The organism is Alloalcanivorax mobilis (assembly GCF_002864685.1).
Taxonomy (GTDB): Bacteria; Pseudomonadota; Gammaproteobacteria; order Pseudomonadales; family Alcanivoracaceae; genus Alloalcanivorax; species Alloalcanivorax mobilis.
Genome location: NZ_NMQZ01000002.1, coordinates 167,128 through 224,798 on the forward strand (window position 1 = coordinate 167,128; position 57,671 = coordinate 224,798).

The 57,671-nt window shown below is 63.5% G+C and carries 39 protein-coding genes (2 of these 39 only partly in view); 22 read left to right on the forward strand and 17 right to left on the reverse strand.

Features of this window, described 5'->3' with window-relative positions:
• Window positions 1-663: the 3' portion of an NTP/NDP exchange transporter gene (locus tag CGS25_RS02440; protein WP_198588670.1), read on the forward strand. 651 nt of this gene lie to the left of the window's left edge; the window shows 663 of its 1,314 coding nt (coding positions 652-1,314); the start codon falls outside the window, past its left edge; its stop codon occupies window positions 661-663.
• A gap of 34 nt (window positions 664-697) precedes the next feature.
• Window positions 698-958, forward strand: a complete 261-nt coding sequence (locus CGS25_RS02445) for a TonB-dependent receptor domain-containing protein (protein ID WP_198588671.1) — start codon at window positions 698-700, stop codon at window positions 956-958.
• Window positions 959-967: 9 nt separating this feature from the next.
• Here the strand turns inward: CGS25_RS02445 and CGS25_RS02450 are convergent, their stop codons facing one another.
• Window positions 968-1,732: an SDR family NAD(P)-dependent oxidoreductase gene (locus CGS25_RS02450; protein WP_101674468.1), complete on the reverse strand. Its 765-nt coding sequence runs from the start codon at window positions 1,730-1,732 to the stop codon at window positions 968-970.
• A gap of 216 nt (window positions 1,733-1,948) precedes the next feature.
• Between CGS25_RS02450 and CGS25_RS02455 the strand changes: the two genes are divergently transcribed.
• From CGS25_RS02455 to CGS25_RS18955, 9 genes are all read left to right on the forward strand, one after another.
• Entirely contained in the window at window positions 1,949-2,929 is a 981-nt protein-coding gene (locus tag CGS25_RS02455; protein ID WP_089031435.1) for an aldo/keto reductase, read from the forward strand.
• Window positions 2,930-3,156: 227 nt separating this feature from the next.
• Entirely contained in the window at window positions 3,157-4,380 is a 1,224-nt protein-coding gene (locus CGS25_RS02460) for a CaiB/BaiF CoA transferase family protein (RefSeq protein ID WP_101674470.1), read from the forward strand.
• Between the two features lie 92 nt (window positions 4,381-4,472).
• The gene (locus tag CGS25_RS02465) at window positions 4,473-4,799 is read left to right on the forward strand and encodes a thioredoxin family protein (protein ID WP_101674471.1); all 327 of its coding nucleotides are present in this window, start codon (window positions 4,473-4,475) and stop codon (window positions 4,797-4,799) included.
• Window positions 4,800-4,888: 89 nt separating this feature from the next.
• Window positions 4,889-6,562, forward strand: coding sequence for a VRR-NUC domain-containing protein (locus tag CGS25_RS02470; protein ID WP_101674473.1), 1,674 nt, complete (start codon window positions 4,889-4,891; stop codon window positions 6,560-6,562).
• Complete coding sequence (locus CGS25_RS02475; RefSeq protein ID WP_232802210.1) at window positions 6,550-8,841, forward strand: ATP-dependent DNA helicase; 2,292 nt, start codon at window positions 6,550-6,552, stop codon at window positions 8,839-8,841. The genes CGS25_RS02470 and CGS25_RS02475 overlap by 13 nt, the downstream gene beginning before the upstream one ends.
• 565 nt (window positions 8,842-9,406) lie before the next feature.
• A complete protein-coding gene (locus CGS25_RS02480; protein ID WP_232802211.1) occupies window positions 9,407-15,277 on the forward strand; it encodes a carboxypeptidase regulatory-like domain-containing protein in 5,871 nt (1,956 codons plus the stop codon).
• 17 nt (window positions 15,278-15,294) lie between these two features.
• Window positions 15,295-18,390, forward strand: a complete 3,096-nt coding sequence (locus CGS25_RS02485) for a transglutaminase-like domain-containing protein (RefSeq protein ID WP_157933776.1) — start codon at window positions 15,295-15,297, stop codon at window positions 18,388-18,390.
• Window positions 18,391-18,394: 4 nt separating this feature from the next.
• Window positions 18,395-18,664: a hypothetical protein gene (locus CGS25_RS02490; RefSeq protein ID WP_101674477.1), complete on the forward strand. Its 270-nt coding sequence runs from the start codon at window positions 18,395-18,397 to the stop codon at window positions 18,662-18,664.
• Between the two features lie 1,394 nt (window positions 18,665-20,058).
• A complete protein-coding gene (locus tag CGS25_RS18955) occupies window positions 20,059-20,541 on the forward strand; it encodes a hypothetical protein (RefSeq protein WP_157933777.1) in 483 nt (160 codons plus the stop codon).
• Window positions 20,542-20,698: 157 nt separating this feature from the next.
• On the opposite strand, the gene CGS25_RS02505 is transcribed toward CGS25_RS18955, so the two are convergent.
• The 4 genes from CGS25_RS02505 to CGS25_RS02520 all read right to left on the reverse strand — a co-directional run bounded on the left by CGS25_RS02505 (window position 20,699) and on the right by CGS25_RS02520 (window position 25,333).
• Window positions 20,699-22,246: a c-type cytochrome gene (locus CGS25_RS02505; RefSeq protein ID WP_101674482.1), complete on the reverse strand. Its 1,548-nt coding sequence runs from the start codon at window positions 22,244-22,246 to the stop codon at window positions 20,699-20,701.
• Between the two features lie 96 nt (window positions 22,247-22,342).
• Window positions 22,343-22,897, reverse strand: coding sequence for a DUF2239 family protein (locus CGS25_RS02510; RefSeq protein WP_101674484.1), 555 nt, complete (start codon window positions 22,895-22,897; stop codon window positions 22,343-22,345).
• A gap of 82 nt (window positions 22,898-22,979) precedes the next feature.
• Window positions 22,980-24,509, reverse strand: a complete 1,530-nt coding sequence (locus CGS25_RS02515) for an AMP-binding protein (protein WP_101674486.1) — start codon at window positions 24,507-24,509, stop codon at window positions 22,980-22,982.
• 44 nt (window positions 24,510-24,553) lie between these two features.
• On the reverse strand, window positions 24,554-25,333 hold the full coding sequence (locus tag CGS25_RS02520) for a crotonase/enoyl-CoA hydratase family protein (RefSeq protein WP_101674488.1): 780 nt from the start codon (window positions 25,331-25,333) through the stop codon (window positions 24,554-24,556).
• A gap of 74 nt (window positions 25,334-25,407) precedes the next feature.
• Here CGS25_RS02520 and CGS25_RS02525 point away from each other — a divergent pair, with 74 nt between their 5' ends.
• Entirely contained in the window at window positions 25,408-26,223 is an 816-nt protein-coding gene (locus tag CGS25_RS02525; protein WP_089031445.1) for a PaaX family transcriptional regulator C-terminal domain-containing protein, read from the forward strand.
• Window positions 26,224-26,338: 115 nt separating this feature from the next.
• Window positions 26,339-28,369, forward strand: coding sequence for a protein-L-isoaspartate(D-aspartate) O-methyltransferase (locus tag CGS25_RS02530; RefSeq protein WP_101674490.1), 2,031 nt, complete (start codon window positions 26,339-26,341; stop codon window positions 28,367-28,369).
• Window positions 28,370-28,398: 29 nt separating this feature from the next.
• Here the strand turns inward: CGS25_RS02530 and CGS25_RS02535 are convergent, their stop codons facing one another.
• From CGS25_RS02535 to CGS25_RS02555, 5 genes are all read right to left on the reverse strand, one after another.
• Complete coding sequence (locus tag CGS25_RS02535) at window positions 28,399-29,673, reverse strand: MFS transporter (RefSeq protein WP_101674492.1); 1,275 nt, start codon at window positions 29,671-29,673, stop codon at window positions 28,399-28,401.
• Between the two features lie 138 nt (window positions 29,674-29,811).
• Window positions 29,812-30,945 carry a thiolase family protein gene (locus tag CGS25_RS02540; protein WP_101674494.1) on the reverse strand — a complete coding sequence of 378 codons (1,134 nt, stop codon included), beginning with the start codon at window positions 30,943-30,945 and terminating at the stop codon, window positions 29,812-29,814.
• 27 nt (window positions 30,946-30,972) lie between these two features.
• Window positions 30,973-32,346, reverse strand: coding sequence for an MATE family efflux transporter (locus CGS25_RS02545; protein ID WP_101674496.1), 1,374 nt, complete (start codon window positions 32,344-32,346; stop codon window positions 30,973-30,975).
• 10 nt (window positions 32,347-32,356) lie between these two features.
• Window positions 32,357-32,788 (reverse strand): PaaI family thioesterase, encoded by a 432-nt coding sequence (locus tag CGS25_RS02550; protein ID WP_089031449.1) that lies wholly within the window; start codon window positions 32,786-32,788, stop codon window positions 32,357-32,359.
• A 20-nt stretch (window positions 32,789-32,808) separates the two neighbouring features.
• Window positions 32,809-33,393, reverse strand: a complete 585-nt coding sequence (locus CGS25_RS02555; RefSeq protein WP_101674498.1) for a TetR/AcrR family transcriptional regulator — start codon at window positions 33,391-33,393, stop codon at window positions 32,809-32,811.
• A 278-nt stretch (window positions 33,394-33,671) separates the two neighbouring features.
• On the opposite strand from CGS25_RS02555, the gene CGS25_RS02560 reads away from it, so the two are divergent.
• On the forward strand, window positions 33,672-34,055 hold the full coding sequence (locus tag CGS25_RS02560) for a DoxX family protein (protein WP_089031451.1): 384 nt from the start codon (window positions 33,672-33,674) through the stop codon (window positions 34,053-34,055).
• Window positions 34,056-34,311: 256 nt separating this feature from the next.
• On the opposite strand, the gene CGS25_RS02565 is transcribed toward CGS25_RS02560, so the two are convergent.
• Window positions 34,312-34,713: an NINE protein gene (locus CGS25_RS02565; RefSeq protein ID WP_089031452.1), complete on the reverse strand. Its 402-nt coding sequence runs from the start codon at window positions 34,711-34,713 to the stop codon at window positions 34,312-34,314.
• A 79-nt stretch (window positions 34,714-34,792) separates the two neighbouring features.
• Window positions 34,793-35,974 (reverse strand): formate-dependent phosphoribosylglycinamide formyltransferase, encoded by a 1,182-nt coding sequence (purT, locus tag CGS25_RS02570; RefSeq protein ID WP_101674499.1) that lies wholly within the window; start codon window positions 35,972-35,974, stop codon window positions 34,793-34,795.
• Between the two features lie 340 nt (window positions 35,975-36,314).
• On the opposite strand from purT, the gene tadA reads away from it, so the two are divergent.
• Window positions 36,315-36,767, forward strand: coding sequence for a tRNA adenosine(34) deaminase TadA (gene tadA, locus CGS25_RS02575; protein WP_101674501.1), 453 nt, complete (start codon window positions 36,315-36,317; stop codon window positions 36,765-36,767).
• 132 nt (window positions 36,768-36,899) lie between these two features.
• On the opposite strand, the gene mltF is transcribed toward tadA, so the two are convergent.
• Window positions 36,900-38,306, reverse strand: a complete 1,407-nt coding sequence (gene mltF, locus CGS25_RS02580) for a membrane-bound lytic murein transglycosylase MltF (RefSeq protein ID WP_089031455.1) — start codon at window positions 38,304-38,306, stop codon at window positions 36,900-36,902.
• A gap of 437 nt (window positions 38,307-38,743) precedes the next feature.
• Between mltF and purL the strand changes: the two genes are divergently transcribed.
• The 3 genes from purL (at window position 38,744) to CGS25_RS02595 (ending at window position 43,842) form a co-directional block, all read left to right on the forward strand.
• Entirely contained in the window at window positions 38,744-42,640 is a 3,897-nt protein-coding gene (purL, locus tag CGS25_RS02585; protein WP_101674503.1) for a phosphoribosylformylglycinamidine synthase, read from the forward strand.
• A gap of 113 nt (window positions 42,641-42,753) precedes the next feature.
• A complete protein-coding gene (locus tag CGS25_RS02590) occupies window positions 42,754-43,470 on the forward strand; it encodes a PaaI family thioesterase (protein ID WP_101674506.1) in 717 nt (238 codons plus the stop codon).
• 48 nt (window positions 43,471-43,518) lie between these two features.
• A complete protein-coding gene (locus tag CGS25_RS02595) occupies window positions 43,519-43,842 on the forward strand; it encodes a Nif3-like dinuclear metal center hexameric protein (protein ID WP_101674507.1) in 324 nt (107 codons plus the stop codon).
• 51 nt (window positions 43,843-43,893) lie between these two features.
• Here CGS25_RS02595 and CGS25_RS02600 read toward each other — a convergent pair whose 3' ends face one another.
• Both CGS25_RS02600 and CGS25_RS02605 read right to left on the reverse strand, forming a co-directional pair.
• Window positions 43,894-47,127 carry an InlB B-repeat-containing protein gene (locus CGS25_RS02600; RefSeq protein WP_198588673.1) on the reverse strand — a complete coding sequence of 1,078 codons (3,234 nt, stop codon included), beginning with the start codon at window positions 47,125-47,127 and terminating at the stop codon, window positions 43,894-43,896.
• Between the two features lie 184 nt (window positions 47,128-47,311).
• Window positions 47,312-47,878, reverse strand: a complete 567-nt coding sequence (locus tag CGS25_RS02605) for an NUDIX hydrolase (protein WP_089031460.1) — start codon at window positions 47,876-47,878, stop codon at window positions 47,312-47,314.
• A gap of 260 nt (window positions 47,879-48,138) precedes the next feature.
• Between CGS25_RS02605 and CGS25_RS02610 the strand changes: the two genes are divergently transcribed.
• The 4 genes from CGS25_RS02610 to rssA are packed head-to-tail and all read left to right on the forward strand — an operon-like array spanning window position 48,139 to window position 50,411.
• On the forward strand, window positions 48,139-48,726 hold the full coding sequence (locus CGS25_RS02610) for a CoA pyrophosphatase (protein WP_089031461.1): 588 nt from the start codon (window positions 48,139-48,141) through the stop codon (window positions 48,724-48,726).
• A gap of 20 nt (window positions 48,727-48,746) precedes the next feature.
• The gene (locus CGS25_RS02615) at window positions 48,747-49,283 is read left to right on the forward strand and encodes a gamma carbonic anhydrase family protein (protein ID WP_101674509.1); all 537 of its coding nucleotides are present in this window, start codon (window positions 48,747-48,749) and stop codon (window positions 49,281-49,283) included.
• A complete protein-coding gene (locus tag CGS25_RS02620) occupies window positions 49,264-49,485 on the forward strand; it encodes a DUF1289 domain-containing protein (RefSeq protein ID WP_089031463.1) in 222 nt (73 codons plus the stop codon). Before CGS25_RS02615 ends, CGS25_RS02620 begins: the two co-directional genes overlap by 20 nt.
• The gene (gene rssA, locus CGS25_RS02625) at window positions 49,485-50,411 is read left to right on the forward strand and encodes a patatin-like phospholipase RssA (protein WP_089031464.1); all 927 of its coding nucleotides are present in this window, start codon (window positions 49,485-49,487) and stop codon (window positions 50,409-50,411) included. The genes CGS25_RS02620 and rssA overlap by 1 nt, the downstream gene beginning before the upstream one ends.
• Window positions 50,412-50,481: 70 nt before the next feature.
• Here the strand turns inward: rssA and CGS25_RS02630 are convergent, their stop codons facing one another.
• Both CGS25_RS02630 and CGS25_RS02635 read right to left on the reverse strand, forming a co-directional pair.
• The gene (locus CGS25_RS02630; protein WP_101674510.1) at window positions 50,482-51,759 is read right to left on the reverse strand and encodes an HlyC/CorC family transporter; all 1,278 of its coding nucleotides are present in this window, start codon (window positions 51,757-51,759) and stop codon (window positions 50,482-50,484) included.
• A gap of 276 nt (window positions 51,760-52,035) precedes the next feature.
• Window positions 52,036-57,671 carry the 3' portion of a hemagglutinin repeat-containing protein gene (locus CGS25_RS02635; protein ID WP_101674511.1) on the reverse strand. The gene runs 1,999 nt beyond the window's last position, so only the last 5,636 of its 7,635 coding nucleotides appear in the window; the start codon falls outside the window, past its right edge — the gene reads right to left on this strand; it ends in the stop codon at window positions 52,036-52,038.

The following is a 57,671-nucleotide window of genomic DNA, read 5'->3' on the forward strand; positions in this document are numbered from 1 at the left end:
GCTCAACAGGATCAACGCCGGGCGCTGGGTGGCAATCCGTTTGATGGCGCCCTGGAAGTGGTCCGCAGCCCTTATCTGATGGGCATTGCCCTGTTCGTGGTGTTGTTGGCCAGCGTCAGCACTTTTCTCTATTTCGAACAGGCCCGTCTGGTGGCGGAAACCTTCCCCGATCGGGAGCGGCAAACCCAGGTGTTCGGCACCATCGATTTCGTGGTGCAGGCGCTGGCGATTCTTACTCAGTTGTTTTTCACCGGTCGCCTGGCCCAACGGCTGGGGATCGGCGCTTTGCTGGTGGCGGTGCCGGTGGTGATCGCCGCCGGTTTTGTGTGGCTGGCGCTGGCGCCGGTGTTTTCAGTGTTCGTGGTCATCATGGTGGCGCGCCGGGCCGGGGAATACGCGCTGGTGCGTCCGGGCCGGGAAATGCTTTACACGGTGGTGCCGCCGGCGGAGAAATTCAAAGCGAAGAACTTTATCGACACCGTCGTGTACCGGGGTGGCGATGCGCTCAGCGGCTGGCTGAAACGGGGTCTGGATCTGCTCAGCGAGATGCCCGCCACGGCGATGCTGATCGGCGCCGGCATCGCCGTGGCCTGGGCCGGTACCGGTGTCATGCTGGGGCGCGCCCAGCGACGCCGCGAGCCGCCCGCCGACGCACCGCCCTGAACGCCGCCACGGACGGCGTTGCCGGTTCCCGCAGGTGGGCCAGGGGCTCACCCTGGGCGCCGGGGTGCGCTGGCAGAGCGAGATCCACAGCGACAACCAGGGCCCCAACGGGGCGCGCTTCACCCAGGGCGGGTACGCGGTGGTGGACGCCATGGCCCGTTACGCGCTGACCCGGCAGTTGGCCGCCACCCTGAACCTCTACAACCTCACCGACAAGGAATACTACGCCACCACCGGCAACGCCTATTACGGCGAGCCACTCAGTGTACGCCTGGGCGTGGAGGCGCGCTTTTGAGCGTGTCGGTTACAGGAACATGCCGCCGGAGGCTTCGATGCGCTGGGCGTTGATCCAGCCGTTCTCCGGCGCCAGCAGCGAGGCGATCACGCCGCCGATGTCGTCCGGCAGGCCGACCCGTCCCAGCGCCGTCTGGGAGGCAATAAAAGCGTTCATGTCCTGGTTGTCACGCACCGCGCCGCCGCCGAAATCGGTTTCGATGGCGCCCGGGGCGATCACGTTCACGGCGATACCGCGCGGGCCAAGTTCCTTGGCCAGGTAGCGGGTCAACACCTCGATGCCGCCCTTCATGGTGGCGTAGGCGGCGAAGCCGGGCAGGGCGAAGCGCGCCAGCCCGGTGGATACATTGAGAATGCGGCCGCCGTCGGCGATCAGCGGCAACAGGGCCTGGGTAAGAAAGAACGGCCCTTTAAGCTGAATGTTCATCAATTCGTCGAACTGCTGCTCGCTGGTGTCGGCGAACGACGCATGAATGCCAATGCCGGCATTATTGACCAGATAATCGAAGCGGGCCCGTTGCCAGGTGTCTTGAAGCGCGCCGCGCACCTGGTCGGCGAAGGCCGGGAACGAGCCGCTATCGCTGACATCCAGTTGCAGGGCCACGGCCTTGCGGCCCTTGCTTTCGATGTCGGCCACCACCTGGCGGGCGTCGTCGCGATTGCCCCGGTAGGTAACAATCACATCGGTGCCGGCGTCGGCCAGTTTCAGCGCGGCGTTGCGGCCCAGGCCACGGCTGCCGCCGGTGATCAGGGCGATGGGGGTGTGCTCGCTCATGCGGTGTGCTCCGGACAGGTGGGAAAAACGTTCCAGATACTTTATTGAATCGTTCAGGGCCAATAAACAGCCTGCTTCCGGTTTGTCCGTTCAGAAAACACCAACAATCAATCCGCCTTACTCTGGCTCCGGTTTGGGTTTATGGTAATCGCCGGCCGCCTTCTCACGCCGTATGGCTCAGAGGTGGGCGCGCCTCCGACGCCAGAGGGAGACATCATGGAGTACACCAGACTGGGCCGCACCGGCCTGCAGGTATCTCGGCTGTGCCTGGGTTGCATGACCTACGGCCAGCCGGACCGGGGCACTCACCCCTGGACCCTGGACGAGACCGCCAGCCGACCGCTGATCCGCCAGGCGGTGGAGGCCGGCATCAATTTCTTTGACACCGCCAACGCCTATTCCGATGGCACCTCCGAGGAGATCGTCGGCCGCGCGCTCAAGGATTTCGCCCGCCGCGACGAGATCGTGCTGGCCACCAAGGTGTTTATGCCCATGCGTAAGGGCGCCAACGGTGGCGGCTTGTCGCGCAAGGCGATTCTGCAGGAAATCGACAACAGCCTGCGCCGGCTGGGCACCGATTACGTGGACCTGTATCAGATTCACCGCTGGGATTATCACACCCCCATCGAGGAAACCCTGGAAGCCCTGCACGATGTGGTGAAAGCCGGCAAGGCGCGCTATATCGGCGCCTCCTCGATGCACGCCTGGCAGTTCGCCAAGGCGATTTACACGGCGCGCAGCCACGGCTGGAGCGAATTCGTCAGCATGCAGAATCATCTTAATCTGCTGTACCGCGAGGAAGAGCGCGACATGCTGCCGTTGTGCCGCGATCAGGGCATCGCCGTGATCCCCTGGAGCCCGCTGGCGCGTGGCCGGCTGGCGCGGGAACCGGAGCAAAGCAGCGAGCGGCAGAGCAGCGATGAATTCGGCAAGACTCTGTACACCGGCATGGAAGACGCCGACCGTCAGATTCTCGACGCGGTGGGCGAGATCGCCGAGGCACGGGGTGTGCCGCGCGCCCAGGTGGCGTTGGCCTGGGTGATGCATCAATCGCCGGTGGCGGCGCCGATCGTCGGCGCCAGCAAGGCCGGCCAATTGGACGACGCGGTGGCGGCGGTGGGGCTGACGCTGTCCGCCGAGGAGATCGAAAAACTGCAAAGCCCCTACGTGCCGCACCGGGTGGTGGGGTTTAAATAGGTCGACGGCACCTTTGTTTCCGTGGCCCTTACTTCCGTGGTTTCTACGCCGCCCGTGGCCACCCACCACGCCGTATAGGAGCAGGCCCAGCCAGCGACAGACGCCTAAAGGGCGTCAACGTCGTTGAGTCATGGTCCCTCATCGGCCGATTCTTTCGAATCGACGATAAAGCTTAAGTTAAGTTCGCGCGGCCCGCCGCACGCATCAATACGCAGTTTGGAGAAAACATGTCTGGAGCCCTCTCTCATATCCGCGTGCTGGATCTCTCACGCGTGCTGGCCGGCCCCTGGGCCGGCCAGATTCTTGGCGACCTGGGCGCCGAGGTGATCAAGATCGAGCGCCCGGGAGCGGGCGATGACACGCGCTCCTGGGGCCCTCCGTTCATGACCGGCGACAACGGCGAGCCGACCTCGGAATCCGCCTATTTTCTGGGCGCCAACCGCAACAAGAAATCGGTCACCATCGACATCACCCAGGCCGAGGGCCAGCGCCTGGTCAAGGAACTGGCCGCCGCCTGCGACGTGGTGTTGGAGAATTTCAAAGTCGGCGGGCTCAAGCGCTACGGGCTGGATTACGCCAGCCTCAAGGCGGTGAACCCGCGTCTGGTGTATTGCTCGATCACCGGCTTCGGCCAGGACGGCCCCTACGCGCAACGCCCCGGCTATGATTTTCTGATCCAGGGCATGGGCGGGCTGATGAGCATCACCGGCCACGGTAACGACGAGCCCGGCGGCGGGCCGATCAAAGTGGGGGTGGCGCTCACCGACATCACCACCGGCCTGTACGCCACCATCGCGGTGCTCTCGGCGCTGGCGCACCGGGGCGAATCCGGCGTTGGCCAATACATCGACATGGCGCTGCTGGATGTCCAGGTGGCCTGCCTGGCCAATCAGGCGATGAATTTTCTCACCAGTGGCGTGGCGCCCGGGCGCATGGGCAACGCCCACCCCAACATCGTGCCGTACCAGGATTTCCCCACCGCTGACGGCGACATCATTCTGACCATCGGCAACGATGGCCAGTTCGCCCGCTTCTGTGAGATCGCCGGCCATCCGGAGTGGGCCAGCGACGAACGCTTCGCCACCAACGCCGCCCGCGTGGCCCACCGCGATGTCCTGATCCCGCTGCTGCGGCAGACCACGGTAATGCGCACCACCGACGACTGGCTGCAACGCCTGGCCGCCGGCAACGTGCCCGGCGGGCCGGTCAACGACATCGCCCGCGTGTTCCAGGACCCGCAGGTGCAAGCGCGCAACATGCGCATCGACATGGCTCACCCGCTCAAGGCAAGTCTGCCGCTGGTCGGCAGCCCGTTCCGGCTGTCCGCCACGCCGGTCAGCTATCGGCGCCCGCCACCATTGCTGGGCGAGCACACCGAGCAGGTGCTCGGACAGACTCTGGGGCTGGACCCGGCGGCGCTGCAACGCTTGAGAGAGAGCAAAATAATCTGACAGCGAAGCATCAACCGCCGGCGGTACGCCCTGACGTCCGCGGCGCTGGCCGCTACACTGAACGCTCACGGACGAGCAGCAGGAGAGTCACCATGGCTTTCACCGCCGATTTTGAAAACGTGGAACCACAACGCGCCGCCATCGATGCCCTCGACGGCCCCGCCGTGCTGGAATTCGGCACCGGCTGGTGTGGGCACTGTCGGGCCGCGCAACCGCTGATCGCCGCCGCCTTCCAGGACTACCCCCAGGTCCGCCATCTGAAAGTGGAAGACGGCAAGGGCCGGCCCCTGGGCCGTTCATTTCGCGTCAAACTCTGGCCGACGCTGATTTTCCTGCGCAATGGCGAGGAGGTGGCCCGCCTGGTGCGTCCGCGCGACGAGACCGTGATCCGTGAAGCCCTGGCGGCCCTGACCCGCTGATATTCGTGTGGCGTTCCGTTTGCGCGGTGAGCAGGGCGAAGAATGCGTACCGCTTGGTGCTCGGCACTGTCCATTGGTAAGCTACCCGGATGAACAGTGCCGCCGCCACCACCACCCTTGACGATCCTTTCTACTACCTGCGCAACTTCGAAACGGTGCTGGGGTGGGTGGTGACTCGCCACCAGGATCTGCTCACCACCGACGAGCGCGACCGCGTGCGCGCGTTCACGACCCTGCCGCAAGCGCCGCGAGCCTTGCTGGTCCGTATGATCATGCGCAAAGGCGAGCACTTCAGAGCCAATAAACTGCGTTATACGGAGATCGGCCCGGCGGAGCCGGCGCTGGCGACGTTGCTCGACAACGGATGGCTCGCCCTCGCCACCGAGCTGGATGTGGACCAACTGTTTCGCCTCTACACCCGTGCCGAACTGGCGGCGGCACTGGTGGACGAATTCAACGCCGCCGACACGAGCGCCGGCCTCACCCGCAACGGCCGCAAAAGCGATTGGCTCCGAGCGCTCAGGGAACGCCACCCGACACCCCGCGCATTGTCCGCTTGGGACCCGGCGAACCGGCTCGAACCGTTGTTCCGCGTTACCGTGATGCCGCTGTGCGAACGCCTGCGGTTGATGTTTTTCGGCAATCTGCATCAGGACTGGAGTGAATTCGTGCTCACCGAGCTCGGCACCTTCCGCTATGAACGCGTAGCGCTGGACTCGCAAAGCCGGCCGTTCCAGCGACGCGAAGAGATCGACGCCTGGCTGGCGTTGCACGCGTGGCGGCAACGTTTTGACGCCGGTGAGCCACTTGATGCAATACACGCGGAACTGCCTGACGGCGACACCGGCAATCCCTGGGTCGAACCGTTGCGGCACCGGCTGCGCTATAAACTGGCGCGGCAATGGGAGCGCCAGGGCGAGCTGGCGCGGGCCGATGCCCTCTATGCCCGGTGTCATCACCGGGAGGCGCGTGGCCGCCGTTTGCGGGTGCTGGAGCGGCGCGGCGACTGGCACGCGGCGCTGACGCTGGCGGCTCAGGCGCAGGCGGCGCCGGAGAGCGAAGCGGAGCGTCAGCAGTTGGCCCGTGTGTTGCCTCGCCTGCACCGCAAACTGGGCCTGCCGGCGCCACCGCGCGGCGAGACCCCGGCGACCGGCGAATTAACGCTGACCCTGCCCACCTGCGGTTTCGTGGAAGACGCGGTGGCCAACCACCTGGCCACGCCGGATGCGCCGGTCTTCTATGTGGAGAATACCCTGCTCACCGGCCTGTTCGGCCTGCTGTGCTGGGAGGCCCTGTTCGCGCCGCTGCCGGGTGCTTTTTTTCACCCTTTTCAAAGCGGCCCGGCGGATCTTTATGACGCGGATTTCCAGGCCCGCCGCGGGGCGCTGTTTGAGCGCGCGTTCGAGACCCTGGCCAACGGTGAGCATCGCCCATTGATTGTGCGGACCTTCAATGAGAAACACGGCATTCAGTCGCCGTTTGTACACTGGGGCACGCTCTCCGAGGCGCTGCTGACCCGCGCGCTGGATTGCATTCCCGCCGCCCATTTGCGGCTCTGCTTCGGGCGCCTGTTGCGGGATATCAAAGCCAACCGCGCCGGCCTGCCGGATCTGATCCAGCTTTTTCCCGAACGCGGTGACTACCGGATGATCGAAGTGAAAGGTCCGGGCGATCGCCTGCAAGACAACCAGCGGCGCTGGCTGGCGTTTTTCGCCGCGCATTCAATCCCCGCCCTGGTGTGCAAAGTGCAATGGGCACCATGAGTTACACGGTGGCGGTGCGCGCGCTGTGCGAGTTTACCGCCAAGGCGGGCGATCTGGATTTGCGCTTCACGCCATCGCCCACCGCCCAGGAGGGCATCGCCGGCCACGCCACCGTGGCCGGCCGACGCGGCACCGGCTATCAACGGGAGGTGGTGCTGGCCGGCGAGTACAAACACTTGAAGGTGCGTGGCCGCGCGGACGGTTACGACCCGGCCAAAAACCGCCTGGAAGAAGTGAAAACTTTTCGCGGTGACCTGGCCCGTCTGCCGGACAACCACCGCGCCTTGCACTGGGCCCAGGTGAAAATCTACGGCGCGCTGTTGTGTCGCGAACGTGAACTGGAACAGGTAGAGCTGGCGCTGGTGTATTTCGACATCGTCAAGCAGAAAGAAACGGTGTTGAAGGAAAGCCACGAAGCCGCGCAATTGTTTGAATTTTTTGCTCACCACTGCGAAATTTTTCTGCAATGGGCGGACCGTGAGCTGGCCCACCGGGATGAGCGCGACCGGACCCTCTCTGGCCTGACCTTCCCCCACCAGGACTTCCGGCCCGGCCAGCGGGTGCTGGCGGAATCAGTGTTTCAAAGCGCCAGCACCGGCCGGCCTTTGCTGGCCCAGGCGCCCACCGGCATCGGCAAGACCGTGGGCACTCTGTTCCCGTTATTGAAAGCGGCGCCGGCAAAAAAACTGGATAAAATCTTTTTTCTCAGTGCCAAAACGCCGGGCCGAAAGCTCGCCCTGGACGCGGTGCGCACTCTGATGGAAAAGCAACCGGATACGCCGCTGCGCACCCTGGAGCTGATCGCCCGCGAGAAAAGCTGCGAGCACCCGGACAAAGCCTGTCACGGCGAATCCTGCCCGCTGGCGCAAGGCTTCTACGACCGCCTGCCCGCCGCCCGCGCCGCCGCCGCCAACCACGCCATGCTGGATCGCCAACGGCTGCGCGAGCTGGCCCTTGAGCACAACGTTTGCCCGTATTACCTGAGCCAGGAAATGGCGCGCTGGAGCGATCTGGTGGTGGGCGACTACAACTATTATTTCGATCTTTCCGCCCTGTTGTATGGGTTAACCACCGAAAACCAGTGGCGGGTGGCGGTGCTGGCGGACGAAGCCCATAACCTGGTGGACCGGGCCCGGGGCATGTATTCCGCCGAGCTCGATCAGCTCACCTTCCGCGCTCTGAAGCGGCAGGCGCCGGCCCCGCTGAAGAGCGCCTTCGAGCGCCTGAATCGGCAATGGAACGCGCTCAACAAGGAAACCGACGCCGCCGCCGGGCCAGACGCCGCCTACCGCGTGCACGACCAGCCGCCCGCCGCCTTTCTGCTGGCGCTGCAAAACGCCATCGCCGCGATCACCGACCATCTGGCCGAGCAGCCGGCGGTGCTCAACAGCGATCTCAACCGGTTCTACTTCGACGCGCTGCACTTTAACCGCATCGCCGAACTGTTCGACGACGACGCCTTTATTGTCGACAGCGTGCCGCTCACTCCCGCCCGGGGGCGGCCCGGCTCACGGCTGTGTCTGCGCAATGTGGTGCCGGCGGCGCCGCTGGCGGCGCGTTTTGACAGCGCCCACAGCACCACGCTGTTTTCCGCCACGCTCAGCCCGCCCGGCTACTACGCCGACCTGCTTGGCCTGCCCGACAACACCGCCTGGGTGGACGTGCCGTCGCCGTTCCGCGCCGAGCAACTGGAGGTGCGCATTCAACAGCGTATCTCCACCCGCTATCGCGACCGCCAAGCGTCCCTGGCGCCGATCACCGCCCTGATCGCCGACCAGTTCCAGCAACGCCCGGGCAACTACCTCGCCTTCTTCAGCAGCTACGATTATTTGGAAAGAGCGCTGGCGATGCTGCGCGATCAGCACCCGCATTTGCCGGTGTGGGCGCAGCAACGGCGCATGGACGAAGCCGCCCGCCAGGACTTTCTGGATCGTTTTCAAGAAAGCGGGCAGGGCATCGGTTTCGCCGTGCTGGGCGGCGCGTTTTCGGAAGGCATCGATCTGCCCGGCCAGCGTCTGATCGGCGCTTTTGTCGCCACCCTGGGCCTGCCCCAGATCAATCCGGTCAACGAACAATTCAAACAACGCCTGGGCGCCCTGTTCGGCGACGGCTACGACTACACCTATCTCTACCCGGGCCTGCGCAAGGTGGTCCAAGCCGCCGGCCGGGTGATCCGCACCGGCGACGACCAGGGCGTGGTGCACCTGATCGACGACCGCTTCGCTCGCCCCCAGGTGCGCGCGCTGTTGCCGGCCTGGTGGCGCCTGGGCGGCGGCTGAGGTCCAGCGATCCCTGCCTCCATGTACCCCGCGGGTTGATCTGGTTCACGCTTTTGTTCATTCGCTACAAAAATGAGCGTTTTTCTTACAAGCATGTAAGAAATTGCTTGCATGGCGATCGCTGCTCCGTTGCTACCCTTCTCGCAACTAAAAATGCCGCCCGTCCACTGGGGGACCGGGTGGCGGATAGAAACTGGGGGAAGGCATGGAAACGCCGTTGGCCGGCCATGGATGCCGGGTTCGTCTTGTTGTCTGTTTTTGTTTTCTTTTTATTCTGCCTCTGAGCGCTCAGGGGGGCTTCGCGGAGGGCCGCCAATGGCTGCTAGGCCAACTCCAGCAGGATGGTTCGCTGAACAACGACGCCACGCTGAGCACCGCTTTTCAGGCCACAACGGAAAGCTTGGAAACCTTCGCAATACAGCAGGACAGTGAGCCCCAGGAACTGACCGGCGCAGCGGCTTATCTGGCTGCCAGTGCACCGGACGACAGTGCGGAGAACCTTGCCAGACGGATGATTGCGGCGCACTCCTTGGGGCTGGACGCTGGCACGGACCGCCAGGCTTTGATGGCGAGGCGGCAGCCATATTCCGGCTTCGGAGCCTTTCCCGGTTATAGCGCCGATGTCATCAGTACTGCTTTTGCCCTGGAAGCCCTTCATCAGCTGGGCATCACCCAGGAGCCGGCGGCCTACGCTCTGCAATTCCTTCGTGACGATCAGCTCGACAACGGTGGCTGGGCGCTGGATGGCGACAATGCCCAGGTGCAGACGACCGCGGTGGTGATGCACGCGCTCTGGTTGTACCGCAAACAGTATCAGGTGGACGCGGCGCTCGGCGCGGCGCAATCGTTTCTGCTGGGTCGGCGCGACGACTCCCTATGGGCCGGTACCGAGCAATCCTCGCTGGCATTGATCGCGCTCTTGTCCAGAGCCGTGGACCGTTCCCCCTACGAGGCCGCATTACAGGCCCTGGCGAACCAGCAGAAACCCGCTGGTGATTTCGATGGCGGTGTCTACGTCACCGCCCTGGCTTTGCGCGCGCTCGCAATCGGATCGCTGCCCCCGCCGGATCTCACTCGACTTACCGGCAGGCTGGTGGACGCGCAAAGCGGCCAGGCTCTGGCGGAGGGTCAGGTAAGACTCTCCGGCACCGATACTCGACAGACACAATCTGGCTCTGATGGCGTGTTCCTGTTCGAGGATCTGCCAACCGGGCAATACCGGATCGAAGCGGGCAAGGCTGGCTACGGCACCCTGGTGCTCAACACGGTGGTGCAAACCGGCGACAAGCGGAATCTCGGAAACCTGGCGCTGGATGTCCGGCAAACCGATCCCGATACCGGCGAGCCGGTGTCCACCGGGTTGTTGCGTGGCCGTGTAACCGCCAGCGAAGACGGTGCCGCTCTGGCTGGCGCGACGCTGACGTTAGGCGGTTCCGGGCGCTCCGTGACCGCCGGCCCCGATGGCCGCTACGTGCTTGGCGAGATCGCCGCCGGTCCGGTCACGGTGACCGCTTCCGCGCCGGGTTACCGAACCGCCGTGGGTCGTGCCGATATCCAGGCGGGGCAAACGCTGGTGTTCTCGCCCGCTTTGCGTGCCGCCGTGGAGCAGGGCGTGCGCGTCACGGGCCGGGTCGCTGAGCGGGGCACCGGTGACGCGGTGATCGGTGCGCTGGTCAGCGCCCGCGTCGCAAACACCACGAAATCCGTGAGTACGGACACGCAAGGCCGGTACCGGCTGGAAACCCTGCCCGCCGGCGAAGTCGCGCTCACCGTCAGCGCCGATGGCTACGCGTCCGTATCCGGCCAGGTGCAAGCCAATGACGGTGATGCCCTGACGTTCTCGCCACAGCTTGTCGCCGTGGGTGAGCCGCCGGCCTCCTTGCCAGGTGGCTTCCGGGGAACGGTGGTGGATGGCATCACCGGCCGGGGTATCGAAGGCGCTGAAATCCTGGTGGAGCATGAAGATGGCTTCGATAATCAGACAACCGACGCCGACGGCCATTTCGTGATCGATACGCTGAGCGCGGGTGAAGTCAGCCTGACCATCAGTGCTTCCGACTATGCCGCGGTCAGCGCCGAGGTGCGGGTGTACGCGGGGTTTATCAGCGATGTGGGCGAGGTCGAGCTCGCCCCCCTGGTCGAGGCGGTGAACAGCGTCGCCGGCCGGGCAGTGGACGTGCGCACCGGTGAACCGCTGGAGGGCGTGCTGGCGCAGGTCAAACAGCACGCCTCCTCATCGGCGGTAGTGGCCGAGGCCCTGAGCGGCCCGAGTGGCCGTTTCGAAGTGCCGGGATTGCGCCTGGACGACTACGTCCTGGTGTTGTCGCTCACCGATTACCAGGATCTGACGCTCCCCTTCCTGATCGCCTCTGGCGGTGTGCTTGAAATGGGGGATTTGCGCCTACGTCCGCCTGGCATCGATGCTTTGCTGCCGGACTTGGCGGTCCAGAGCGTGAGGACCGCTAGTCTCACTTCCGACCCGGACACCTTTGCCGCCGCCGGTGAGCTGGAAATAGTGGTGATTAACCGGGGCAACACGGCGCTGGATCAGAGCTTTCGCGCCGTGGCCTTCAGTGACCGGGACCGTGACGGGGTCTTTAACCCGGACACGGATCTGAAGCTCGGCGAGCAGGTGGTCAATGGCGCGCTGGATGTGGATACCACGCGTTCGATTGCCATTGCCGTGGATGGGCCTCTTCCGTTTCGGGACGCACCGATCACGGTGATGCTCGACGCCGACGAAGCGATCTCCGAACTCTCCGAAACCAATAATCTGGAAAGCACCGCCGGGGAGTGCGTGAACAATCAGAAACCGTATCTGGACCTGGCGCTGTGTCTGGATGCGTCCGGCAGCGTCAGCCGTTCCGAGTTCCAGCTGCAGTTGGAAGGCACCGCCCGGGCCATCGAGAACCCGGATATCGTGCCGCGCGACGGCTCGGTACGGCTTTCCCTTCTGCAGTTCAGCAGTTCGGACCGTCTGGAGATTGATCCGACACTGGTCGAGGAAGACAACGTCGCAAATCTGGCCGATGCCATCCGGGGGGTGCCAAAAATGGGCGGCGGAACGTCCATCCATCAATGCATTGACGGCGCCGTCGACACCATCACCCAGACCACGCCACCGGCGGCGCTGAGGGTGATCGACGTGTCCACCGATGGTCAGTCCAGCCAGTCCGCCGCGGTGGCGGCCGCCAACCGGGCCCGTGACAACGGCGTGGATGTGCTCAACGCCATCGGCGTTGGTAGTGGTACCAATGAAAACCTGCTTAATGCCATCGTTTTTCCCGAGCCGGTGGGCGGTGATCGTGGCTTCGTGCTGATGGTCGACAGCTACGAGGAATACATCGAGGGCATCGCCGGCAAGATCGCCAAGGAAACCCGCATCCCCGATCTCACCGTGGGCGGTCTGAAGCTGGTGGATCACGGCACAGGAGAACCAGTCAGCTTCGAAGTGGTGATCGGCAACGCCGGCTCCGCGGCGATTACCGAGAACGTCACCGTCACGCTCTTCAATGCTGACGACGACAGCGGCGAGATTGTCGGCGAGATCACACTGGAAGAAGGCCTTGAGCCCGGTGCCTTCCGCACCGTCAGCCTGGCTGCTGTAGAGGTTGCTTCGTTGAACAGGGGAACCGTGCACGCCCGCGCTCAAATCGCCGGTAACGTGTCGGAGTGCAACACCGGAAACAATGGCGTTGGTATTTCGGTCACCGCGCAACGGGGCGAAGTGTCCCTGGGGCTCTCATCCGCGATGCCGTCGCCCATGGCGTCGCTACGGATTGACGCTCTGGTGAGCAATACCGGTGCGGTGGCCGGGGATTATCGGGTAGCACTGCGTATCGAGGACGCCAACGGTGTGCTGGTGACGGATCTTGGAGAACGGACCGTGGAGGAGCTGGCAGCCGGCCAGCAGTACCAGCGCACTGAAGAATGGGATACCGGCGTCACGCTGACCGGACCCTATCGTGCCGTAGCCGATCTCTATAACGACGCTGGCCGCCTGCTGGACAGTGATGAGGCTGCCTTCCGGCTCGCCGAAGGGGGCGACACGTTCGAACCGGTGGCGGCGGTCCGGGTTGGCACGGATCAGCCCGCGTACCGTCTCGGTGACTTTGTGACGATTGAGAGCTCGCTGAGCAACACCAGTATCAGTACGCCGATTTCCACACCCCGCTATCGCCTTGTGGTGGCCGGCCCGGGAGGGCAGGTGGTGTTCAGTGAAGAAACCGTGCTGGAAAGTCTGTCGATTGGCCAGGTAATGGCTCTGCCGGACAGACTCGCGCTGGATGACGTTCCGGATGGCGACTACACGGTGACGGGCACATTGTTCTCCAGCAATGACCAGGTGCTCGCCCGGGATCAGGCCGGCTTCTCGGTCGCCAGCAATCCGCTCCGTGCTTTGCAGGGAGGCGTCTCCGTCGAGGCGGAGTCGGTATTCCTGGGGCACACCCAGAGCTGCCATTCCCGGCTGCGTAATACCAGTGAACAGGTCCTGGACGGCATCGGTGTACGGCGGCTGCGCCTGGATCTGGATAACCAGCTTGAGCTTGCGGACGAATCCGCCACGGTGACCCTGGCGCCCGGTGAGGAACGAACCTTCACGGATACCTTCAGCACTGCCGGATTCAACCTTACTCGTCACGCCTGCATGCTGCAGGTCGCCAGCGGTGGCGAACGCCTGGATATCGGCAACGCCACCTTCCAGGTGATCGAACCGCCGGTATCCCTGGAAACCGGTCTCAGCCTGAGTGGTGGGCCGCGCCTGCTGGTGTTGGCGGATAACGAAGTGTCCACCTGCATGGCGGTCAAGAGTCTGACACTCGAAGCCACTTTTGCGGACACGCTGTCACCCTACGCTCTGGTTTACGCCAAGGTGCTCGGTCGGCATTTCCAAGTCGAGGACCTGGAATCCGCCACGCCACGCTTCTTTACCGAGCCGGTGGATGGCCACGCCGGGCGAGAAGTGAATCTGACTCTGAAGAATCTGGATCGCGAGACTCTGAGCCTGCGCGTGGAAGGTAAAGGTCTGGTGGAAGGAGGCTACACCTTCAAAGCGATCTACCCGGCGTTCCTGTTCTTCCATAAAGCACTGGACAGCGGTGAAGTTCACTTCCGATGTGGTGAGCCTCCGCGCCCCGGCGATGTGCTGGGCGACTTCGAAGTCACCGATGTGGAATTGGTGGAAAAAGTGCGCCAAGGCCATGGCGAGCCTGAAGTGCCAGCGCTGGCCGCGCAGCGTCAATGGCTCGATGACACCCTGGCCGAACGGAATTACACCCTGGTGGACTCCCTGGAGACCTTTGGTGCGGCGGTACGCTCCGGCGACTATCAGCAATACCTGCTGCTGGCGGGCCGGATACCGGTGGAGCACTGGACCGCCAAACAGCTGCGCGAGGCCGTGAACCGTGGCGAGGGGCTGGTTTACGCCGCTGGCGATCTGCCCGAGGCCGGCCCGCTGTATCAGGCTCTGGGTATCAAGCCACATGGTGAGCGGCAGGGCTTTGGCTGGAATCCTTATGATCGGAACCCGGGCGATGACGCCGATGGTGTGCGCCTTGATCACTCGCCGCTGAGTGACGCTGGTTTCTTGCCTTTGGTACTGAACCGGCAACTGGCACTAGTGCATCGTGAGAGCAGCCACGCGGCCGGCTATTACCAGAATCTGCGTGTGGGCGGTGGCCAAGGTCGTGGCCGCCACTGTCCGCTTTATCCTCTCGATCATCCGGCGGTGACCTACCGGGATTACGGTGAAGGCCGGACGGTGTTCGCCGGTTTTGACCTGGCCGCGGAAGGGGCCGCCGAGCAAGCCACGCCAGGCTACGCCACGTTGCTCGACGACATGCTCGTCTTCACCGAAACCGACCTGAGTATCACACGACCTAATGCGGTGGTGCCGGTCACCCTGACGGTGGAAAACACCGGGCCGGCGGTCACCGTTCAAGCGCGCCTCATGCTGGAAGACGGCGGCCAGGTGATCGCGACGTTGCCGCGAACCGGCAACGGCCAACTCGAATGGCGGTTCGAGCTGGACAAGGGCGAAGTACGCTCTCTGCGCGTCTGGATTCGCCCCGATTACCGCCAGGGGGTGAGCGATCTTTCGGCGACGCTGGAAGCGACCACGCCAAGTGGAGACAGCGAACGCTTCGATGAGGCTCTGCGCATCGAGTTACGGGCGGATCAGCCAGAGGACCTGGAGACGATTGAGTCCGCGGTCCGCCAAGCGCTGTGGCAAACGCCCTGGGACCTGGCATTGAAACACGCGGCCCTGAGCCTGCATCAGGCCGGCCACGCCTGGGAACATGGGCGTATTGGGGACGCGACCAAACTGGCATTAAAAGCTGCCACGTCGTTGCGGAACTCTCGGCACGGAAATGCCGGTGAGTTGCGACGTCGATTGGACTGGGTGATCTGGTCGCTGAACAGGGAAGGGAACTAATCATGCAAGGAAGAAAAATGAACACCGCGATGAGGAATCAGCACACTCACGGCAGCCATCCGGCTCCGGCCATGGAGCGGATGCGGTGCGCCCGGCGGCTTTGTCGCGCCACCGCTCTGGTCGTGGTGATGATGCTGCTAAACGCCGTGATCTGGCCCGCCTGGGCGGTGGCCGTGGAAGTGGAGCGCCAGAAAGAAGCCCAGGAACAAGCCCGCTGGGAAGCGCGCCATCAATCCCTGGAGCAGGTCCTCCTCGGCATCCGCCAGGAAGCCAGGGACGGACGCTCTATGATGGCGGACGCCCTGGCCGAACGGGATCAAGGTTTGCTGGGGACCGCCCGTTCACTGCTTGGCATTGGCCAGGCCGGTGCGGAACCGCTGCCGCGTCTGCGATGGCTGTCGCAGCGGGCGGCTGCGATGCACAAGCAAGCGCTGGCGTCTTTTGACCAGACCGAAGCCCATCTTCGGCAAAGGCGTCTTCCGCAACGGATTCTCGAGCGCAACGACCACGCCCGCGAAGACTACCGCCAGGCTTACGCCACTCTGCGAGAAACGTTGAACCAGGCTCTCAACACAGAATCCCTCGGCGAACAGGAAGAAGCCATGGCGGCGCTGGTCGATTTCTTGGGTCGCTTCACCCTGGACAAGCCCCGGGATCCCTTCGATCCGGAGAACCTGCCTTGGCGCACCCCGGATCCGGACCAAACGCCGGCGCCCGCATACTCCGCAGAGGCACTCAGCCAGCGCACCGGCCTTCCCCGTTTCGAGCAAGGGGTTCAGCTTGCCAGCCTGACCAATGACGCCGCTCTGAGCGTCGCTCCCGGCGCGCCCACGGACGACGCGCTCGCTGCCACGCTGGATGCACCGCAGTCCTCGGCCATTCAAGAAAAGGCCGCCGAACTCGATCACGATCCGATTCGCATTTACCAATGGGTGCGTAACAACATTGAGTTCATCCCCAGCTACGGTTCCATTCAAGGTGCTGAGTACACTCTGGAACTGAGCAAGGGCAATGCCTTCGACACCGCCAGCCTGCTCATCGCCTTGCTGCGCGCTTCGGATATCCCGGCCCGCTACGCCCTGGGCACGGTACGCATTCCCGCCGATCAGATCATGAACTGGGTCGGCGGGGTCAATACCGCCAGCGCCGCCGGCAACCTGATGGGGCAGGGCGGTATTCCGAGAAAAGCCGTCATCCAGGGCGGCGGCATCAGCCAGTTCGAACTGGAACACGTCTGGGTGGAAGCCTGGATCGATTTCCACCCCAGCCGGGGCGCCGATCACCGCAGCGGCGATACCTGGATTCCCATGGATGCCAGTTTCAAACAGTACGAATACAGCGAAGGTATGAACCTGCAGGACCAGGTGCCCTTCGACGCCGAAGGCCTTGCCCGGGCCATCGAACAGGAAAGCACCATTAATGAAGAAGAGGGCTGGGTACAAGGTGTGCCCGGTGCGGCCGTCGAGGAGATGCTGGAAGACTACCGCACGGAACTAAAGACCTACCTCGACAGTCAGGCACCGGAGGCCACGGTGGGAGAGGTATTGGGCACCAAGGCCATCAAAGCAGTCATACACCAGCAATTGGCGCCGTCACTGCCCTACCATCTAGTCACCCGGCGGCTCACCACCAATGAGCTCTCCGACTCACTGCGCTGGAAGTTCAGATATCGACTGCATACCAGCACCAATGGCTACCAAGGCGCTGAATTATTCACCATTGAAGAGCCCACGGCAGTGCTCGCCGGCCGAAGCCTTTCGCTCTCCTTTACTCCCGCCACGCAGGACGATCAAGACACGCTCGCCAGCTACCTGCCGGAAGCGGGTGAAGATGGAGAGGTCGACCCGGCTGAGGTGGCGGACACGCTGCCCGGGCATCTGATCAATCTGAATGCCCACTTCTCGATCGGGGCAGCGCCCGTGGCGAACTCCGAATACGAACTGACCATGGGGTCGGCCCTGGTCTCCGAAATGGGCTACTGGCAGCCGGGACAGGGCTGGAACACCTCCGAGAACAAGCCGATAGCTGGTGAGTACCGTACTATTGCCCTGAATCTGCAAGGTATCAGTGCCTCCGCCGCTGGACATCTGGAAGCTGACTTGGAAGCCACTCGTGCCCAACTGACCGCTGAAGACTACGGCGATCTCACCAAGCAACAACTGGTCGGCGATATGTTGTACGCCACCATTCTCAGCTACTTCGCACTCAATGACATGCAGGCCCGAATCAGCGAGCGCCAGATGAACAGCGTCGGCTACCGGGCGCCGAGTTATGGGTTATTCAAAACCAGTCTGCAACCGCGCTACTGGTTTGGCATCCCCAGAAACGTCACGGCCAGCGGCCTCACCATGGATGTGGACAACGTCTCCGCCATCCGCGTGGATAAAGACAACGATCAGGAACGCTGGATAGCCGGAAACCGGGCGGCCGGAGCGCGCCTGTCCGCCATGGAGCATCTGGTGCCGGAGCAGATGTACAGCACCGACGACAACCCCGCCCACGGTATAAGTGCCGTCAAAGCCCTTCAACTGGCCGCTGCCGAAGGCCAGAAAATCTGGACTATCACCCGGGCCAACCTCAGCCAGGCAATGGCGGCACTCGATCTGAGCCTCGCCGAAGAAGCTGATATTCGCAACGCCGTTCTTGCCGGCAAGGAAGTAACCGCCCATGAAAGACCGGTCAATTTCCACGGTCGCCCCTCCGTGGGCTATACAGTACTCGATCCGGACACCGGCGCGGGTGCTTACCTGATCGCTAGTGGTGAGAATGGAGGAGAGATCATTGATGAGTATCTGTCCACATTGCTGGCATTGATCGGAACTTTGATATCTGAAATAAAGGCGGGTTGGGCCGGGGTGGCTGGAAAAACTTTAGGGGGCGTTGGTGTTTTGGTGGATTTTTTCTCGAACCTGTCAAGCTGTGGGTGGGGAATTTCTGCTTTTATTGCGATGACAGTTTTTATCTATACCGCAATGCTTGCGATTGTCTTCTCGTCTATTTTCGCAATATTTGCCGCTGGTGCTATCATGCTGAATATAGTTCCTTTTATTATGGCTTCTATTGTTGGTTTAATGACAACGAAGATGATTAAGGAGTCTGCGTGCGGGAATTGAAAATATGATAGTTCCGAAAATGTTTTTTTATACGATGGCATCCATAATTATAATGTCGAGCGCATATGAAAAAGATGGGGCGGGTTCGCTTATTTTGTGGTTGTCTGGGGCGCTGGGAGCACTGGTTGCGGCTATGTATTTTTGGGAATGGAGAGAGCCTGAGGAGTTTGATAAATATATAAATGAAAATATGGATTGTCGTGCTGTTGGGGTAAAGGCTTTTTGGTTGGCGATTTTTTTTGGGGTGATATTCGTATTGTCCGGGGGCGCATGAAATATGGCGGCACGTGAGTGTCCTGAATGATATTTTGTGGTGCCAGGAAAGGATCTGAGAAAGGCGTGAGAAATAATGAAGAAATGCCATTGTTGTATCTTTGTATTTTTTATTCTCTGGCTTTGCCAACATCTATGATTCCGATGCATCTGGGGGGTGGTTTGTGTTCTGTTTTGGTTTGTGACGATGTTATCTAAGCTGTGTGCCGGTCAATAATATTCAAGACGAGATGCGAGGGTGTCGGGCCGCGCCGATAAAAATAATAGACGGGCTCTCCGGGCGCTTCGAGCCGGGGCAATGGGGGTTGATGTGCATGGGTAGTATTTTTTGATCGCATTGGTGCTTATGGCTTTGCCCTTAGTAAACGGATAAATAGAAGGTGCGCTTTTTTTGCCGAGCAGGGTTTCAGGTTCTTGATCGTCCAGAGGTAAGGAGCGTTCCCAAAGCTATCCGGATAAATTCCAGGGCCGAGCTTTTAGTCCCCTTTGGGGGCAAGGTCTATTCTGGAGTGACACCCAAAGGTCAGGATCTTGTTTGTGACTTGGTTGTATCGTTGGGCGTGGGCCGGTCACCGGGTTTTCAAAAGTGACAGTGTTAGCGTTTTGCGGCGACTTCAGTGACTTGCCGGATTTTTTTATGCGGCGACGGAGTATTCTGGAGACCTGGTTTGAGCTGAGAGAAGCTCGGCTAGTGAGGGACGAGTGGTATGTCTGGGGCTCCTGCTCTCTAAACGGCGACTTAGATGCGGTGGTTCGCCGCCTCGAGGATTTTGCGAATGGTGCTCTTCTCAGAAAGAATGGAGATTTTCTGAGTTTGTATTCCAGGGGTAAGTACCTCCACGAAGAGAAGGTGTTGGATCTCCTGTCTGAGTGGCGGCGATTCTGCTGTGATTTTCAAGATATGATTCGGAGAGCGAAAGGGTGAGGGTTTGGTTTTATGCTCTTTATGAATACAACCGGCGGACACGAGGAAAGCATCAACGCACCGGCGGCGGCTGAGTATTCGCGGAAAGGAAGGTAGGCCTGATGCGGTTCTTCAGGGTGGCGTTGATCGCCTTCGCCTGGATTCTTTCATCGGGCGGGTTGATGAGAGGCTACTACTTTATTGCGGCACTTTCCGGGTTTCTTGGAATCTGGCCGATTGCAACGCCGGATCACCATAAGAGATGTCATGGCGGGATAGCTTGGGCGGTTGTTTTTGTGCTTGTCACGGTGGTTTCTGTTTTGCTGTTCTTGAGAGGGTTGCCTGGTTAGAGATTGGCCGGGTTCGGACGCGGCCATGTCCGCCATGGAAAATTAGATGTCGAAATAAATGTGCAGTATAGAAAGCAACTCCGCCCACGGCGTCAACGTCGCCAAGGCGCATCAGCACGCTATCACTGAAGATCAGAAAGTATGGACCATGACCCGAGCCAAGCTCAGCAAAGCCATGACGGCAAGGCATGGATGCTTATGAATCCTTTTCCTTTACCTTTGTCATCGCCGCTTTCCCAGCTTGTTGCGGAAATGATGCTCATCTTTGTGGTGGTGTCTCTTATTCTTTATGTGGTTTTCTTTGCTAGGAAGAGACGCTTTTTCGCTGCGCGAGCAGCGTTAGTGAATTCAGTCAATCGGCATTGGGTAGGGAGATATGAATATAAGGTTTCTGGTAAGGTCTATTTTCGGTTGCATTTTTTTAAATCTCGCGATCTCCATGATGGCTTGCTAAGCAAGCGGAATGGAAAAGGTCCAGGCGGTCGGCTAAAAAAATTTGTCGTAGTTTACTATGATCCACTTTTCCCTTGGGTTTCATGTATTGGTTGTAAGTTTAGTGCGTTGGCTTTGTTTGTAATGATTTTTTCTTTGGGTGTTTTTCTTTTGGTGATTTTAAAGTTTTAGTTTGGTGTGTTGCCTAAAGTCTCTCGGTAAAGGTTGCTTAAGGTAAATAATGAAGTGACCGGCCGTGAAAGACCGGTCGACTTCGGGTGGCTATCTTAGCTCGGCTCTATGATCCCCGATCCAGACCGCGCGCGCTGTTGCCGGCCTGGTGGCGCGTCTATTGAGCGTGGATCCACTTCTCCAGGGTGCCGGGCGAGCCCAGGCGATAGCCGTCCACGCTCTGGCCGTAATAGTCCATTGCCTGGTTGGCGTGGAAATCCCGCGCGGTGGCGTCCAGGTCGCCTTTGAAGCGCGGGTCCTGCGGGCGCGGCCGGCTGTTGATGTACGCGGCCAGGTCCCAGGCGTCCTGGTTGCTCAGTGAGCCGGGGTTGCCCAAGGGCATATTGGTTTGGATAAAGCCGGCGGCGGTGTTCACCCGGTGCATGCCGGCGCCCCAGTTGTAGGCGTTCGGCCCCCATAACGGCGGGAAGGCGTAATCGTCATCGCGTTTGGCTGTGCCGCCATTGATGGCGGTGCCCTGGCCGGTGTCGCCGTGACACAGCGCGCAATGTTCGGCGAACAGCGCCTTGCCCCGCGTCGGCGAGAAGGCCTTGGCCGGTTTGGGCAGCTCCGGATAGCCTTGCCCTTTCATGGTCTTGCCGGTGGGCACGCCGCTTGCCTGCCAATGCATATAGGCTTGCAGATCGGCGATCAGAGCGCTGTCCGCCGCCGGCGCCGCGCCGTTTTTCGAGGCCTGGGCGTTTTGCGAATAGGTGAAGCAGCCCTGGATACGCTCGGCCATGCTGTTGATTTTATCGTTCTTGCCGCGGTACTTCGGATACAGCACCCAGGCCGCCCACATGGGCGCGGAATCCGCCTGCCGGCCGCCGTTCATATGGCAGTTGGAACAATCCTGGCCGTTGCCCACGAAGGGCGCCGACTGCGGGTGCAGATGGGTCTGGTTGAAGATGGCGGCGCCGCGGCGTATTGCTTCGCCGTCCTTGCCGTTCGGCAGATCCGCGCGCAGCGGTGGTTGGAACCTGTCTGGGCGGGCGTCCGGCGCGGCGGGCGCCGGGTCGGGCCGCGCCGCGTCGGGCACCTCGCCGCTGGGCGGCAGCGCCGCCAGCCAGGCGGACACCGCCTGGATTTGGGCGTCGTCGAGCCGTTTCGCCACCGCCGCCATCAGGCCACCGGCATCGCCATGCCGGGTGCCGCTCTTCCAGGCCTTCAACTGGCCCTCGATATAGCCGCCGTGCTGGCCGGCCAGTGCCGGAAAGTGTGGCGGCACGCCGCGTGCTCCCTCGCCGTGGCAGGCGATGCACGCCGGCTGGTTGTCGCCCCAGGCGCCGTTCACCGCCAATTCCCGGCCGGCCCCCTGGTCGTCACGGGCGCCACCGCCGCCGGTGGCCGGCAAACCGGCGTAGTAGTCCGCCAGGGCGGTGATCTGGGGGTCTGAAAGGGCTTTCGCGATGGGCATCATGATCGGGTTGGCGCGTGCGCCGTTGGCCAGATCATGGAGTTGTTTGGTCAGGTAGCCGGCGGGCTGGCCCGCCAGCGCCGGGAAGCCGGCGGCGTTGCCCTCGCCCTGGGCGCCGTGGCAACTGGCGCAGGCGGCAACGCCATCGGCGCCCTGGCGGGCCAAGCGCTCAGCGGAGGGCGCCGCGTGCACACTGGAGATCAACAGAAAGGCCAGAACCAGGCCGTGAAAAGGCGTTGTTCGAATCATTGGGTTGCTCCCGGAGGCAAGCGGAAAAAGGGGAGGTGCCTGGGGAAAGTCTGCGCCCGGAAGTGAACAAGGTAAAGTTTGGTTATATATATATCGCTAAAAGGAATTTGGTGCGGGGCCGCTAATCAGCCGCTCAAGATGGTCGCGCACGTCCTCCGGCCAGCCCCCGGTCAGGCTTTGCAGACGCTCATGCTGACCCGCGTACAGCGCCCGGGCGGCTTCTTCGAAACCGGGCTGGTCGCCGGCCATGGCGGACATAAACCGGTATGCCGCGTCGCGGCGTTCACGGGCTTGCGAGGTGTCTTCCCGGCGTGCGTTTTCCACCAGTTTGCGCAGCGTCACCGAGGCGCCGCCGGGCTGAGCGTTGAGCCATTGCCAATGACGGGGCAGCAGGGTGACCTCGCGGGCGGTGACACCGAGCTTGGGGCGGCCCCTGCCACGGGGCTGGTCGGCGGCGGGCGTATGCCGGGCTTGTACCTGCTGGTCGCTGCCGCGGGTGTCCAGGTCGATCTGGCGGCCGTTGTGATCCTCGAAGATCAGTAACGCCGAGGCGTCCGCGTCGGCGTGTTTGACGGCAAGGGCAACCTCGGCGAGGGAGCCCCGGGCGAGCAGGCGCTGGCCCAAAAAAGCGGTGTGGGTAGGGGCGGTCATGGCGCATCTCCTATTGGGATGGCCAGAATATTACCCGGATAAAATAATCCGTCAATATTACCCGGGTAATATTTATTTGGCGTTAGCTTTGATCCCCCAGGCTGTCGCGCAGCGCCTTGCGGTTGAGTTTGCCAACGGCGGTTTTCGGAATCGCGTCGATGAACACCACCTGGCGGGGTTTTTTGTAGGAGGCGACCCGCTCGGTGACGTAGGCGATCAGATCCGCCTCGCTGGCGCTTTGCCCGGGCTTGAGCGCCACCGCGGCGGTGACCGCCTCGACCCATTGCGGGTCCTTGAGGCCGACCACGGCGCACTCGGCGACGGCCGGATGGGCCATCAGAATGTCTTCGATTTCGCGGGGGTACACGTTGTAGCCACCGGTAATGATCATGTCGGAGGTGCGATCCTTGAGGTGCAGGAAACCCCGTTCATCGAATTGCCCCAGGTCGCGGGTGCGCAGCCAGCCGCCTTCCATGAACATCTCGCGGTTGAGTTCGGGGGCGTTGTGGTAGCCGGCCATCATCGCCGGCGCGCGCACGGCGATTTCACCGGGTTCGCCGGCGGGGACGTCGTTGCCGGCTTCGTCAACGAGGCGTATTTCCACGTCGATGGCCGGTTTGCCGCAACTGCCCAGCAACTCGCCTTGATGATCTTCCGGGCGCAGCACGGCGATGGTGAGTGGGCATTCGGTCTGGCCGTAGTATTGCCAGAAGCGCTCCCGGCCCCACAGCTCCATGGCCTTGTCGATGATCGGCCGGGGCATCGGTGAAGCGCCGTAAATCACCTGGCGCAGGTGAGTGATGTCCAGCTCGGCGAAGCGCGGGTGGCCGAGCAGCATTTGCAGCATGGTGGGCACCATATTGACGGCGGTGATGCGCTCTTCTTCGATCAGGTCGAGAAAGGTGTCCGGGTCGAAGGCGCTCATGATCACGGTGCGCGCGCCGCGCAGCCAGAACGGCAGCACGAACACCCCGGACGCGTGGATCAACGAGGCGGCGTGGAGCATGGCGTCGTCCTGCTGCACGTTGATCAGGTTCATCAATACGTTCTTGCAGATGCCGGCGTAGGAAGCCTGGGTGTGCTGGGCGGCCTTGAGGGTGCCGGTGGTGCCGGAGGTAAACAGGGTCAGGATGACGTCGTTTTCATCGACCTGGATATTCGGGGCTTGGTCGCTGCGTTGGCCAGCGTCGGCGAGCAGGTCATCGCCGCCGCCCTCGTTGCTGCCGATGCCGTGGCATCGCAATGCCGGCAGGGCGTTGGCCAATTCGCTGGCGCGGTCGGCCAGATCGGCGCCGTAGAGCAACAAGTCGCAGCCGGTCTCTGCCAGCATTTTGCGGTGTTCGTTGAGCGACAGTCGCGCGTTCAGTGGCACCCGGTTGACGCCGGCTTTCACGCAGGCGAAGTCTACCGGCACGCTGTAGAGGCTGTTATTGAGCAACAGCGCCACACGGGTGCCACGGGTCACGCCGCGCGCGATCAGGGCGTGGGCAAGCTGATTGCTGAGCGCGTCGGTGGCCTGGAAGGTGAGGCTCTCGCCGTTAAAGACGATGGCGGTGCGTTCCGGATAATAGCCGGCGCCGCGTTTGATCAGCTCAAGATAGGTGGTGGTCATGATGGCTCCCCATAGTGTTTTGGTTATCGGATTGGCGTGCGGGCTCAGTCGAACTCGCCATGCCGGCCGGCGCCGCCGGCGAAACGTGCCGCGCCTTCGATGGCCTCCGCCTGCACGATGGGATAGCCACCGGCGCCTTCCTGGCGCAGCGCCGTAGGCAGGTCGTTATCCCATTGCTGGTAGGCGGAGAGACGGTCGGCGCGCAGGCATTGCTGTGGAAAGGCGGCGATCTGCCGGGCCAGCGTTTGCGCCTCCTTCAGCGCTTGGCCATCGTCCACGACCCGGTTGGCGAGGCCCATGCTCAGCGCTTCGTCGGCGTGTACCGACCGGCCGGTGAGAATCATGTCGAGAGCCCGGCCCTGGCCGACCACGCGCGGCAAACGCACGGTGCCGCCATCCACCAGGGGCACGCCCCAGCGCCGGCAGAACACGCCGAACACCGCCGAGCGTTCGGCCACGCGCAGGTCGCACAGCAGCGCCAGCTCCAGGCCGCCGGCCACCGCGTACCCGGAGACGGCGGCGATCACCGGCTTGCTGAGCAGCATGCGGGTCGGGCCCATCGGCCCGGGGCCCTGGCCTTGCGCGTCCATTTCGTTGCGCAGCGATGGATCGCCCAGGGCGGTCAGGTCGGCGCCGGCGCAAAAAGTGCCGCCGGAGCCAGCCAGCACCGCCACCTTGAGGGCGTCGTCGCCGTCGAAATCCTCGAACGCCTGGCGCAAGGCGGTGGCGGTGGGGCGATCCACGGCGTTGCGTTTTTCCGGGCGGTTGATGATGATCGTGCACACTGGGCCGTCAACGATGACGGAGATCGGGCTGCTGGCCATGAAACGGCTCCCTGTATTGAGATGCTTGTTACATCAAATGGAACAATTAGACACTGGGTGATATATTTCACTAAATGGCCATAACTGACAAGAAGTGTAACATTGAAGAGGGCGAGCTTTCCGCCAGCGATCTGGTCCTGGACCTGCTGGCGGCCCATGACCAGCACCGGCTGCCGGTGGCCGCGTTGTGCCGCGCGGCGATGATCTGCGGCATCCGTGAGCAGAATGTGCGGGTCGCGCTGAGCCGCTTGAGCCAGCAGGGCAAGGTGGCGAGCACCGATCGCGGCAGCTATGCGCTCAATTCGGGGAGCAACAGCCTGCTGCGCGATGTGGACAACTGGCTGCGCCGCGAGCAACAGGCGGTGGCCTGGAACGGAGGCTGGATCGGCGTGGTCGACGGCGCCGTGCCGCGCCGGCACAAGGTGGTCTGGCGCCGCCATGAGCGCGCTCTGTTGCTGCGTGGCTTTCGCCCATTGAAGGCCGGATTACATTTGCGGCCGGACAATCTTAAGGGGGGCGTGGCGGCGGTGCGACATGACCTGCAAGGGCTGGGTCTGGCCGGCCAAGCGCTGGTGATGGCGGTGTACGAATTGAGCGACGCCGACGAACAGCAGGCCCGCGGGTTGTGGAACCTGAAAGCCCTGGAGCGCAGCTATCGCTCATTGATCCGCCGTTTGCAACGCAGCCAGGCCCGTTTCCCTCGACAAACCGATGAGCGGATTGCCCGCGAAAGCCTGTTGTTGGGGCGCGAGGCGATCCGCACCATCCTGCACGACCCGCTGTTGCCAGAAAGCCTGATGGGCGGCGGTGTTCGCCATCAGCTGATTGAATGCATGCGTGATTACCAGACCGTCGCGAAAACGGTATGGCTGCGGCTGCTGGAAGAGTAGGTTCCGCATCGTAAAACCTCTTAAAGCTTTGCCGTTCTTTCGCTTGCTTCGTGGGCGCACCGGCGGTGTTCTTTGTCACCATGCCGGTTAACAGACTTGGCAGCGGGGCAATCCCATGCGAAACAGAGCCGAACAGCAAGATAGAATCGAACAACGCCGTGACATGGTGGGCCAGATCGCCGCGCGCGGCGTCAGGGACACTCGAGTGCTGGAGGCGATGCTCCGGGTGCCCCGTGAGCGTTTTCTGCCCGCGTCGATGCGGGAGCACGCCTACGACGATTCGCCGCTGCCGATCGCCGAAGGCCAGACCCTTTCACAGCCTTATATCGTGGCGCTCATGGCCGAAGTGGCCACCCTGCGCCCTGGCGAGCGAGTCCTGGAGATCGGCACCGGCTCCGGCTATGCCGCCGCGGTGTTGTGCGCGATGGGCATCGAAGTGTTCACCGTGGAACGCCTGGCCCGGCTGGGCGAGGACGCTCGGGCGGTGCTCGAAAAACACGGTTTCGGCGGCATCCAGGTGCGCATTGGCGACGGCACTCTGGGTTGGCCGGAACAGGCGCCTTTTGATGCCATTATCGCCACGGCGGGGGGCAGCCAGGTGCCCGAACACTGGAAGGGCCAGCTCAAACCGGGCGGTCGGCTGGTCATGCCGATCGGAGACACACCCCGCCAGCAGCGGCTGATCCGGGTCACCCGGGTGGGCGATCAGCGCTTCGAGCAGCAGGACCTGGAGGCGGTGCGTTTCGTGCCGCTGATCGGCGAGCAGGGTTGGAGCGAGGCGCAAGCCGAGTCGAGCCGGCCACGCTCCCCGGCGGCGGCCCGCGCCCCGGCCGAAGACGACGACGCTGCGTTGGTGGCGGACATCGCCGCCGCCGTGGAGCCGTTGCCGGAGATCGACGACCCCGCGTTCGCCCGCTGCATCGACCGGTTTGCCGATCGCCGGGTGGTATTGCTGGGGGAAGCGAGCCACGGCACTTCCGAATTTTACCGGGCGCGGGCCGCCTTGACCCGGCGGCTGATCGAGCGGCACGGTTTCAACCTGGTGGCGGTGGAAGCGGACTGGCCCGATGCCGAGGTCATGGATCGTTATGTACGCCATCGGCCCGCGCTGGACGGCCCGGACCCACCGTTTCAGCGCTTTCCTACCTGGATGTGGCGCAATCGCGAAGTACAGGACTTCACCCGCTGGCTGAAAGCGCACAATGCCGGGCTCACCAGTGATCGGCGAGTCGGCTTTCGCGGCCTGGATCTCTATAACCTGTCCGCCTCGATCCGCGCGGTGCTTGATTACCTGGAGGAAGTGGACCCGCACGCCGCGCGTGCCGCCCGACAACGCTACGCCTGCCTTGCCCCTTGGCGGAACACGCCGGCGGCATACGGCCGTGCCGTGCTCAGCGAACCCGAGAAGGCTTGCGAAGAAGCGGTGATCGCTCAGCTCCGCGCGCTGCTCGAAAAACAACTGGAGTACGTGAACGGCGATCAGGATCGGTATTTTGACGCCACTCAGAACGCGCGCCTGGTGGCGTCGGCGGAGCGCTATTATCGCAGCCTTTACCACGGCGCGGCGGAGAGTTGGAATCTGCGCGATCGCCACATGTTCGAAACGCTGGAAAATCTTCTGGCCGAGCGTGGCGGCGACAGCAAAGCGGTGGTCTGGGCACACAACTCGCACATCGGTGACGCCAGCGCCACCGACATGGGGCGTCAACGTGGCGAGTTGAACCTGGGCCAGCTATGCCGCAAACGGTTTGGCGAACAGGCGGCGCTGGTGGGGCTGTCCACGCACGCCGGCACGGTGGCCGCCGCGGACGATTGGGACGGGCCGATGCGGATCAAGACGGTGCGCCCGGTGCGTCAGGACAGCCACGAGCATTTGGCACTGGGCACCAGCTTGCCGCGCTTTCTCCTTGATCTGCGTAGCGGCGTGCTCAACGAGGCGCTCCGTCGTCGGCTCGACCAGCCCCGCCGCGAGCGCTTCATTGGTGTTATCTACCGGCCCGAGACCGAGCTGCAGAGCCACTACATGAAGGCATCGCTGGCGTCTCAGTTCGATGCCTGGTTGTGGTTCCGTGACACCCAGGCGGTGACCCCGCTGGTGGCCGGCTCCGGTGGCGCCGAGGATGACACCTATCCGTTCGGCACCTGAGGCGAGCAAGACGCGCTGACGGCGGCTGTTCAGGCCGCCGCCGGCGCCGGCCGCCGGATCAGAAACACCACCACCGCCGCCAGCAGGCAGGCGGCGCCAGCGGCGTACAACGCCGGCGTGTAGGTCAGCAGCAAAGTGCGTGAGAGCCCGGCGCCGTAGGCGGCGAGGGCGCCGCCCAATTGATGGCCGGCGAAGATCCAGCCGAACACCATGCCGGCTTTTTGCGGGCCGAACGCGCGCCCGGCCAGCTTGATCGTCGGCGGCACCGTGGCGATCCAGTCCAGGCCATAGAACATGGCGAACAATGACAGGCCATACAGGCTGAATTCGGAGTGCGGCAACCAGAACAGACTCAGCCCGCGCAGCCCGTAATACCAGAACAACAATTTGCGGGCATCGAAGCGGTCCGAGAGCCAGCCAGAGAGAATCGTGCCGACCAGGTCGAAGGCGCCCATCATCGCCAGCACCGAAGCGGCCGGCAACGCGGCCAGGCCAAAGTCGCCGCACAGCGCGATAAAGTGCGTCTGAATCAGGCCATTGGTGCTCAGTCCGCAGATAAAGAAGGTGCCGAACAGCACCCAGAACGCCCGGTTGCGCAGGGCGCCGCGCAGCACGCGCAGAGGCTCCATGAACGACAACGACAGCGGTGCCGCGGCGGGCGGGCTGTCGGCGGCGGCGCCATAGGCGCGCAAGCCCAACTGCCCCGGGTGGTCACGCACCAGCAGAAACACCAGCACCGCCACCAGCACACAGCACAGCACCACCGGCATCAGCGCCCAGCGCCAGCCAAGCACCTCGATCAGCCAGGCAGCCAGGGGCAGGAACAGCAACTGGCCGCTGGCCACGCTGGCGGTGAGCAGGCCAATCACCAGGCCCCGGCGTTTCTCGAACCAGCGGTTGGCCACCACCGCGCCCAACACCAGGGCGATCAGCCCCGAGCCCAGGCCCAGCACCACCCCCCACAGCAGCACCAATTGCCAGATCTCGGTCATCCGCGTGGACAGCGCCAGACCGGCGGCCACCAGCACCAGCGCGCTGGTCATGATGGTGCGCAGCCCGAAGCGGTCCATCAGCAAGGCCGAGAACGGCCCCATCAAACCGAACAGGATAAAACGCAGTGCCAGGGCGCTGGAGATCTGCTCGGTGTTCCAGCCGAACTCCTCGCCCAACGGCCGCAAAAAGGCGCCCGGCAACCCCAACGCCGCCGACGCCGACAGCATGGTCAGAAAAGTCACCGCAGCGATCACCCAGGCGTAGTGCCAGTGCCGTTGGTGAAGACACTGCGAAAAACGGGAAGCCAGCATGGTTGTTCCTTAGCGCCCAGCGCGACGGCGTGACGCCGTGTCGACAACGCCGCGTGGGAGCGATCCTTGATCGCGAAATGTTTTCGCCGGTTGGTATGGCGTTTCTGCTCCGAAACCGATGGTTTTGGGCGCCCCCTTTTAAAGCGCTTCGAGCAGGGTGGCAATCCCTTGACCGCCACCAATGCACTGAGTGGCCAGCGCATAGCGTGCTTTTTCCCGCACCAGCAGCGCCGCCGCCTTACCGGTGATGCGCGCGCCGGTGGCGCCCAGCGGGTGGCCGATGGCCATGCCGCCGCCGTCCAGATTGACGGTGGCGGGGTCCAGGTGCAGATCGCCGATGCAAGCCAGTGCCTGGGAGGCGAACGCTTCGTTGATTTCCACCACGCCCAGATCGTCCGCGCCGACGCCGCCGCGCGCCAGCACCTTTTGCGTGGCGGGGATCGGCCCCAGGCCCATCACCGCCGGGTCGCAACCGACGGTGGCGACGGCGCGAATGCGCGCCAGCGGGGAAAGATTATGTCGCTGGGCGAATTCATCGCTGGTCACCAGCACCGCTGAGGCGCCGTCGGTGAGCGGTGAAGCGGTGCCGGCGGTGACCACGCCGTGCTCACCGAACGCCGGCGGCAGTTTGGCGAGTGCCTCCAGGGAGCTGTTGGGGCGGATGCAGCCGTCTTCGGTGATCCATTCATTGACGCCGGTCTGAATGGCGACGATCTCCTCACGCAGGTGGCCCTGCTCACGGGCGGTGGCCGCTTTCTGGTGGGATTCGAGAGCCATCTGCTCCTGACGCCGCCGGGAAATATCATAGCGTTGGGCGACGTTCTCGGCGGTCTGGCCCATGGAAATGTAGGCGTCGCTGTGTTCTTTCAGCCAGGGGTTGGGTGAGGGGGTCAGGCCGCCCTGGGGCACCATCGTCATCGATTCCACCCCGACGCACAGATAGGCCTCGCCGATGCCCGCTTCGATTTGCGCGGCGGCGATGTGAATGGCGGACATGGATGAGCCACAGAAGCGGTTCACGGTCATGCCGCCGACCTGTTCCGGCAGGCCGGCCAGCAGGCCAACAATGCGCGCCAGGTTGGAGCCCTGCGGGCCTTCCGGATAGGCGCAACCCAGAATCACGTCTTCCAGCAGCGCCGGGTCCAGATCGGTGCGCGCCAGCAGCCCCTTGACTACCTGGGCGGCCAGGTCGTCCGGGCGGATGTCGGTCAGGCCGCCCTTGTTGGCGAAGTGAAACGGTGAACGGACATAACGGCTAATCACGGCTTTCATCATTTTGCTCCGGTTGCGGAAACGAAATCAGCGGCGCGCGCCCAGCCACGGCAGGCTCATCAGCGCGGCGTACACGACCAGTGCCACGGTCAGCGCCGCGCACAGCGCGTGAATGTTGCCCGGGTACAGCCAGGCCATCAGTGAGCAGCCCAGCGCCAGCACCACGAAGCGGCTGACGCCGGCGAGCATCGGCACGATCATGCGGCCGGTGCCCTGGGCGGCGAAATAGAGCGCCAGACCCAATCCCAGGAAGCCGTAGGCGGGCGCCACAGTGCGTAAGTAAACGGCGCCGGTGGCGATCGCCTGAGGATCGCTGGTGAACAGGCCCAACCAGGCTTCCGGGAACAAGGCCGCCGCCAGCCCCACGGTTTCGGTGACGGCGGCGGCCACCAACGCACCGGTCCAGGCGATGCGCCGCGCGCGCGCCACCTGGCCGGCGCCCATGTTCATGCCGACCATGGCGACCAGCCCGGTGCCGATGCCGAACACGATGGGGATCTGCAGATATTCAATGCGAATGCCCAGGCCGAATCCGGCCAGGGCTTCCATGCTGGTGCGTGCCACGAAGAAGGTACTGACCACCACGCACAGATTGGAGAACACGGTGTTCAGCGAGGACCAGGCACCGACGCCGAGAATTTCCGCGAACAGCGCCCGGCGTAGGGGGTGCTTAAGGCTGAGTTGCACGCCGCCGCGGCCGCGCAGCAGGCTGATTAGGAGCACCACGGTGGCGAGCAGGTAGTAGCTGGCCAGCGCCAGCCCGGCGCCGGCGATGCCCAAACCCGGCAGCGGGCCGACGCCGAAGATCAGTACCGGCGAAAGCACCAGCAGCATGGGGATGCCGCCGGTCATCACCGCCGCTGGCAACAACATGTTGCCGGAGCCGCGTAACACCGAGGACAAACAGTTCATCAGCCACAGAAAGACCGCGCCAATAAAAATGGCGTTGGAATAGGCGAGTGCGGCGGCCAGTCCGGCGCCTTCACCGCCCATGGCCCGGTAAATCGCTGGCCCGCCGGCCAGAAGGATCACCGAGCAGAGCAACCCCAGGGCCAACCCGATCACCACCGCGTGCAGGGCCAGCGCATCGGCTTTGTCCTGTTGTCCGGCACCGAGGGCCCGCGCCACCGCCGAGGAAATACCGCCGCCAATGCCACCACCGGACATCATCATCAGCAGCATCACCAGCGGAAACACCAGCGCCGCGCCGGCCAGGGCGTCCACGCCAATCAGGCCGACGTAATAACTTTCCAGAAAGTTGGCCAGCGCCTGGGCCAGCATCACCACCAGGTTCGGCGCCGCCAGCTTGAGAATGGTGGGCAGCACCGGCCCATGCAGAATCATCCGGGAACGGGCCTGGGCGGCATTGGCGGCGGGGCGAAGGGTGGCGGCCTGGTTCATGGCGAGCGTCTCAGAGAAGGATCAGAGTGGAGGTGGCGCTGGCATAGAGCTTGCCGTTGGCGTCGGTGAGTTTCGCTTCCGCGAACGCCAGCCGGCGGCCCCGGCTGACCACCGTGCCCTCGGCGCGTACCGCGCCGGTGTCCTTGGTCATGGCGCGGTGGTAGGCCACTTTCAGCTCCGCGGTGCTGTAGCCCTGGCCGGCCGCCAGGGTGGAATGCACCGCGCAACCACAGGCGGAATCCAGCAGTGTGGCGGCGTAGCCGCCATGCACGGTGCCGATCGGGTTGTAGACCTTCTCCGTGGGCGTGCCCTCGAACACCACGCGGCCTTCTTCAAGTTCGGTGAGGGTGAATTCCATGGTGCGGCCGATGCCGCTGTGATTGTCTTGGGTCAGCGCGTGTTGAAGGGCTTGCAGGCCGGTCATTTCGGCAAGACTACTCATTGTGGGTCCTTAAGGTCGGGTCAGGGGTTGGAGCTGGTGGTGCCGGGCAATTCCGCCGCCACCGCATGCAGGATTTCCTCGGACAGGGTGGGGTCGTTGACCGCCCGCGCCAGAATCAGGCCGCCCACCATGGCGGCGGTGGCGGCCACCGCCTTGCGCCGGCGCAGCGCCGCCCGGCGACCGGCCAGCGCGCTGTCCAGCAGGTCGATGAAACGGCCCACGCTGCGGGTGAACGCACTGCGCACCGGCGGGCTTTGACGGCTGGCCTCGCCGGCCAGAGCGGCCAGCACACAGCCGTCGCCGGGATGGTCGCGATGACGGCTGGACAGATAACGGCTGGCCAGGGCGTCCATGGAGGGCTTCTGAGCGCTGCCGATCACTTTGCGCCAGCGTTGGCCGGTGCTGTCGATGGCGCGCTCGCAGGCCTCCGCCATCAGTTGTTCCTTGGAGTCGAAATGGCCATAGAAACCGCCATGGGTGAGGCCGGCGTTGTTCATCAGTTCGGCCACGCCGATGCCGTCAAAACCGCGCTCGCGAAACAGCCTGGCGGCCACCTCGACAATCCGGTCACGGTTCTCGGCGGCTTGTTCTCTGCTCACTCTCATGGCGTTTCTCCCTGGGATCGGCCAGTGTCATGGCTTCCCGGCGGGTGATTCATTTGGATGATGGGTGTCATTTATATAATGATGATGGTCGTCATGTAAATAGAATGGCGAAATTTAAGCGCGAGAAACGTGATTGGCGGCCCGGGATGCGGAGCCGGTTGCCGCGTGGATTGTGCAAGATTGGTAAAGGGGCGGGGGCGCTCTTTCCTTTCCCGCACGAAAGCCGTTCAATAGCCAGCAAACGGTGCCGTGACGGCCAAACCCTCAAGGAGTGAACTATGCAAAACGCGGATGTGGGCAAGCTGATACTGCGTCTGGCCCTGGGTGTGATGATTCTTCTGCACGGTATTTTCAAATTGCAGCATGGGGTCGGCGGCATCGCCGGAATGCTGCAGGGCGCGGGGCTGCCGGGCTTTCTCGCCTATGGGGTGTTTATCGGTGAAGTGATCGCTCCGATCATGATCATCATCGGCTACCAGACCCGGGTAGGCGCGGCGCTGATCGTGGGCAATATGCTGGTGGCCCTGTTCCTCGCCCACATGAGCCAGCTCTTCAGCCTCACCAGCCAGGGTGGCTGGGCGCTTGAATTGCAGGGCTTCTACCTGTTCACCGCCGCCGCGTTGTTTTTCCTGGGTGCGGGTCGGTATGCGATGAAGAACTAGGAGCAGGTGTCGGGGAGCTGGTGCTGTTGGCCAGGCGTGAGTTGAAAGTTAAAGGTTAAAAGTTGAAACGCGAATGAAGCCTGAGCCGCCGGCAAGGCCGTGCCCGCGTTTGTGGGCAGTGAACTCCATTCCTTGCCCGGCCAAAGGTCGCTGCGAAGCCATGCAGGCGAGACCATTTAACTTTTAACTTTTAACTTTCAACGGGTCCTTGGATGGATCGGCCTTTCCTCGAGTACAAACTGCCCGCCTCAACCGTCTACAACGACCCTTTCAACATATTGCTGGTGCTGATCTGGCCGTTGAGGGTCCAGAAATCGTAGAGAATGCCGAGGCCGAAGAGACCGGCGCTGATCAAGTAGAGCAGGCCGGTGATCCATTTGCCCATGTAGAAGCGGTGCAGGCCGAACACGCCGAGAAAGGTGAGCAGAATCCAGGCGATGTTGTAGTCGGTGGCGCCGGCGCGGTAGCGTTGGTCGGCGGCGCGATCCATTCCCGGAATCAGAAACAGATCGACGATCCAGCCGATAAAAAACAACCCCAAGGTGAAAAACCACAGGGTGCCGGTGAGCTGACGGCCGTAGTAGAACCGGTGGGCGCCCATGAAGCCGAAGATCCAGAGCAGGTAGCCCACTGCTTTGCTGTGCGTGTCCCTATACATTGGTATCCCTATGCATTGTTCGTCCCTGAGTGATTCATGTTGGTAAAAACCAGACTTGAGGTGAGGCCGGCATCGCCGTTTAAAGTTCCACTTTGATGCTGGCGATCACCTGGTTGGCTTTGACCCGCGCACTGTCGATGCTGTTGGCACGCGCCAGCGCCACGCCCAGGCGGCGGCTGCCGTTGACTTCCGGTTTGCCGAACAGGCGCAGGCCGGTGTCCGGTTCCGCCAGGGCCTGCTCCAGGTTGCCAAAACGCATCGCGCGGGATTCGCCTTTCACCAGCAGCACCGATGACGCACAGGCGCCGCGTTGCTCGATCATCGGAATCGGCAGATCGAGAATGGCGCGCGCGTGCAGGGCGAATTCCGACAGGTTCTGTGAGATCAGGGTGACCAGGCCGGTATCGTGGGGGCGCGGCGACACTTCACTGAACCACACCTGATCGCCGCTGACGAAAAATTCCATGCCGAAGATGCCCCGGCCACCCAGAGCGTCCGCCACCGCGCCGGCCATGCGCCGGGCTTCGTCGAGGGCGGCGGCGTTCATCGGTTGCGGCTGCCAGGATTCCCGATAGTCGCCGTCTTCCTGGCGGTGGCCGATGGGCGCGCAAAAATCCACGCCGTCGCGGTGGCGCACGGTGAGCAGGGTGATCTCGTAGTCAAAGTCGACGAAACCTTCCACGATCACCCGGCCGTGGCCGGCGCGCCCGCCGGATTGCGCGTACTCCCAGGCCGCCTCCACATCGGCGTCGCGTTTCACCGTGCTCTGGCCCTTGCCGGAGGAGGACATCACCGGCTTGACCACGCACGGCAGGCCAACTTCGCGAATCGCTTCCAGGTATTCCTCGCGGGTGCCGGCGAAGCGGTAGGGCGAGGTGCGCAGGCCCAGTTCCTCGGCGGCCAGGCGGCGAATGCCCTCGCGGTTCATGGTCAGGCTGGCGGCGCGGGCGGTGGGCACCACGGTGAAGCCCTCTTCCTCAAGCTTGAGCAGCTCGTCGGTGGCGATCGCCTCGATTTCCGGCACGATCAGGCGCGGACGCTCCTTTTCCACCAGCTCGCGGACAGCGGCACCCTCCAGCATGTTGATCACATAGTGACGGTGGGCCACCTGCATCGCCGGCGCATTATCATAGCGGTCCACGGCGATCACTTCGCAACCCAGGCGGGTCAGCTCGATGGCCACTTCCTTGCCCAGTTCGCCGCTGCCCAGCAGCATGACCCGGGTGGCGGTGTCGGAATAGGGGGTGCCGATGGTGGTCATGGGATCTCCTCGTTCTCGGAAACCCGATTGTAGCGGAAAGCGGACAGGAAGCTGCAAGCCACAGGCAGGACGCCAGTTGAAAGTTAAAGGTTAAAAGTTAAAAGGTCGTCGCCGACGGGGTTTCCCGCGGCCGGCGGCCGTGGAAGGTCACCACGAGTTTGAACTCCCCTGAGCGCGGGCACAGCCTCGCCATCTCGTCGGGTGCCGCCCGCGTTTTAACCTTTAACTTTCAACGGGCCACCGACCGGCACGGCCTTTCCGCCACGCTAGCCCTACCTGCAGCTTGCAGCTTGCAGCTTGCAGCCGTTTACTATGCCCGCTCGCAATGAGGTGACGGGATATGCACAACGACGGTTATTGGATGGCGCGCGCGCTGGTGTTGGCGGAACAGGCGGCCAGCGAGGGCGAGGTACCGGTGGGGGCCCTGGTGGTGCGCGATGATCAGGTGCTGGGCGAGGGCTACAACCGGCCGATTGGCGCCCACGATCCCACTGGCCACGCCGAGATCAACGCGCTGCGTGACGCCGCCGCCCGGCAAAACAATTACCGGCTGCCCGGGGCGACCCTGTACGTCACCATCGAGCCGTGCACCATGTGCTTCGGCGCGCTGGTCCACGCCCGCATCGCGCGGCTGGTGTACGGTGCCGCCGAGCCCCGCGCTGGCGTCTGCGAAAGCCGTCTGATGTTGCCCGGGCAGGATTTCTACAACCACCGGATCGAGGTGCTGGGCGGCGTCGAAGCGGACGCCGCTTCGCAACTGATGCGACGTTTTTTTCGGCAACGAAGGGGCTAGCAAAGGCCAGGGGGGGGAGGCAGCGGGGTTGCTCTTTTTAGTGTCGCGGCGCGGGCACGGCGTCTCGTTACACCCCGGTTTGCGTCGCGCTGTTCCCTGTATCCTGATCCCTGTATCCGCTTTCCAGGACGATCAGTTCGCCGAGGCGAGCAGGGTGGAGCGGTGGCGCTCGGAGTTGTCCGCCCATACCAGCAGGTCGTAATAACGGCGGATGTGACGCACATAGAGGGCCGCCTGGCCGCCGGGGGCGCGCCCGTAGCGCAACTGTTTGGCGTAGGCGGACTGGCTGAGCAGGGGCAGGCGCTGTTTCACCGCCTGCCAGTTATCCGGGTCGTCGCCCTGGCGTTCGGTGAGCACGCGCGCGTCTTCCAGATGGCCGAAGCCCACGTTGTAGGCGGCCAGTGCCATCCAGGTGCGGTCCGGCTCCTGAATCCGATCCGGAATGCGGTTATGAATCTTGCGCAGGTAAGCGGCGCCGGCCTGGATGCTTTGCGCCGGGTCGGTGCGGTCGTCAACGCCCATTTCCCGCGCCGTGTTGGCGGTGAGCATCATCAGGCCCTGCACGCCGGTGGGTGAGATGGCGGCGGCGTCCCAGAGCGATTCCTGATAGGCGACGGCGGCCAGCAGGCGCCAATCGAAGTCGGCATCGCTGGCGGCGGTTTGGAAGTCCTGGGTGTACAGGGGCAGGCGATCATCCAGATGGCGGATAAAACTGCGCGCGGCGTACAGGTCGAACTGCTCGACGTGGCCATAGAAGCGATCCGCCAGCCGCTGGGTTTCTCCGGCGGCCTTCATCTGCGTGAGATAGCGCTGCGCCGCCAGATACAGGCTGCGGTCGTCGCTCGGGCTGAACGCCCAGGCCAGGTCCTGATCGCCACCGAGAGTGAAACCGGAAGCCAGGTCCGGGAACAGGCCCCGGTGAATCGCGTAGGCATTGGAGTTGATCAGGGTGTAATCGGCGTTGCCTTCTTCGACCAGGGTGAGCATCTGTTCGGCGTTGGCGTTTTCCACCTGCTCGAAGTGCAGAGCGGGGTGCTCCAGGCGGGCCTGGTTGAGCATTTCCGCGTGGCTGCTGCCGGCGCGCACCACCACTTTCTTGCCGATCAGATCCTCGATCCGTTTCGGCCGGGCCTCGCCGAGGCGATACATCACCAGGGTATCGACCTGTTGGTAGGGGGTACTGAAGCGCAGCCCCTGGCGGCGCTCATCGGTAACGGTCAGGCCGGCGGCGGCGAGGTCGGCTTTGCCGCGGCGCACCGCGTATTTCACCTCGGCGGGGGTGTCCATTTCCACCAGACGCAAGCGCACGCCAAGCCGCTCGGCGAAGCCGTTCGCCAGCTCGTATTCCATGCCGGTCTGGCCTTTCGGGTCCTGATAGACGGTGGTCAGCGAGGGACGGGTCGCCACCACCAGCTCGCCCCGCGCCTGGACACGTTCCAGGGCGGTGGGGGTGGGGCGCATCGCCGCGACCAGGCCCACCACGCACAACAAGGCGATGGGCGCCAGCAGCGTGCGGCTGTGGCGGAGCAAGCTTTTCATGTCCGTTGATACCTCTGCTGGGTGTCCAGGCAGGTGGTATGGCCCATGCCATACGCGGGTCAGCGGCGGCGATCCATGCCCCGTGACACTGAGTTCTTCATCTATGCGAGCGCGAATTTATCATTGCAGGTTGGCGAAAATCTAGCCGTATGGCCGACAATCACGGCACATCGGGCCCGGCGCCGCAGCCAATCGCAGGACCACAGCCCCCGGGATACGGGGCTTTGCCGCGAATAGGCGCGCCCACGGGTTGCCTTGAGGTGGGCATCTTTGCTTACATTTAAAATGCCGCTGGCGTGTCGTCCAGGGCGGTGACGATGGCGGCTGGCGCGTGCCGGCGAATAGGAATTCGGCCGGGCATACCGTATCATTGCGCCTCTCCAGGGGGGCGCTGCCGACCTGGAGTCATCCCTCGATCCAAAGGAAAAGCCAACCCTATGCTGATCCTCCCCGGTAGCCCGGCGCTGTCCGCATTTCGTAAAGAAAAACTGCTCGAGGCTCTGCCACAGGCAGAGGCTTTGTCGGCCCGTTTCGTTCATTTTGTTGAGCTCAGCGAGGCGCTGGACGAGCGCGAACGACAGATTCTTGACGGCTTGCTCGAATACGGCCCCAGTGTGGACGACGCCAGCCCGCACAAAGAGTCTGCCGAGGGCGAGCTGTTCGTGGTGGTGCCCCGGCCCGGGACGGTGTCGCCGTGGTCCTCCAAGGCCACCGACATCTGCCACAACGCCGGGCTGGCCAAGGTGCGGCGGGTGGAGCGTGGTGTTGAATACCGGGTGGCGGTCACCGGCCAGCCGGATCGTGCCGCGCTGGCGACGCCCTTGCACGATCGCATGGTCGAGGCGGTGCTGGCGGATCTGGACTCGGCCGAGGTGCTGTTTACCCACCACCAGCCGCGCTCGCTGGCCAGTGTCGATGTGATCGGCGGTGGGCGAGAGGCGCTGGCCCAGGCCAACGGTGAGCTGGGCCTGGCGCTGGCCGACGACGAAATCGATTACCTGGTGGAGCGTTTCACCGCCTTGGGCCGCAATCCTTCCGACGCCGAACTGATGATGTTCGCCCAGGCCAACTCCGAGCATTGCCGGCACAAGATCTTCAACGCCGAGTGGAACATCGACGGCGAAACGCAGCCGCTGAGCCTGTTCGGGATGATCCGCAATACCCACAAGTGCGCCCCGCAAGGGGTGCTCAGCGCCTATAAGGACAACGCGGCGGTGGTGGCCGGCCCGCTCGCGGACCGTTTCTTCCGCGACCCGGAAAGCGGTGAATACGGTTACGTGAACGAGCCGGTGCACATGCTGATGAAGGTGGAGACCCACAACCACCCCACCGCGATTGCCCCGCACCCGGGCGCGGCCACCGGCGCCGGCGGTGAAATCCGTGACGAGGGCGCCACCGGCCGGGGCGCCAAGCCGAAGGCCGGGCTGACCGGCTTTTCGGTGTCGAACCTGCGTATTCCCGGCTTTGACCAGCCCTGGGAGCAGGACTACGGCCGCCCCGGCCGCATGGCCTCGCCACTGGACATCATGATCGAGGGGCCGCTGGGCGGCGCCGCCTTCAACAACGAATTCGGCCGCCCCAATCTGGGCGGTTATTTCCGCACCCTGGAACTGGAAGCCCCGGGCCTGAATGGCGATGAACGGCGTGGTTACCATAAGCCGATCATGATCGCCGGTGGGCTGGGCAACATCCGCGACGGCCATGTGGAAAAGAACAACATTCCCCCCGGCGCCAAGGTCATCGTGCTGGGTGGCCCGGCGCTGCTGATCGGCCTGGGCGGCGGTGCCGCCAGCTCGATGGCCAGCGGCGAGTCCGACGAAGCCCTGGATTTCGCCTCGGTGCAACGGGGCAACCCGGAGATTGAGCGCCGCGTGCAGGAGGTGATCGACCGCTGCTGGGAGCTGGGCGACCACAACCCGATTGTGTCGATTCATGACGTTGGCGCCGGTGGGCTCTCCAACGCCCTGCCCGAGCTGGTTCACGACCATGATCGCGGCGCCAGCCTGGAACTGCGGCGGGTGCCCAACGACGAGCCCGGCATGAGCCCGGTGGAAATCTGGTGCAACGAAGCCCAGGAACGGTACGTGCTCGCGGTGATGCCCGAGGATCTGCCCCGTTTCGAGGCGCTCTGCCAGCGTGAGCGCACGCCGTTCGCGGTGCTCGGCGAGGCCACCGAAGCCGAGCACCTTAAAGTCAGCGACGAGCACTTTGGTAACGCGCCGGTGGATCTGCCGATGGATCTGCTGTTCGGTAAGGCGCCCAAGATGCAGCGCGCCTTCGACCGGGAAGATTTTCAGCGCCGCCCCTTCGAACTGGACGGCATCGGTCTCAAGGACGCGGTGGAGCGGGTGCTGCGCCTGCCCAGCGTGGCCTCCAAGAACTTCCTGATCACCATCGGTGACCGCTCGGTGACCGGCCTGGTGCACCGCGATCAAATGGTCGGCCCCTGGCAGGTGCCGGTGGCCGATTGCGCGGTGACCGCCGCCGGTTACAACCAGCGCTGTGGCGAAGCCATGGCGATGGGCGAGCGCACCCCGGTGGCGCTGGTCAACGCCGCCGCCTCCGGGCGGCTGGCGGTGACCGAGGCGATCACCAACCTGGCCGCCACGCACATCGGTTCGCTGGCCAATATCCGGCTGTCCGCCAACTGGATGGCCGCCGCCGGTCATCCGGGCGAAGACCAGGCCCTGTTCGACACCGTCAAGGCGGTGGGCATGGAGTTGTGCCCCGAGCTGGGCATCGCCATCCCGGTGGGTAAGGACTCGCTGTCCATGCGTACCCTGTGGCAGGAACGCGGCATCGACAAAAGCGTGACCGCGCCGTTGTCGCTGATCGTCACCGGTTTCGCCAACGTCACCGACGTGGGCCTCACCGCCACCCCGCAACTGCGTACCGGCGTCGACAGTGAATTGCTGCTGGTGGATCTGGGGCGCGGCCAGAACCGCCTGGCCGGCTCCGCGCTGGCCCAGGTGTACGGGCAGGTGGGCGAGGTGGCGCCGGATCTGGACAACGCCGACGACCTGATTGCCTTCTTTAACGTCACCCAGGCGCTGCTCGCCGAGGGCCGCTTGCTGGCCTACCACGACCGTTCCGATGGCGGCCTGCTCGCCACGCTCACGGAAATGGCGTTCGCCGGCCGGGTCGGCCTGGACATCGTGCTCGACCACATCGCCGGCGACGATCAGGAAGTGCTGGCGGCGCTGTTCGCCGAAGAGGCGGGCGCGGTGCTGCAGGTGCGCGCCGAGGACGTCGACGCGGTGCGCCGCGCGTACCAGGACGCCGGCCTGGGCGGCTGCGTGCACTCGGTGGCGCTGCTCAATGGCGAAGACGTGCTGCGCCTGCGCCTGGGCGGCGCGGTGCTGATGGAGCGCACCCGTCGCGGCTTGCAGCGCATCTGGTCGGAAACCAGCTATCGCATTCAGGCGCTGCGCGACAACCCGGATTGCGCCCGCCAGGAATTCGACGCCATCGCCGACGCCGATGACCCGGGGCTGAACGTGCGCCTCACCTTCGACATGAGCGAAGACGTGGCCGCCCCCTATCTGAACAGCGGTGCCCGCCCTCAGGTGGCAATCCTGCGTGAACAGGGTGTTAACGGCCACCTGGAAATGGCCGCCGCCTTTGACCGCGCCGGTTTCAGCGCCGTGGACGTGCACATGAGCGACCTGCTCGCCGGCCGCGTCAACCTGGAGCAAATGAAAGGGCTGGTGGCCTGCGGCGGTTTTTCCTACGGCGACGTGCTGGGCGCCGGCGGCGGCTGGGCCAAGACCGTGCTCTATCACAACCAGCTGCGGGATGCCTTCAATCGCTTCTTCTATCGGGAAGACACCTTCACCCTGGGGGTCTGTAACGGTTGCCAGATGCTCTCGTTGCTCAAGGACCTGATCCCCGGCGCCGAGCATTGGCCGCGCTTCGTGCGCAACCTCAGTGAACAGTTTGAAGCGCGCACCTCGCTGGTGGAAATCCAGGATTCCCCCTCGATTCTGCTGCGCGACATGGCCGGCACCCGGATTCCGATCGCCGTGGCCCACGGCGAAGGCCGGGTGGAAATCAGCGACGAAAATCTGAACCGCAACCTGGAACAGCGGCTGGTGGCGTTGCGCTACGTGGATGGGCTCGGCAACCCCACCGAGCAGTACCCGGCCAACCCCAACGGTTCCGCCCAGGGCACCACCGGCTTCACCTCCCGCGATGGCCGCGCCACCATTGTGATGCCCCACCCGGAGCGGGTGTTCCGGGTGCTGCAAAACAGCTGGACCCCGGACGATTGGCAGCGTTTCGAGAACGGCCCCTGGTATCGGTTGTTCGCCAACGCCCGCAAATGGGTGGGATGAAACGGCCGCAGGCCGCAAGCCGCAAGCCGCAGGCAACCCCAGGCTGGAAGCTCCGCAAAGGTGTGGTAATGGCCTGGTCAGCTTGTAGCTTGTGGCTTCGCCGAGGAACGAAAATGACAGAGCAGACATACAATTATTTCGATCTCCCCCTGGGCGAGTCGCCGGCGCCGACGCCGGTGTCCGCGCAGCGCCGGGCGTTGGCGCGGGAGTTGGCGGCGATCAACGAGCAATTGATTCGCCTGGACGCCGACGAAGCGGCGCTGGCGCGCTACACCGAGCAGGCGCGCGCCTTGCGGCAAGGCCTTGAGCAGCATGGCCACCACAGCATGCGCGATGTGCTGGGCCGGCTGATTGTCGGGCAGGGCAGCCATCAGGACGTGCTCGACATGTCCGAGTTCGAGATTCTCACCGGCCCGGCCAACCCGATGTCGCCGCCGGTGACCTTGTGGCTCGACGGCGATGTGGTGCGTGGCCAGGCGCGCTTCGGCCGTGCTTTTATGGGCCCGCCAGGCAAGGTGCACGGCGGCGTGCTGGCGCTGGCACTGGATATGCTGATGGCCAAGACCCAGGATATGGTCGAAAACCTGGGCATGACCGGCACGCTCAATATTCGCTACCTGGCGCCCACGCCCCTCAACACCGACGTGGAATTCGAGGCGCGGCTGGTGAGGCTGGAGCGGCGTAAGCTGATCACCGAGGCAACGGTGTTCGCCGCCGGGGTACAGACGGTCGCCGCGCAGGGCATCTGGATTTCCTCACGGGGTGATTACCGCCTGCGCCCGGAGTACGCTCAGGAGCAGGCCGCCGGCGCCGACAGCGAACCGGCCTGAGCGGGCAGGTCTGAGCGGGCCGGCCGAGAACAACCAGCGGGAGCCGACATGACGTTCTACAAACTGTGCTTCTACGTCCCTGAAGAGCACGCCGAGGCGGTTAAGACGGCGGTTTTCGAAGCCGGCGCCGGGCGCCTGGGCAACTACGATTGCTGCAGCTTTCAGGTGCGTGGCCAGGGCCAGTTTCGCCCCCTGGAAGGCAGCCACCCGCATCTGGGCGAGCAGGGCGAGATCGAGACCGTGGACGAATTCCGCGTCGAAATGATCTGCGCCGACGACCACCTCAAGGCCGCCCTCAGCGCTCTGCGCCTGGCGCATCCCTACGAAGAGCCCGCCATTGATGTGTGGCGGCTGGAAGATCTGCCGGGTTAAGCGCGCCAGTTGGGCACACAGCACGCTTTGCGCTGCGCGCCACACGCTGAGTCAAACCCCGGCCGGACGCTGGCGCCGCAGGGCCAGCAGTCCGAGCAGGGTCAAGGATAACCCGCCGCTGGCGCCGCCACCGCCCAGCTTAAAGCCGTCGTCGAGTATCCCGCTGCCGGTTCTTACCGCCAGCACGCCCGGATCGCGGACGGTGCCGTCGGCGTGCCCGTCGGCGTCGTTGGCGCCACCGTCCTCAATCGACAGCCGCACGCAGGCGTCGCCTTCGGTGAGGCCCGGCGTCCAACTGTCCGCGGACACCGCCGGGCACAGGCCCAGGCCGTTCTTCGGCGCGCTGTGCAACTGGTTGAACTCGTCCTCCAGGAAGGTGTGCCAGCCACCGTTCAGGTACTTGCGCCACACCGCGCCGGCGGGGATTACCGTGTCCCCCACCAGCGGAATCGCCACCGGCACGGTTTCGCCGGGCTGATTGAGCGCCTGGATTTTGAAATCGACCGCCACTCCGAGCCGCCGATAGTCACCGTCCTGCGGTAGGGAGCCGTCGCTGAGGCCCAGGCCGAACTCGCCGCTGTCCCAGGACTGGGTGGCGCTGGTGCCGCCCAGGGCCAGCCGGAAGGGGCCAGCGGTTTCCAGATAGGCCTTTTCCTCGCCGTCGCAGAGTGCCACCCGGCTGCCCGGGCACAACGCCAGGCGGTGATCCTCACCGGCAAAGGGATTGGCGGCCGGCGGCACGCCCTGTATCAGGTCATAGCATCCTTCCGGCGGGCAGGTTTCCACCACCTGCAAGGTGGCCAGGGCCACGCCCTGGCTATCGGCGGTGGTGGCGGTCACCGCGATCTCGTAGCTGCCGGGTTCCAGTGTTTCCATATTGAAGGCGGCCTGGGTGCCGTTGCTGAACAGCGGCAGGTTGTCCGCCCGCCACTGGTACTGCTCGACTTGCGCGTTGCCGGCGTCGACGTTGAGGATCACGGTGCCTTTGTCGCGGCCCACCACCCGGGTGTCACTGAGCAGACCCTGGCCCACGGTGAGTGACAACGACAGCGGCAGCGGATCGCTTTGCAGGGTCAGGGCCTGGGTGGCCGGATTGCCGGCCAGGGCGCCGTCCAGCTCGCTGAGTTCGAGAGCGGCGGTGTCGCCGCCGCCGGTGGGCACGGACAGCGAGAGCCGCCGTGCGTCGCTTTCAACCAGGGTGAGCGCCTGGGTCTCGAAGCCCATGCCGTTGCCGGTCAGAGTGGCGGTGACCGGGTAAGCAATGGGTTCGTCGTTCAGCCAGACGGTGAGTTCGCTGGTGTCATCCCGCAGGGCGCGGCGATGGCTGCTGGCAAATGCGAGATGGGGCAGCACATCGATGCTCACCTCGGTAATCTCGCCGGAGACCTCATCGCTGAAGTGGAAGGTATAGCGCCCGGTGCGTTCGGACGTAAAGGTGTAGCTGCCGTCCTCATTGACGCTCAGCAGGGTGTCCGCTTCGTCGCCGAACAGGGGCGCGTCAACGCCGGCGCGCATCCGGTACACGGAGGACACGACTTTGTCGCCGGCACCGCCTTGCAGACGGAAGCTGACGCTTTCGGCACTGGCCAGAGGGCCTTCCTTGTCCTTCTCCGCTGCGGTGGACGGGTATATCTGTGCCTGCACCGTGCAGTCACCGGTGAGCGGCGCGGTGGTGATCAGGTCGCCGGCCAGGCTGGCGCCACAGTCGCCAGCGACCACCACATAGTCGGAGGGGTTGGCCAGGCTCAGCTCGAAGCTGGCGGTCTCATTGACGTACCGGGTCTGGCTGGCGGGTGTGATCTGGCCCTGCCCCTGGACCACGGCGGTGGCGGTGTACTCGGGCAGCGCCCGCCATTGGGCGGTGACGCTGAGGTCGTTGGCGGGCATGGTCTCCGGCAGGGCTGGCTGCCAGCCGAGGAAGGCATAACCGGTGCGGGTGGGCGTGGGCGCGGCGATGGCGTCGCCGAAGTTCACCGACAGGTCGTCCAGGGCTTCGCCACCGTTGGCGTCGAAGCTGACCGTGTATGCGTTCGCCTGCCACTGGGCGTACAGCGTCATCGCCGCATCGCCTACGGTCAGGGTCTCGGTATAGCCGCTGCCGGTGCCGTCGGCCTGGGTGTTCCAGCCGGTGAAGGTATAGCCTTCGCGAGTGGGCGCCGCGGGAAGATCAACGGCGGTGTCGGCGAAGTAGAGAACGCTGCTGCTCTGTCCGGTTTGCGTGTCGAAGGTGATGTCGATATCGGGGGTCAGGGCGGCCAGATTGTGCGCTGTCTGGTCGCCCACCGCGTTGAACGGGCCACTCACATAGAGCTGGTCGCCGCTGACGGTCAAGGCGTTGACCACCTCGGTAATGCCCGGCTCCGGCCGCTGCCAGCCGCTGCCGTCGTACACATACAGGCCGGTGTCGGCGGCGGCGAACAAGAGACCCTTGAACTCAACGGCGGAGGAAATGGCAGGGGTGGCCGCGTCCGGCAGCGGCTCCGCCCAGCCTGTGCCCACGTAGACATAGGCGTGGGTAGTGTCGGTGTCGGCATCCGGCGCGAACACCATCATCTGGCCCTGGTAGAGGGCCAGGGCGGTGAATCTGTCGACCTCCGGAATGCCCGGGAAGGCGCCATAGTCGCCGGTGCCAGGGTAGGCGACCAGATTCATGTCGCCGCCGTAAAAGCGCATGTCGCCGGCCAGAAACAGGATGTCCTGATGGACCTCCAGGTCAAGCAATTCACCGGATAGCCCGGTGACGTTCAGACCTGCCCAGGCGCTCCCGGTCCAGGCGGCCAGCAGGGTGGTCGAGGCGCCGCCGGCCTCGTTGAAGTCGCCGCCCATGTAGAGCTGGTTTCGCCACACCCGGAAGGTCCGCACGGTATCGTTGACGCCGCTGCCCAGGGGCTGCCATTGCTCGCCGTCCCAGCGGGCGACGCCGGCGGCCGGGTTGCCGTCCACGGCGCTGAAGTCGCCGCCGGCGTAGAGTTCATCGTGGAACATTGCCAGCGCCAGCACCGGGCCGTTGAACCCTGCCCCCAGGGCGTGCCATTGCTGGCCGTCCCAACGGGCGACGCGGGCGCCCGCGTCGCCGGCGTCGGTGGAGGTTTGAGCGGCGTACAGATCGCCCTGGTACTCGACCGTCGCCGGTACGCTGTCGCCGGGCGAGCCCGGATCGATGGCCTCCAGGGCCGCCCAGTTGGCATCGCCGAGGGTCAGGGCGGTGGCGGTGTGGGCGATCAGGCAGACAAAGGTCACCAGCAACGCGGCCAGGCCGCGTCGGGCATTCGATAGAACGGTCACGAACTCTTCCCCCAGGTTTGGCGCTCCCACGCCAGCGGTCATGGATGCACCGGGCTGATCGTGGACCACCCCGGCGTTATGTCGTTATCGACGTTATGGGAAGAAGATTAATCGGTTTTTGTGACGGAGTGTATCCGCTTGGTACGCGACTTGTTGCGAATGCGAAATTATTCTTGGTTGCCTGTCAGAGCGCATCGTCCAGGGAGGGCTTGCGTTTCAGCGGGGCGATGTCCTGGGTGCGGATCGGGTAATCATTGCCGCTGGCGCGATCCTGGAAGAAGAATTTCAGGGTGCGGCCGATGGTCGGAAAGGCCAGCTCGTCCCAGGGGATCTCTTCTTCGCTGAACAGGCCGACGTCGGCGCTTTCATCGCCCACGGCGTACTCGCCGTTGACCATTTCGCCAAGAAAGAACATGTACACCTGATTGATGTGGGGCAGATTGAACACGGTGTACAAATCGCCCACTGCCACCGTGGCGCAGGCCTCTTCCCAGGTCTCGCGGGCGGCGCCTTCCTGCAGGGTCTCGCCGTTTTCCATATAGCCGGCGGGCAGGGTCCAGTAGCCGATGCGTGGCTCGATGGCGCGTTTACACAGCAGAATGCGGCCTTCCCAGACCGGCACCGCGCCGACCACGATTTTCGGGTTCTGATAATGGATCACGCCGCACTGGTCACACCAGTAGCGCGGGCGGTTGTCGCCGTCGGGAATGGAAAACTGAATGTCGTGGCCACACTGGCTGCAATACTTCATGGATGCGCTCGCCGGAATCAAGGTAAGCAGCGTAATGGCTGCGCGCCCGGCCCGCAATTGGCGATCAGGGTTGGGGCTCAGGCTTGCCCCGGCGGGTGTGCCTGTTCAAACTGGCGTATGAACTGAAAAACGAATTCTTAGGCGGAGAACGAAGTGACAACATTCCCTGGGCCCGGCACGGCTTCGCCACAAGGCGCCGTCGCCGCAGTGGGCCCGCAGGTGGCCGGTCGCTGGTTGGCCGACATGGTGGGGAGGTGCGCATGAATCCCCTGGAGCGTCTGCGCCAGCGCCTGCCTGATTACACCGTCAATGATCTGTTTCTGGAGGCACTGCCCGAGGCGGCGGTGCTGATGCCATTCGTGGACAGCGCCGAGCCGGAACTGATTCTCACCGTGCGTTCGCATTCAATGTCCACCCACGCCGGCGAAGTGGCGTTCCCCGGCGGTAAGCGTGATCCCGGTGATCGCGATCTTAGAATGACCGCGCTGCGGGAGAGCCGTGAAGAGGTTGGGCTGCCCTATAAGGAGGTGGAAGTACTGGGGCAACTCTCGCCGCTGGCGTCCCGTTTTGGCATGAAGGTGACGCCGTTCGTGGGGCTGGTGACGCCTGGCGTTGAGCTGGTGCCGGAGCCGGGCGAGATCGCCAGCATCTTCCAGGTGCCGTTGAGCTTTTTTCTGGACGCGCGGCCGGAGCTTTCCGAGCCGGTGGAGGTGTATGGCCGGCGACTGCGCATGCCCAATTACTACTTCGAGGACAAACGGATCTGGGGCCTCACCGCCCTGATGATCCTGGACCTTCTTAACCATGTATACGATACCGGTGTGCGTTTCGACCTGACCGAAGCGTAGCGATAAGAGAGGACAACGCGATGATCTATAAAATGGATGGCCGTCAGCTTGAGCTGCGCGGCGAGGGGCAGTGGATCGCCCCCAGTGCCACGCTGATCGGTTCGGTGGTTCTGGGCGCCAACGCCAGTGTCTGGTTCGGTGTGGTGATCCGTGCCGATAACGATGTGATCGAGATCGGCGAGAACAGCAACGTGCAGGAAAATTCGGTATTGCACGTGGACCCGGGCGTGCCGATGAAAATCGGTAAGGACGTCACCGTGGGCCATAAGGTGATGCTGCACGGCTGCACCATTGGCGATAATACCCTGATCGGCATGAATGCGGTGGTTCTTAACGGCGCTCGTGTTGGCAGCAATTGCATCATCGGCGCCCATGCCCTGGTGCCCGAGGGCATGCGGATTCCCGATAATTCCCTGGTGATGGGCGCGCCCGCCAAGGTCATTAAGCCGGTCACCGACGGCCACAAGGCGATGATCGCCATGGGCAGCCAGCATTATGTGGCCCACGCCCGTCATTTCGCGGAGCACCTGCAGCCCGATGAGCGCTTTGACCAGTAAGCCGGTGTCACCGTGCGTGTCGATCTGCGCGCTGGACGGCGACGATGTCTGCGTTGGGTGCTTCCGTACCGGTGGGGAGATCAGCTATTGGGGTCTGCTGGACGCGCAGCGCCAGCATGAGGTATTGAATCGGTGTGAGCGGCGCATGGCCGGTGAGCCGGCGCCCTGCGTGGTGCAACAGGCACGAAAGGAGGGGTGGTGATGGCGGAGTTGCCGGCCCCCACCGGGGTGGAAAAACCGAAGCTGGGCCTGGCCCTGGGCAGCGGGTCCGCCCGGGGCTGGGCGCACATTGGCGTGATTCAGGCGCTTGAGGACATGGGGGTGCGCCCGGATGTAGTGGCGGGCACGTCGATTGGCGCCCTGGTGGGGGGTGCCTACGTTAATGGCGCGCTCAGCGATTTCAGTGAGTGGGTGAAAAGGCTCACCACCCGGGACGTGTTCAGCCTGATGGATTTCACGTTCTCCGGTGGCGTGGTCAAGGGCGAGAAGCTGTTCGGTTACTTCGAAAAGATGCACGCCAATCCAGACATCGAAGAGCTCGACCAGCGCTTTGTCACGGTGGCCACGGACATGAAAAGTGGCCGCGAGATCTGGATCAGCAAGGGGCCGATTCTGGACGCGGCGCGGGCATCCTGTGCCTTGCCGGGGGTGTTTTCGCCGTTTCAGCACCAGGGCCGCTGGATGCTCGACGGTGGCCTGGTGAATCCGGTGCCGGTGTCCGCCGCCCGCGCCTTCGGCGCCGACGTGGTGATCGCCGTGAACCTCAACGCCCAGTTGGTGGGGGCTCACCTGAGCCGTCAGCGGCCGCCGGATGACGACCAGGGAGGCAACGAAGAAGACCGCAGCCTGTGGCAGAAAATGACCAACTACTTCAGTTCCGGCGAAGGCGAAAGCCCGGGTTTTTTCGACGTGATCGCCTCCAGCGTCAATATCATGCAGGACCGCATCACCCGCTCGCGCATGGCTGGCGACCCGCCGGAGATCACCCTGATTCCGCTGCTCGAGGACTTCGCTTTGATGGATTTCCACCGCGCCAAGGAGGCGATCGACGAAGGCTACCGACTGGTCGAACGCCACGCCGCCGACATCCGCGCCTGGCTCGGCTCCCCCGACGCGGATCGGGTTTGAAGTTGGTTGGACGTTGAAAGTTAAAAGTTGAAAGGAAAAGCCGGCATGGGAGCGCGGGCATAGGCCTATTTTAACCTTCAACTCTTTGATTCGCCGATGCCCGCCGTACCCGCACCGCCTTCACCATATTGTCCTTCACCTGCATGATCTCGATCAGGTAGTCGTCCACCTTGATCGAGATGTTGGCTTCGGGGATGTCCTGCAGGTATTCCAGGATCAAGCCGTTGAGGGTGCGTGGGCCAACCGTGGGCATTTCCCAGCCCAGGGCGCGGTTGATGTCGCGCAGGTGGGTGGAGCCGTCGATCACATAGCTGCCATCTTCCTGGGGGTGGATGTCCTGGCTGGTGGCGGCCAGGTCGGTGGTGAATTCGCCGACGATTTCTTCGAGGATGTCCTCCAGGGTCACCAGCCCGAGCACGTCGCCGTATTCATCGACCACGATGCCGATGCGCCGCTTGGCATTCTGAAAATTGATCAACTGGCGGTTCAGCGAGGTGCCCTCGGGTACGAAGTACGGCTCCACGGTGTATTGCATCAATTCCGCTTTGTTGATGTCTTCCTTGAGCAGCAGCCGGCTGAGCTTACGCAGGTGCAGCACGCCGAGCATGGTGTTGGGGTCTTCCCGATACACCGGCAGGCGGGTGTGCTGGCTGGCACGCAGGGTGTTGAGGATCTCGCTCATATCGTCATCAATGTCGATGCCGACCATTTCATTGCGCGGAATCATGATGTCTTCGACGCTGACGCTCTCCAGGTCGAGAATATTGAGCAGCATCTTCTGGTGCTTTTCCGGGATCAACCCGCCGGCTTCGTTGACCACGGTGCGCAGTTCTTCCGGGCTGAGATGGTCCTCTTCGTTCTGGCCGCCGCGGCTGCCGACCAGCCACAGCAAGCCGCTGCTGATGCCGTTGACCAGCCATACCAGCGGTGCCAGCAGAATCTGCAGCGGTCTGAGCACGAAGCTGGCGGGAAACGCCACCCGCTCGGGCCGCATCGCCGCGTACGTTTTCGGGGTGATCTCGGCGAACACCAGCATCACCAGCGTGATCACCACCGGCGCGACGGCGGCGCCGGAGTCGCCCAGCCAGCGGATCGCCAGGATCGCGGACAGGGTGGCGGCGAAGTTATTGACGAAGTTGTTGCCGATCAGAATCACCGACAGCAGCCGGTCGGTGCGTTTCAGAAGTGCCTCGACCCGGGACGCCGCCCGGTGGCCCTGGCGCGCCAGATGGCGCAAGCGGTAGCGGTTGATCGCCACCATGCCGGTTTCACTGCTGGAGAAGAACGCGGAAGCGAGAATCAGGATGATCAGGGCGGTGAGCAGCCACCCGTCGGAGAAACTGTCCAAGAGGGAGTCGTTTGGTTGCTTATGGGCAGATCATTGTTTGGTCGCCGGGCCGGGCTGTCAAGCTCGCTGGCAGTGAATGCCTGCCGTTGGGAGCGATCCGTTCGCGTGCGAGCGGCGCCGCTCCCACGGCGGCAAAATGGTGGCCTTCTAAGCTACCGGCACCCCCCCAAGGGCGCATCCGCCCCGCCGATGCAATCGTATGGACGCCTTGATGGCGGGAGGGAACCCCAACCTTAGCGAACCGGAGCCGGCCGGGGTATCCCTTGATCAGGGGAGTCAACGATTCAGATCGACCTCCACGGTCGCGGTACTGCCGTCGCGTTGCGGCACCCGCAGAACCATGGATTTCGGGCCCTGGTAGTCGCTGGGCAAACTGCCGGTCACCGCTCCGGTGGCTGGATCGAAGGCAATGCCCTCCGGTACCGGTTGGCCGTCCGGCATTTCGATCTCCGGCGCGCCGCCGCCCGGATTGCCGGGCAAATTCACCGGAATATGGATCTTGCGTTTTTTCTTCTTACCGTTGTTGGTGGGGCTGGTGCCAGCCGTACCGGCTCCGGACGAAACATTGGTAGCATTACCGCCGGCACTGGCGCTGCCATTGTTGTTGGAGCTCGAACCAGAGCCTGACCCGGAGCCAGAGTTGGAAGTGCCGCTCGTGCTTGCGCTGCTGGAACTCGTGTTGCTGCTGGCGGTACCGTTGCTACCGCTAGTGTTACTGGAGCTCGAACCAGAGCTTGAGCTGGAAGCGGAGTTGGAATTGCCGCTCGCATTGGCGCCGCTGGAACTCGTGCTGCCGCCGGTCGTACCGTTATTGCCACCACTGGAATGCGTGCCGCTGGTTCCGTTTCCATTGTTGGTGTTCGTATTGCTGGTGGTCGGGGTCTTCTTGCGGCCCGACATTGTCTTGCCTTTGGTGCGCGAGCCGTTAATGTCCAAGGCGATGTCGTAGCCGGTTTTTTTGTTGGTGCGGGCCTGTTTTTCCACCGGCCCGGTGATGCTGGTTTTGTTGCTGTCGATATGGGCTTCCTGATCGACGACTTTATTGCCTTCGATGGTTACTTCCCGTGCGGAGATCGAGGTGACGTCGCCCTGGCGGGAGTCCGTCTCGCCGGCGGCCACGCCGACGTCGAAGGACTGCTGTTTCTTGCTGACCTTGATGCCAGCCTGGAAACCCCCGTCCTTGGAACTTTGTTCATTGACGGCTTCCTTGAGCACCACCTGGCCGCCGGCCTTGATGCCTGCTTTGCCATCGCGGGCATTGATTTTGGCGCCCTCGGCGATGGTGTCGCCGCCGGAGGACAGGTTGATGTCGCCGGAATTGGAAGTCAGGGTCACGCCGCTGCGCTGTGTAGCGGAGGCTTCTCCTGTGTTGTAGCCGCCCGACACCGAGCCGCCGGGTTTCTTCTTGCTGATGCTGGCTTCAACGCCCACGTTGTAGCCTTCGCTGCTGCTGGACTGGGTGCTCTCAGCGGCCAGCAAATTGATGTCGCCATCGCGGGACGCGACGTCGATATTGTCGCCGGCGGACACCGCTGTCCCTTCAAGAGTGGTGTCGTTGGTGGTTTGAATATTGACGTTGCCACCTGCCATCAGGCTACCCGCCACCGCCTCGGAACTGCTTTCGGTGGTGTTGTTCTGGTCATAGCCCGCGCTCAGGTCGACGCTTTTTTCCGCCACATCCACTTTGACGCCGGCGTTGGCGTTGTCGACGCTGCCGCTTTTGCTGGTGGTGTTGGCGGCCGCTTTGTAATTCAGTGACTCCGCAGCCAGATTGAGATCCCCCTTGGCTTGCATTCGCGTGCCTTCCAGGCTGGTCTCGCCGGAGGTGGTGGAGCTGATGTCACCGCCTGCCTGATAACGGCTGGTGACCGCCTGAGAACTGCTCTGGTCGCTGTCTTCCTTCTGGTAGTCGTAGCTGGCAGTGATGCCGGCACCGACGGTGGGTTCCACCTTGACGCCGGAATCGGCGCCCACGCCGCCCTGGGCGCCGGCATTGGCTTCGATGCCCGCTTCGCCGGTGACGCCCAGCCGTGCTTCGTGGGTGGTGTCGCTGCTGGTGCTCCAACTGGTGTTGGCGGCGGCCTCGTCCTTGAGTGTGGTGGCGCTTTGTTGGATGTCGCCGCCGGCGGTGATCTGCGTGCCCTGATCATGAATCAGGTTGTCCGCGTTGCGTGTCACATCGTCCCCGGCGGTAAAGCTGTTCACCTGGCTGGTGGTGCTGCCGCTGCTGCCGCTGCTTTCCTCGCGGCCGTAGCGCAGCCCGGCGCCCACCGTGGTACCGGCCGCGGCCTTGCCTTTAACACCGCCGCCGAGAACATTGGCGTTGGCGTTGCCCGAGGCTTCCGCGTTGGCGGTGCCACTGACATAAAGGCCCCCGGTCTGGGTGGTGGACGAACTTGTTTGTGAGTGACGATCCTCGGCGGCGAGATTGCGGATGTTCTTGGCGTCAATGTCGATGTTGCCGGCGGCGTTCACCTCGGAGCCCTTGAAGGTGGCGTCCTCGCGGGCGTTGATGGTAACGCTGCCACCGGTGGCGTTGAGGGTCGAGGCGCTGTGGGTGAGCGAATCGGTCCGCTGATGACTACTCTTGTCTTGCACGCCCAGGGTCGCGGTGGTCTCCGCCTGCGCGCTGGCATCGGCGTTGGCTTTGGCGTTGGCGGTCATGCCGGTGGCCGTGGCGTCGGCGCCTGCCTCGGCCTGTGCGCCACTGTCCACGAACACGCCGACGGCGAAGCTCTTTTCATTGGTGGTTTTGCTGTGGGTGTTTTCGCCGGCCAGTACATTTATGTCTCGCCCGGCCAGGGAGAGGCCCTTGCTGGTGACGTCGGAACCGCGGATGGTCAGGTCGTTGCCGGCATCGACGTCAAGGTTGCCACCCACATTGAGACTGGAGGCGACGCTGGTAGTACTGGTTTCCTCGGTGTTGGTCTCGGTGGTCTTGTAGAAATTCAGTGCCGACTCGTTGCCCGCTTCCGACGACGCGGAGGCAGAGGCTTCCGCCGAAGCCGGACCGGTACCGGTGCTGGCGTCGGTCTTCGACGCGCTGGAGCTGCCGGTATCGGTGGAGAACACGGTCATGGTCTCGGTTTTTGTCGTGGTGCGGCGTTCGTCCAGACCATCGAGGATATCGATGTCGTTTTCCGCGCGCAGTGCGGCGTTGCCGCCCACATCCACATTCGCGCCCTGGATTTTTATGTCCTCGCCACTGTCGATGAGCGCATCGCCCCCAACGTTGAGATTGGCCGCGTTGTTGGTGCCGGTGAAATCGTCGGTGGTGGTGTCGCGTTCACCGTACAGTCCGCCGGCCACGCCGAATCCTTCTTCCCGCTTTTCCGTGTGGGTGGTGTCCTGATCCTGACGAGATTCCAGACTGTACGAGCCACCGGTGAGCGTAGCCATGTTACCGCCCACGCTCACATCGCTGGCGGCGATGGTGGTGTCGTTGCCGCTTTCCAGCAACATGTCGCCGCCCATATCCAGGTTGGAGCCGATGTGGCGGGTTTTGCCCCGGGTGGTCGTGGTGCGGCTGTTGCCGGACTCGCTGTAACGGGTCGTCGTGGTTTTGTTCTCGATGGTGTCCACGACGATGTCGTTGCCGGCGCTGATGATCGCGGTGCCGTTCGCCGACAGGTCGGCGCCCTGGTTGCGAATATCATTCTCCGCGGAAAGCAGCAGATCGTTGTTGGAAACGATGCTGCCGGTCTTGCCGAGCACGGTCCGATAGGTGGTATCGTCGCCGGCGCCCTCCGCCACGGTCTGGTTGGTGATGTCCCCCTGGGCGGTCAGGTAGACGTTGCCGCCACTGATGTCGCCGCCGATATTGGTGATGTCCCGGTTGCTTTCCACCACCAGGGTGTTGCTGCCGGACAGCGTGCCACCGTTGTTGGTCAGATTCTCGACGTCCATGAAGGTGTTGTCGGCGGCGATCACCGCGCCGTCATTGATCGACTGGCGAGTGGCCTCGGACAGGTACACCTGTGGCGCCAGTACGGTCTGCCCGTCCACTTCCCGCTCCACCATCCAAATCATGTCCTGATCGAGATTAGCGACTTGCTGTTCAGAGAGTGGTTCACCCCAGGTGAGCCCCAGCGTACCGGCTTGATCACCGGATGAGGCGTAGAGGCTTTCGATCATGCTTTGCTCGTCGGCATAACCAGAAAGCCGGTTGTTGCCGGTTTCGTTGAGCAACTGCTGGCGAATCAAAAAGGCTTCGTAACCGGCGTCGCCCAATCGCAGGCCGATCTGGTCCAGATCCAGACCCAGTTGATCGGCGAGGAAGTCCGAGCCAAGCAGGTTGCCGCTGGTATACAAGGAATTGGTTTCCACCAGATAGTCGGCTTGCGGGTCCTGACTGGTGACGAAATAGCCATTCGGGTTGTCGGGCAGCGTGATCGGGAGCAGTGGTATGTTGCTGCCAGTATAGTTGCCCAGATTGATGCCGTTGGCGCCGTTCGTGCCGGTGCTCACCACGTTGCCGCTAAGCGGATTGCCACTGGTGGCTTCCGCGGCATCCTGATACGGAGAACCTTCGTTGTTCAGGCTGCCGCCTTCCACCTGTAGATTGGTGGCGAAAATACCGGCACCAAAGCTTTTCTCCACCGCGATGTCGTCGCGGACCGCGCCGTCGGTGGCGGCATCCCGGCCCCGCTGGACAAGAGCGTCGCTGGGCCTCGTTCTTCCTGCCTGTTCGGTGCCTCCGACTTTTTCCCAGCCGGCGCCGGGCGACCAATTATCGTGTACGTATTGATCATCATCGACGTCGCCGCAATTCTCGCAGGCGGCGTCGGCGATGGGTGCGTCCGGGTCCGTTCGAGCCCAGACACCCAGGTAGTTGTCGGCGGCGATCTTTTCATCACCGAATTCGATCCAGCGGCGGGTGTAGTCGTAACGGTAAAGCGTCAGTGATTCGTTGGTGAAGACCGCCTGATCATTGCTGGTCTTGAGGACCACATTGCTGGCGGACAAGACGGCGACCCGGTTCAAGCCGCTCTCACCGTAGTTGACAGTCAGGGTGCCATTGTTGCCGGTGGACAGAATTTGCGCTTTTTTCCGGTTGGTAAGTTCAGCTTCGGTGAGGTCGCCGGACAGCGATTCTCGGCGGGTGATCCGATCCTCAACCACCCAAACATTCATGCCGCTGTCCGCCCCGCCTTCGTTGGCGATCTTGATTTCGGATTCGTCGCGGGGGTTCTCGGCGTCACCCAGTGTCTTGTCGATGCTCTGGCCGTCGAAGCGGGTTTCATTCACGAACGAACGCTCGACATTCAAGGTAATATCATTCAGCGAAAGAATTTCACCGTAGTTGGTGAAGTCGACGCTCTGGCTGACTATGTCGCCCACGCCTCCGGCGTTGTCGCCGCTGTGAATGGTGGCGCCTTCGTGATTGATGATGTTGCCCCGCGCGGTCATATTGAGAACGCCGCCGGCATAGAGTGAGCCGGCATTATCGATGTCGGCATCGGTGTTCAATGTCAGATTGTCGGCGGCGGAGAGGCCGGCGGTGTCGCTGTTGTCGATACGTTGGGCGCTCACCGCCAGGTCACCGTGGGAGTGAATGGCGCCACTGTTTTCCAGGCCACCGTTGAGATCGATTTCGGTGGTGGTGGTGCCGCCGACCAGGCGCGCCTTGGCATGGTCGACTTTGAGGGTATTGGCGGCCAGGATCAGGCTGCGCTCGCTACTGATCTCACTGCCTTTATCGTCGTCGCCATTGAGCGTTACCGCATCCGCTTGAAGGTTAATGTCACGGCCCTTCAGCATGCTCTCGGCTTGCAGGGTCAGGTCCACGCCACTACGTGCTTGCGCGCTACCTTGACAGTCGCCGATACCGGTAATGCAGAGAGTGGCGCCGCTTTGCAGCGCGCCACTGTTGATCAGTTGATAACCCGCGCTCGCTCCACGCACTGTGATGT

Bases quoted from the DNA above. Each gene is read 5' to 3' on its own strand.
- CGS25_RS02525 (WP_089031445.1), top strand. From the start codon at position 25,408: ATGGCCATAACTGACAAGAAGTGTAACATTGAAGAGGGCGAGCTTTCC.
- rssA (WP_089031464.1), top strand. From the start codon at position 49,485: ATGGCGGAGTTGCCGGCCCCCACCGGGGTGGAAAAACCGAAGCTGGGC.
- CGS25_RS02595 (WP_101674507.1), top strand. From the start codon at position 43,519: ATGACGTTCTACAAACTGTGCTTCTACGTCCCTGAAGAGCACGCCGAG.
- CGS25_RS02515 (WP_101674486.1), bottom strand. From the start codon at position 24,509: ATGACCACCACCTATCTTGAGCTGATCAAACGCGGCGCCGGCTATTAT.
- CGS25_RS02470 (WP_101674473.1), top strand. From the start codon at position 4,889: ATGAACAGTGCCGCCGCCACCACCACCCTTGACGATCCTTTCTACTAC.
- CGS25_RS02535 (WP_101674492.1), bottom strand. From the start codon at position 29,673: ATGCTGGCTTCCCGTTTTTCGCAGTGTCTTCACCAACGGCACTGGCAC.
- CGS25_RS02555 (WP_101674498.1), bottom strand. From the start codon at position 33,393: ATGAGAGTGAGCAGAGAACAAGCCGCCGAGAACCGTGACCGGATTGTC.
- CGS25_RS02590 (WP_101674506.1), top strand. From the start codon at position 42,754: ATGACAGAGCAGACATACAATTATTTCGATCTCCCCCTGGGCGAGTCG.
- CGS25_RS02540 (WP_101674494.1), bottom strand. From the start codon at position 30,945: ATGAAAGCCGTGATTAGCCGTTATGTCCGTTCACCGTTTCACTTCGCC.
- CGS25_RS02455 (WP_089031435.1), top strand. From the start codon at position 1,949: ATGGAGTACACCAGACTGGGCCGCACCGGCCTGCAGGTATCTCGGCTG.
- CGS25_RS02530 (WP_101674490.1), top strand. From the start codon at position 26,339: ATGCGAAACAGAGCCGAACAGCAAGATAGAATCGAACAACGCCGTGAC.
- CGS25_RS02505 (WP_101674482.1), bottom strand. From the start codon at position 22,246: ATGATTCGAACAACGCCTTTTCACGGCCTGGTTCTGGCCTTTCTGTTG.
- CGS25_RS02520 (WP_101674488.1), bottom strand. From the start codon at position 25,333: ATGGCCAGCAGCCCGATCTCCGTCATCGTTGACGGCCCAGTGTGCACG.
- CGS25_RS02510 (WP_101674484.1), bottom strand. From the start codon at position 22,897: ATGACCGCCCCTACCCACACCGCTTTTTTGGGCCAGCGCCTGCTCGCC.
- CGS25_RS02450 (WP_101674468.1), bottom strand. From the start codon at position 1,732: ATGAGCGAGCACACCCCCATCGCCCTGATCACCGGCGGCAGCCGTGGC.
- purT (WP_101674499.1), bottom strand. From the start codon at position 35,974: ATGACCACCATCGGCACCCCCTATTCCGACACCGCCACCCGGGTCATG.
- mltF (WP_089031455.1), bottom strand. From the start codon at position 38,306: ATGAAAAGCTTGCTCCGCCACAGCCGCACGCTGCTGGCGCCCATCGCC.
- tadA (WP_101674501.1), top strand. From the start codon at position 36,315: ATGCACAACGACGGTTATTGGATGGCGCGCGCGCTGGTGTTGGCGGAA.
- CGS25_RS02565 (WP_089031452.1), bottom strand. From the start codon at position 34,713: ATGTATAGGGACACGCACAGCAAAGCAGTGGGCTACCTGCTCTGGATC.
- CGS25_RS02460 (WP_101674470.1), top strand. From the start codon at position 3,157: ATGTCTGGAGCCCTCTCTCATATCCGCGTGCTGGATCTCTCACGCGTG.
- CGS25_RS02615 (WP_101674509.1), top strand. From the start codon at position 48,747: ATGATCTATAAAATGGATGGCCGTCAGCTTGAGCTGCGCGGCGAGGGG.
- CGS25_RS02605 (WP_089031460.1), bottom strand. From the start codon at position 47,878: ATGAAGTATTGCAGCCAGTGTGGCCACGACATTCAGTTTTCCATTCCC.
- CGS25_RS02485 (WP_157933776.1), top strand. From the start codon at position 15,295: ATGAACACCGCGATGAGGAATCAGCACACTCACGGCAGCCATCCGGCT.
- CGS25_RS02550 (WP_089031449.1), bottom strand. From the start codon at position 32,788: ATGAGTAGTCTTGCCGAAATGACCGGCCTGCAAGCCCTTCAACACGCG.
- CGS25_RS02490 (WP_101674477.1), top strand. From the start codon at position 18,395: ATGATAGTTCCGAAAATGTTTTTTTATACGATGGCATCCATAATTATA.
- CGS25_RS18955 (WP_157933777.1), top strand. From the start codon at position 20,059: ATGGACCATGACCCGAGCCAAGCTCAGCAAAGCCATGACGGCAAGGCA.
- CGS25_RS02480 (WP_232802211.1), top strand. From the start codon at position 9,407: ATGGCGAGGCGGCAGCCATATTCCGGCTTCGGAGCCTTTCCCGGTTAT.
- CGS25_RS02465 (WP_101674471.1), top strand. From the start codon at position 4,473: ATGGCTTTCACCGCCGATTTTGAAAACGTGGAACCACAACGCGCCGCC.
- CGS25_RS02610 (WP_089031461.1), top strand. From the start codon at position 48,139: ATGAATCCCCTGGAGCGTCTGCGCCAGCGCCTGCCTGATTACACCGTC.
- CGS25_RS02620 (WP_089031463.1), top strand. From the start codon at position 49,264: ATGAGCGCTTTGACCAGTAAGCCGGTGTCACCGTGCGTGTCGATCTGC.
- CGS25_RS02560 (WP_089031451.1), top strand. From the start codon at position 33,672: ATGCAAAACGCGGATGTGGGCAAGCTGATACTGCGTCTGGCCCTGGGT.
- CGS25_RS02475 (WP_232802210.1), top strand. From the start codon at position 6,550: ATGGGCACCATGAGTTACACGGTGGCGGTGCGCGCGCTGTGCGAGTTT.
- purL (WP_101674503.1), top strand. From the start codon at position 38,744: ATGCTGATCCTCCCCGGTAGCCCGGCGCTGTCCGCATTTCGTAAAGAA.
- CGS25_RS02545 (WP_101674496.1), bottom strand. From the start codon at position 32,346: ATGAACCAGGCCGCCACCCTTCGCCCCGCCGCCAATGCCGCCCAGGCC.